51 protein-coding genes and 6 pseudogenes (1 of these 57 running past the window's edge) are annotated in these 55430 nt (G+C 73.0%); 15 read left to right on the top strand and 42 right to left on the bottom strand.

The annotated features are described in order from the left end of the window. Both C6376_RS33395 and C6376_RS33390 read left to right on the top strand, forming a co-directional pair. Positions 1-1612, top strand: partial view of a cellulose binding domain-containing protein gene (locus C6376_RS33395; protein ID WP_107446782.1) — the 3' portion only. 1064 nt of this gene lie to the left of the window's left edge; 1612 of the gene's 2676 nt are visible here — the last part of the coding sequence; the start codon falls outside the window, past its left edge; it ends in the stop codon at positions 1610-1612. A gap of 120 nt (positions 1613-1732) precedes the next feature. Next, the gene (locus C6376_RS33390; protein ID WP_107446781.1) at positions 1733-2137 is read left to right on the top strand and encodes an SgcJ/EcaC family oxidoreductase; all 405 of its coding nucleotides are present in this window, start codon (positions 1733-1735) and stop codon (positions 2135-2137) included. 77 nt (positions 2138-2214) lie between these two features. On the opposite strand, the gene C6376_RS33385 is transcribed toward C6376_RS33390, so the two are convergent. From C6376_RS33385 to C6376_RS33375, 3 genes are all read right to left on the bottom strand, one after another. After that, positions 2215-3987, bottom strand: coding sequence for a rhamnogalacturonan lyase (locus C6376_RS33385; RefSeq protein WP_216825699.1), 1773 nt, complete (start codon positions 3985-3987; stop codon positions 2215-2217). Between the two features lie 288 nt (positions 3988-4275). Next, on the bottom strand, positions 4276-5064 hold the full coding sequence (locus tag C6376_RS33380) for a class I SAM-dependent methyltransferase (protein ID WP_107446777.1): 789 nt from the start codon (positions 5062-5064) through the stop codon (positions 4276-4278). Positions 5065-5093: 29 nt separating this feature from the next. Then, positions 5094-5396 (bottom strand): 4a-hydroxytetrahydrobiopterin dehydratase, encoded by a 303-nt coding sequence (locus C6376_RS33375; protein ID WP_107446775.1) that lies wholly within the window; start codon positions 5394-5396, stop codon positions 5094-5096. A 228-nt stretch (positions 5397-5624) separates the two neighbouring features. Here C6376_RS33375 and C6376_RS33370 point away from each other — a divergent pair, with 228 nt between their 5' ends. From C6376_RS33370 to C6376_RS33355, 4 genes are all read left to right on the top strand, one after another. Then, positions 5625-6473: a helix-turn-helix domain-containing protein gene (locus C6376_RS33370; protein ID WP_173985787.1), complete on the top strand. Its 849-nt coding sequence runs from the start codon at positions 5625-5627 to the stop codon at positions 6471-6473. Positions 6474-6587: 114 nt separating this feature from the next. Continuing rightward, positions 6588-7451: a helix-turn-helix transcriptional regulator gene (locus C6376_RS33365; protein WP_107446773.1), complete on the top strand. Its 864-nt coding sequence runs from the start codon at positions 6588-6590 to the stop codon at positions 7449-7451. Between the two features lie 202 nt (positions 7452-7653). Continuing rightward, complete coding sequence (locus C6376_RS33360) at positions 7654-9429, top strand: right-handed parallel beta-helix repeat-containing protein (RefSeq protein ID WP_107446772.1); 1776 nt, start codon at positions 7654-7656, stop codon at positions 9427-9429. Between the two features lie 85 nt (positions 9430-9514). Further along, positions 9515-9952: a hypothetical protein gene (locus tag C6376_RS33355; protein WP_107446771.1), complete on the top strand. Its 438-nt coding sequence runs from the start codon at positions 9515-9517 to the stop codon at positions 9950-9952. A gap of 84 nt (positions 9953-10036) precedes the next feature. On the opposite strand, the gene C6376_RS33350 is transcribed toward C6376_RS33355, so the two are convergent. The 3 genes from C6376_RS33350 to C6376_RS33340 form a co-directional block, all read right to left on the bottom strand. Continuing rightward, positions 10037-10465: an OsmC family protein gene (locus C6376_RS33350; protein WP_107446769.1), complete on the bottom strand. Its 429-nt coding sequence runs from the start codon at positions 10463-10465 to the stop codon at positions 10037-10039. Between the two features lie 228 nt (positions 10466-10693). After that, positions 10694-12817 carry a phage holin family protein gene (locus C6376_RS33345; RefSeq protein ID WP_107446767.1) on the bottom strand — a complete coding sequence of 708 codons (2124 nt, stop codon included), beginning with the start codon at positions 12815-12817 and terminating at the stop codon, positions 10694-10696. Positions 12818-12993: 176 nt separating this feature from the next. Beyond that, positions 12994-13404: a hypothetical protein gene (locus tag C6376_RS33340; protein WP_107446766.1), complete on the bottom strand. Its 411-nt coding sequence runs from the start codon at positions 13402-13404 to the stop codon at positions 12994-12996. Positions 13405-13488: 84 nt separating this feature from the next. Between C6376_RS33340 and C6376_RS33335 the strand changes: the two genes are divergently transcribed. Together C6376_RS33335 and C6376_RS33330 are read left to right on the top strand one after the other, a co-directional pair. Next, the gene (locus tag C6376_RS33335) at positions 13489-14262 is read left to right on the top strand and encodes an MBL fold metallo-hydrolase (protein WP_173985786.1); all 774 of its coding nucleotides are present in this window, start codon (positions 13489-13491) and stop codon (positions 14260-14262) included. Next, complete coding sequence (locus C6376_RS33330; protein ID WP_107446765.1) at positions 14259-14888, top strand: DedA family protein; 630 nt, start codon at positions 14259-14261, stop codon at positions 14886-14888. Before C6376_RS33335 ends, C6376_RS33330 begins: the two co-directional genes overlap by 4 nt. A gap of 268 nt (positions 14889-15156) precedes the next feature. Here C6376_RS33330 and C6376_RS33325 read toward each other — a convergent pair. From C6376_RS33325 to C6376_RS33305, 5 genes and pseudogenes are all read right to left on the bottom strand, one after another. Beyond that, positions 15157-15495 (bottom strand): annotated as a pseudogene (locus C6376_RS33325) (SDR family NAD(P)-dependent oxidoreductase); the annotation flags it as partial. Positions 15496-15580: 85 nt separating this feature from the next. Then, positions 15581-16648 carry an MBL fold metallo-hydrolase gene (locus C6376_RS33320; protein ID WP_107449338.1) on the bottom strand — a complete coding sequence of 356 codons (1068 nt, stop codon included), beginning with the start codon at positions 16646-16648 and terminating at the stop codon, positions 15581-15583. Next, the gene (locus C6376_RS33315; RefSeq protein WP_107446763.1) at positions 16645-17892 is read right to left on the bottom strand and encodes an aminotransferase class I/II-fold pyridoxal phosphate-dependent enzyme; all 1248 of its coding nucleotides are present in this window, start codon (positions 17890-17892) and stop codon (positions 16645-16647) included. The genes C6376_RS33320 and C6376_RS33315 overlap by 4 nt, the downstream gene beginning before the upstream one ends. A gap of 319 nt (positions 17893-18211) precedes the next feature. Continuing rightward, entirely contained in the window at positions 18212-18952 is a 741-nt protein-coding gene (locus tag C6376_RS33310) for a hypothetical protein (RefSeq protein WP_107446761.1), read from the bottom strand. A 558-nt stretch (positions 18953-19510) separates the two neighbouring features. Then, positions 19511-20308, bottom strand: a complete 798-nt coding sequence (locus C6376_RS33305; RefSeq protein WP_107446759.1) for an RNA polymerase sigma factor SigF — start codon at positions 20306-20308, stop codon at positions 19511-19513. A 364-nt stretch (positions 20309-20672) separates the two neighbouring features. Here C6376_RS33305 and C6376_RS33300 point away from each other — a divergent pair, with 364 nt between their 5' ends. Beyond that, on the top strand, positions 20673-22604 hold the full coding sequence (locus tag C6376_RS33300; protein ID WP_107446758.1) for a pyruvate oxidase: 1932 nt from the start codon (positions 20673-20675) through the stop codon (positions 22602-22604). An 80-nt stretch (positions 22605-22684) separates the two neighbouring features. Here C6376_RS33300 and C6376_RS33295 read toward each other — a convergent pair whose 3' ends face one another. From C6376_RS33295 to C6376_RS33285, 3 genes are all read right to left on the bottom strand, one after another. Then, the gene (locus C6376_RS33295; RefSeq protein ID WP_107446756.1) at positions 22685-24196 is read right to left on the bottom strand and encodes an alpha/beta hydrolase; all 1512 of its coding nucleotides are present in this window, start codon (positions 24194-24196) and stop codon (positions 22685-22687) included. A gap of 544 nt (positions 24197-24740) precedes the next feature. Further along, entirely contained in the window at positions 24741-25235 is a 495-nt protein-coding gene (locus tag C6376_RS33290; RefSeq protein ID WP_107446755.1) for a flavin reductase family protein, read from the bottom strand. Further along, positions 25232-26416 carry an acyl-CoA dehydrogenase family protein gene (locus C6376_RS33285; protein ID WP_107446753.1) on the bottom strand — a complete coding sequence of 395 codons (1185 nt, stop codon included), beginning with the start codon at positions 26414-26416 and terminating at the stop codon, positions 25232-25234. The genes C6376_RS33290 and C6376_RS33285 overlap by 4 nt, the downstream gene beginning before the upstream one ends. Positions 26417-26736: 320 nt before the next feature. Here C6376_RS33285 and C6376_RS33280 point away from each other — a divergent pair, with 320 nt between their 5' ends. Further along, positions 26737-27687 (top strand): helix-turn-helix domain-containing protein, encoded by a 951-nt coding sequence (locus C6376_RS33280; RefSeq protein ID WP_107446751.1) that lies wholly within the window; start codon positions 26737-26739, stop codon positions 27685-27687. Positions 27688-27826: 139 nt separating this feature from the next. Here the strand turns inward: C6376_RS33280 and C6376_RS33275 are convergent. The 4 genes and pseudogenes from C6376_RS33275 to C6376_RS33260 form a co-directional block, all read right to left on the bottom strand. Then, positions 27827-28027 (bottom strand): annotated as a pseudogene (locus tag C6376_RS33275) (CNNM domain-containing protein); the annotation flags it as partial. A 151-nt stretch (positions 28028-28178) separates the two neighbouring features. After that, positions 28179-29273 (bottom strand): GNAT family N-acetyltransferase, encoded by a 1095-nt coding sequence (locus C6376_RS33270; protein ID WP_107446750.1) that lies wholly within the window; start codon positions 29271-29273, stop codon positions 28179-28181. Between the two features lie 156 nt (positions 29274-29429). Next, on the bottom strand, positions 29430-29951 hold the full coding sequence (locus tag C6376_RS33265; protein ID WP_107446749.1) for a hypothetical protein: 522 nt from the start codon (positions 29949-29951) through the stop codon (positions 29430-29432). A 282-nt stretch (positions 29952-30233) separates the two neighbouring features. Continuing rightward, positions 30234-30866 (bottom strand): TetR/AcrR family transcriptional regulator, encoded by a 633-nt coding sequence (locus C6376_RS33260; RefSeq protein ID WP_107446748.1) that lies wholly within the window; start codon positions 30864-30866, stop codon positions 30234-30236. Between the two features lie 70 nt (positions 30867-30936). Here C6376_RS33260 and C6376_RS33255 point away from each other — a divergent pair, with 70 nt between their 5' ends. Together C6376_RS33255 and C6376_RS33250 are read left to right on the top strand one after the other, a co-directional pair. Beyond that, a complete protein-coding gene (locus tag C6376_RS33255) occupies positions 30937-31938 on the top strand; it encodes an NAD(P)-dependent oxidoreductase (protein ID WP_107446746.1) in 1002 nt (333 codons plus the stop codon). Between the two features lie 204 nt (positions 31939-32142). Then, on the top strand, positions 32143-32685 hold the full coding sequence (locus C6376_RS33250) for a type 1 glutamine amidotransferase domain-containing protein (protein ID WP_107446744.1): 543 nt from the start codon (positions 32143-32145) through the stop codon (positions 32683-32685). 187 nt (positions 32686-32872) lie between these two features. On the opposite strand, the pseudogene C6376_RS33245 reads toward C6376_RS33250, so the two are convergent. After that, a pseudogene (locus tag C6376_RS33245) lies at positions 32873-33121 on the bottom strand (DUF6158 family protein); the annotation flags it as partial. A 239-nt stretch (positions 33122-33360) separates the two neighbouring features. Next, positions 33361-34980 carry an ABC-F family ATP-binding cassette domain-containing protein gene (locus C6376_RS33240; RefSeq protein WP_107446742.1) on the bottom strand — a complete coding sequence of 540 codons (1620 nt, stop codon included), beginning with the start codon at positions 34978-34980 and terminating at the stop codon, positions 33361-33363. Positions 34981-35148: 168 nt separating this feature from the next. Between C6376_RS33240 and C6376_RS33235 the strand changes: the two genes are divergently transcribed. Further along, positions 35149-35970 carry a class I SAM-dependent methyltransferase gene (locus C6376_RS33235; protein WP_107446740.1) on the top strand — a complete coding sequence of 274 codons (822 nt, stop codon included), beginning with the start codon at positions 35149-35151 and terminating at the stop codon, positions 35968-35970. A 98-nt stretch (positions 35971-36068) separates the two neighbouring features. Here C6376_RS33235 and C6376_RS33230 read toward each other — a convergent pair whose 3' ends face one another. From C6376_RS33230 to C6376_RS33170, 13 genes and pseudogenes are all read right to left on the bottom strand, one after another. Then, entirely contained in the window at positions 36069-36353 is a 285-nt protein-coding gene (locus C6376_RS33230; protein WP_057582193.1) for a gas vesicle protein K, read from the bottom strand. Beyond that, the gene (locus tag C6376_RS33225) at positions 36350-36538 is read right to left on the bottom strand and encodes a gas vesicle protein (protein WP_107446739.1); all 189 of its coding nucleotides are present in this window, start codon (positions 36536-36538) and stop codon (positions 36350-36352) included. Before C6376_RS33225 ends, C6376_RS33230 begins: the two co-directional genes overlap by 4 nt. After that, positions 36535-37323, bottom strand: coding sequence for a GvpL/GvpF family gas vesicle protein (locus tag C6376_RS33220; protein ID WP_107446738.1), 789 nt, complete (start codon positions 37321-37323; stop codon positions 36535-36537). The genes C6376_RS33225 and C6376_RS33220 overlap by 4 nt, the downstream gene beginning before the upstream one ends. Beyond that, positions 37320-37739: a gas vesicle protein gene (locus tag C6376_RS33215; protein ID WP_107446736.1), complete on the bottom strand. Its 420-nt coding sequence runs from the start codon at positions 37737-37739 to the stop codon at positions 37320-37322. Before C6376_RS33215 ends, C6376_RS33220 begins: the two co-directional genes overlap by 4 nt. Continuing rightward, positions 37736-38938, bottom strand: a complete 1203-nt coding sequence (locus tag C6376_RS33210) for an SRPBCC family protein (RefSeq protein WP_107446734.1) — start codon at positions 38936-38938, stop codon at positions 37736-37738. The genes C6376_RS33215 and C6376_RS33210 overlap by 4 nt, the downstream gene beginning before the upstream one ends. Continuing rightward, complete coding sequence (locus C6376_RS33205; protein WP_107446732.1) at positions 38935-39612, bottom strand: DNA primase; 678 nt, start codon at positions 39610-39612, stop codon at positions 38935-38937. The genes C6376_RS33210 and C6376_RS33205 overlap by 4 nt, the downstream gene beginning before the upstream one ends. Continuing rightward, positions 39609-39872 carry a gas vesicle protein GvpG gene (locus tag C6376_RS33200; RefSeq protein ID WP_107446730.1) on the bottom strand — a complete coding sequence of 88 codons (264 nt, stop codon included), beginning with the start codon at positions 39870-39872 and terminating at the stop codon, positions 39609-39611. Before C6376_RS33200 ends, C6376_RS33205 begins: the two co-directional genes overlap by 4 nt. Positions 39873-39879: 7 nt before the next feature. After that, positions 39880-40638, bottom strand: coding sequence for a GvpL/GvpF family gas vesicle protein (locus tag C6376_RS33195; protein ID WP_107446729.1), 759 nt, complete (start codon positions 40636-40638; stop codon positions 39880-39882). After that, positions 40635-41075, bottom strand: coding sequence for a gas vesicle structural protein GvpA (locus tag C6376_RS33190; protein WP_107446728.1), 441 nt, complete (start codon positions 41073-41075; stop codon positions 40635-40637). The genes C6376_RS33195 and C6376_RS33190 overlap by 4 nt, the downstream gene beginning before the upstream one ends. A gap of 67 nt (positions 41076-41142) precedes the next feature. Next, positions 41143-41415 (bottom strand): annotated as a pseudogene (locus tag C6376_RS45765) (gas vesicle protein); the annotation flags it as partial. Between the two features lie 264 nt (positions 41416-41679). Next, positions 41680-42606, bottom strand: coding sequence for a non-homologous end-joining DNA ligase (gene ligD, locus C6376_RS33180; protein WP_107446727.1), 927 nt, complete (start codon positions 42604-42606; stop codon positions 41680-41682). After that, positions 42603-44450, bottom strand: coding sequence for a transketolase (locus tag C6376_RS33175; RefSeq protein WP_107446726.1), 1848 nt, complete (start codon positions 44448-44450; stop codon positions 42603-42605). Before C6376_RS33175 ends, ligD begins: the two co-directional genes overlap by 4 nt. Before the next feature lie 4 nt (positions 44451-44454). Then, positions 44455-44856, bottom strand: coding sequence for a hypothetical protein (locus C6376_RS33170; protein WP_107446725.1), 402 nt, complete (start codon positions 44854-44856; stop codon positions 44455-44457). A 390-nt stretch (positions 44857-45246) separates the two neighbouring features. Here C6376_RS33170 and C6376_RS44055 point away from each other — a divergent pair. Further along, positions 45247-45576 (top strand): annotated as a pseudogene (locus C6376_RS44055) (LLM class F420-dependent oxidoreductase); the annotation flags it as partial. A 117-nt stretch (positions 45577-45693) separates the two neighbouring features. Then, entirely contained in the window at positions 45694-46053 is a 360-nt protein-coding gene (locus C6376_RS33160) for a DUF6204 family protein (RefSeq protein ID WP_173985785.1), read from the top strand. Here C6376_RS33160 and C6376_RS33155 read toward each other — a convergent pair. From C6376_RS33155 to C6376_RS33115, 9 genes and pseudogenes are all read right to left on the bottom strand, one after another. Beyond that, on the bottom strand, positions 46013-46576 hold the full coding sequence (locus C6376_RS33155) for a GNAT family N-acetyltransferase (RefSeq protein WP_107446722.1): 564 nt from the start codon (positions 46574-46576) through the stop codon (positions 46013-46015). The two genes, C6376_RS33160 and C6376_RS33155, sit on opposite strands and share 41 nt — an antisense overlap. 20 nt (positions 46577-46596) lie before the next feature. Next, the gene (locus C6376_RS33150; RefSeq protein WP_107446721.1) at positions 46597-46851 is read right to left on the bottom strand and encodes a LapA family protein; all 255 of its coding nucleotides are present in this window, start codon (positions 46849-46851) and stop codon (positions 46597-46599) included. 109 nt (positions 46852-46960) lie between these two features. Next, a complete protein-coding gene (locus C6376_RS33145; RefSeq protein WP_107446720.1) occupies positions 46961-47884 on the bottom strand; it encodes an LD-carboxypeptidase in 924 nt (307 codons plus the stop codon). Positions 47885-48027: 143 nt separating this feature from the next. Further along, a pseudogene (locus tag C6376_RS33140) lies at positions 48028-48317 on the bottom strand (S9 family peptidase); the annotation flags it as partial. Positions 48318-48344: 27 nt separating this feature from the next. After that, entirely contained in the window at positions 48345-49649 is a 1305-nt protein-coding gene (locus C6376_RS33135) for a M20/M25/M40 family metallo-hydrolase (RefSeq protein ID WP_107446719.1), read from the bottom strand. Further along, positions 49642-50475 (bottom strand): M55 family metallopeptidase, encoded by an 834-nt coding sequence (locus C6376_RS33130; protein WP_107449336.1) that lies wholly within the window; start codon positions 50473-50475, stop codon positions 49642-49644. The genes C6376_RS33135 and C6376_RS33130 overlap by 8 nt, the downstream gene beginning before the upstream one ends. 502 nt (positions 50476-50977) lie before the next feature. After that, positions 50978-51703 carry a class I SAM-dependent methyltransferase gene (locus C6376_RS33125; RefSeq protein ID WP_107446718.1) on the bottom strand — a complete coding sequence of 242 codons (726 nt, stop codon included), beginning with the start codon at positions 51701-51703 and terminating at the stop codon, positions 50978-50980. 198 nt (positions 51704-51901) lie between these two features. Then, on the bottom strand, positions 51902-54424 hold the full coding sequence (locus C6376_RS33120; protein WP_107446717.1) for a SpoIIE family protein phosphatase: 2523 nt from the start codon (positions 54422-54424) through the stop codon (positions 51902-51904). Between the two features lie 530 nt (positions 54425-54954). Next, positions 54955-55398 (bottom strand): SRPBCC family protein, encoded by a 444-nt coding sequence (locus tag C6376_RS33115; protein WP_107446716.1) that lies wholly within the window; start codon positions 55396-55398, stop codon positions 54955-54957. Positions 55399-55430 lie beyond the last annotated feature (32 nt).

Raw genomic sequence — 55430 nt, 5'->3', positions numbered from 1 at the left:
CACCCAGATCTTCCGTTCGACGAACAGCGGCGGGACCTGGACGAAGGCGTGGGACTACACGTCGTACCCCGACCGCGCCAACCGCTTCACGATGGACGTCTCGTCGTCACCGTGGCTGACCTGGGGCGCCAACCCGTCGCCGCCGGAGCAGTCCCCCAAACTCGGCTGGATGACCGAGGCGCTGGAGATCGACCCGTTCAACTCCGCCCGCATGATGTACGGGACGGGCGCGACGATCTACGGCACGGAGAACCTCACCAACTGGGACAGCGGCAGCCGGTTCACCGTGAAGCCGATGGTGCAGGGGGTGGAGGAGACGGCCGTCAACGACCTCGCCTCGCCTGCCTCCGGCGCCCCTCTGCTCAGCGCCCTGGGTGACGTCGGCGGGTTCCGGCACACGGACCTGACGAAGGTGCCGTCGATGATGTTCACCTCCCCCAACTTCACCACGACGACCAGCCTCGACTACGCCGAGACGAACCCGAACACGGTGGTCAGGGTGGGCGACCTGGACTCCGGGCCGCACGTGGCGTTCTCGACGGACAACGGCGCCAACTGGTTCGCCGGGACGGACCCCTCGGGGGTGAGCGGGGGCGGGACGGTGGCCGCGGCGGCGGACGGCAGCCGCTTCGTGTGGAGCCCGGCCGGCACCGGTGTGCAGTACGCGACCGGATTCGGCACCTCGTGGCAGGCCTCCAGCGGGATTCCCTCGGGCGCGACCGTCGAATCGGACCGCGTCGATCCGAAGACCTTCTACGGTTTCAAGTCCGGCAGGTTCTATGTCAGTTCGGACGGTGGCGCGAGCTTCACGGCGTCGTCGGCGACGGGCCTGCCCAGTGGGGACAGCGTGCGCTTCAAGGCGCTGCCCGGCACCAAGGGCGATGTGTGGCTGGCCGGCGGGGCGAGCGACGGCGCGTACGGGCTGTGGCACTCCACGGACTCCGGCGCGACGTTCACCAAGCTGTCGACCGTCGAACAGGCCGACACGATCGGCTTCGGCAAGGCGGCGACGGGAGCCTCGTACCAGACGCTCTACACCAGCGCCAAGATCGGCGGGGTGCGCGGCATCTTCCGCTCCACCGACAAGGGCGCGACCTGGACGCGCGTCAACGACGACGCCCACCGGTGGGGCTGGACGGGCGGGGCGATCACCGGTGACCCGCGGGTGTACGGACGCGTGTACGTCTCGACGAACGGCCGGGGTGTCATCTACGGCGACACCTCCGACACCAGCGGCGGCGGCAGCGGGGGCGGTGGGGGCGGCGGCACGGATCCCACGCCCACCCCGACCGGCGCCTGCACGGTGACGTACACGATCACCAACCAGTGGTCGGGCGGATTCCAGGCGGACGTGAAACTCACCAACACCGGCACGAGCGCCTGGTCCGGATGGAGCCTCGGCTGGACGTTCGCCGACGGGCAGAGCGTCACCCAGCTCTGGAACGCCGACTACACCCAGTCGGGTTCGACGGTGACGGCGAAGAACATCGGCTGGAACGGCAACGTGGCTGCCGGCTCGTCCGTGAGCTTCGGCTTCACGGGCAGTTGGTCGGGCTCCAACACGAAACCGACGGCGTTCAAGGTGGGTGACCAGAGCTGCACGGTCGGCTGACGGTCCGTCGAGGGCGCGTGCCGCACCGGGCACGCGCCCTCCGCCGGGCTTCGGGCAGGCGATCCCTTTGGCCGATCACTGCCTTGATCTTCGCCACGCTCGCGGCCGACCATGCTCCCCATGAACGCGGAATCCACGGCGCACGCCGCAGACATCGAGGCCGTCAAGCAGGTCGTCGCCACCGTCGAGCGCTCCCAGCAGCACAAGGACCCGGACGAGTTCCTTTCTCTCTTCCACCCCGACGCGATCTGGACGACGGCCCACGGCAAGGTGCTCATCGGTCTCGACGCGATCTCGGAGTTCACCCGCAAGGTGCTCCCCGCGGCCACCTGGGACGGCGAGGTCAGCTACGAGGTGGTCCATGTGCTCTTCATCCGCCCCGACGTCGCGGCGGTGAAGGTTCGTCAGCGCTACCTGGGCTCGGACGACCAGAGCGAGGGCGCCCCGCTGTACGTGATGGCCCGGCAGGACGACGGCCGCTGGCTGCTGATCGCCTGCCAGAACACGGGCGTCCTCGCCGACTGACCGATCCACCCTGGCGAGCGCACTTGCCGTGAACGGGTGCGCGCCCCCGTCGAGGGGGACGCGCACCCGTGCCCGTTTCAGGGGGTGTACACCGTCGGCCTGGGTGCCGTGGCCATCCCGTCGCCGAGGAAGAAGCTCGGGTGCGGCGGCTGGTTGTAGGCGGTGTTCTGCCAGGCCAGACCGGTGCGGTACATCGTGTCGTGCAGCAGGGTCGTGATCCGCGTGCTGGTCTCGTACGGCGTGGAGTAGATGCGCAGGGCGCGGTTGTCGCCGGTCGGCCAGACGACCTCCTCGCGCCAGTCGCCGAGGATGTCCCCCGACAGCGACGGGGTCGCCTTGGTGCTGTTGTTGGAGTGGACGCCGGAGCCGGTCAGCAGCCGGGTGTCCGAGGCGGGCCCGTACTTGTCGATGTGGGTGCCGTCGAGGAGTTCGCGCACGGGATCGCCGTCCCACCAGGAGAGGAAGTTGACGGAGGACGGCTCCCGGCCCTTGGTCGCGCCCCCTTCGTCGCGGATCGAGCCGTCGGAGGCCGACCAGACCTCGGCGCCGGCGTTGCCCGCCCAGATGTCGCCGGCGACTCCGCGGCCGTTGTCGCAGCAGGCCGCCAGCTTCCAGTTCACGGTGCCCTTCGCCGGGTCGATGTACAGCTCGGCGGGCTGACCCGCGGACTCCGAGACCTTGAAGTACTCCAGGCCCGCGTGCGAGGGGTCGAGGTCGCCGAGGTGCTGGGCGTCGCCGTGCCCGGTCCTCGTCGTCCACAGACCACTGCCGTTGTCGTCGACCGCCATCGCGCCGTAGACGATCTCGTCCCTGCCGTCGCCGTCGACGTCCCCGACGGAGAGGCTGTGGGAGCCCTGTCCGTCGTAGCCCTTACCGGTGTTGGACGACGAGTTGGTGTCGAAGGTCCAGCGTCGGGTGAAGGCGCCGCCGCGCCAGTCCCAGGCCGCGATCACGGTACGTGTGTAGTAACCGCGTGCCATGATCAGCGACGGGCGGGAACCGTCCAGGTAAGCGGTTCCGGCGAGGAAACGGTCGACGCGGTTTCCGTACGAGTCGCCCCAGGACGACACCGAGCCGCGGGCCGGGACGTAGTCGACGGACTGCATCGCCCGGCCGGTGCGGCCGTTGAACATGGTCAGGTACTCGGGTCCGGACAGCACGTACCCGCTGGAGTTGCGGTGATCGGCGGAGGAGCTGCCGATCACCGCGCCGCCGCCGTCCACGGTGCCGTCGGCGGTCTTCACGGCGACCTCCGCCAGGCCGTCGCCGTCGTAGTCGTAGACCTGGAACTGCGTGTAGTGAGCCCCGGAACGGATGTTGCGGCCCAGGTCGATCCGCCACAGCCGGGTCCCGTCGAGTGTGAGACCGTCGAGGAACGTGTTTCCGGTATAGCCCGACTGGGAGTTGTCCTTCGCGTTCGTCGGCTGCCACTTCAGGACGATGTCCAGTGCGCCGTCGCCGTCCAGGTCGCCGACGGAGGCGTCGTTGGCCTCGTAGGTGTAGGCCACGCCGTCGGGGGTGGTGCCGCCGGTCGGCGGCGTGAGCGGGACGTCCTTGTAGCCGGTGCGCAACTGCAGCGCGTGGACGGAGTCGGCCTGTTCGACGCCGCCCACGATCGCGCGCACGGTGTAGTCGGCCTGCGCCGGGGCGCCGGAGTGAAAGTAGTTCGTGGAGCCGGTGACCGGCGTCGGGTTCACCTTCGTGCCGGCCCGGTACACATTGAAGGAAACGGTGTCGGAATCGGTTCCGAGCCAGCGCCAGCTGATCAGGTTGCCGCTGTCGGTGTGCACGCTCACGACGCCCCGGTCGAGGGCCTCGACCTGGCGGGCGGCGGCGGCCGGCGAAGCCACTCCCCCGCGCGTGAGCTCGAGTGCGGGGGACGCGCCGGTGCCGGGGGCGGTCGGTCCGGCGCCCACCAGGACGGCGGCACAGGCGAGCGCGGTGAGGACGGTCCTTCGTCTGCGCGGCCCGCGTGGACGCGACGGCGACGGCTGCTCCGTCCTCGGTGGTCGCGACTGCCGAGCGGGATGGGGGTGCGGGTGCGGCTGCTGCACGAGACGTACCTCCCGAGAGGGACGGACGAGTTCCGTTCTCTCAGTCGCCGCCGCGGACAACCAGGTTGCCGGGTGCGGCCGGGTTCAGGTGTCCCGTGGGCCTGGGTGACGCCCCTTCGGCAACTGGCCGGGAAGCGGCTTCCGGAACGCTCTCAGCGCGAACACGGGATCAGGGCGAGGCCGGTCCTGGTCGGGGAGGGCAGCGAGGCGGGCGGCGAAACCGTCGGCCAGCGGATGTCCGGGCGGCAGGGTGACGAACCAGCCGCGTCGCAGGTCGGAGAGGGCCCGGCGCGGGCTGCGGCCCTGCCCCCGGCCCGGGAAGCCGGCCCGCCCCGCGGGGACCAGGCCGGCCTCGAAGGCGTACGACTCCACGAGTGCGGCGGCGTCCGAGGCCGGCCGGCGCGGACGCGAGGCCAGCACGACATCGATGTCGCTGCCCACGTTGTGCGACGCGCCCTTGTCGACCGTGGTCACGTAGACCCCGCCCGGACGCAGCACCCGGGCGCACTCGGCGACGATCCGCCGCGCGTGGCCCGGGTCCTCCACGAGGTGCAGCAGCCAGACACTGCTGACGGCGTCGAACCGTCCCGTGCCGAAGGGGAGCCGGCGGGCGTCGGCGAGGACCACCGCGTCGGGCAGCCGCGCGGCGGCGTGGCCGGCCATGGCCGGGGCCCGGTCCACGCCCGTCACGCGCAGGCCGGGCCGTGCGTCGGCGAGCCGCCGGGTGACGATGCCGGTGCCGCACGCGACGTCCAGCAGGCTGCGCGCGCCGCCCGGCACCAGGGCGAGGACGCCGTCCGCCGCCGCGGCGGCCCGGGGCTCGCCGCCGCGCAGGGTGTCGTAGCGTTCGGCTTCCTCGTCGTAGTCCAGCACCGCCCGTCCCCCCTCGCCGGCCGCGCGGGTCAGTGCGCCCCGTGCGCGGGGGCCACGGCCTCCACACGGCGGGCGAGCTCGACGTCCAGACCGGTGACGGCGCCACCCGCGCTGTGGGTGTGCACGCTCAGCGACACGGTGTTGTAGCCGAGGGTGAGCTCGGAGTGGTGGTCGAGCTCTTCCTGGATCTGTGCGACATGGATGACCAGGGAGGTCGCGGCGAAGTGCGAGCCGAGCCGGTAGGCGCGGGTGAGGCGGCCGCCGTCCAGGGACCAGCCGGGCAGCTCGCCCAGACGCGCCTCGATCTCGCTCTGCGACAGCGGTTCGGCCATGACCGGTTCCCTTCGTGGGCGTCGCGTACCCGTCCAGCGTGCCACAGGAATCCCGGGACGGCCCTGGTCAGCCTGGCTGCCCGGTCGAACACGACGATCCGGGGCGCCGACGTCGCCCCCGAGCTGCCCGCACACCCTCACCGGGCGCCGTCGGGCACCTGCCGGGGCTGCCGAGCGCGTACCGGCCGGGGCGCGCCCCCTCCCGGTGGATGAACTACGGTCGTGGGCATGACTGTTGTCGCGACCGGTACGGAAGCCGCCCCCTCCGATCCCGCCGGCTCCGTCGATCCCGGTGGTCAGGGTGTGGGCCCGCTGCTGCGGGCCTGGCGGGAACGGCGGCGGATGAGTCAGCTGGAGCTGGCGCTGCGCGCCGACTCCTCGGCCCGGCACGTCAGCTTCGTCGAGACGGGTCGTTCCCGGCCGAGCGAGGACATGGTGCTGCGGCTCGCCGAACAGCTCGACGTGCCCGTGCGTGAGCGCAACGCCCTGCTCCTGGCCGCCGGTTACGCGCCGCGTTTCCCGCAGACCCCGCTGGACGACCCGGCGCTGGACGCGCTGCGCTCGGGCCTGGAGCGGCTGCTCCAGGGCTACGAGCCGTACCCGGCGCTGGTCATGGACGCCCGCTACGACGTGGTCGCGGCCAACCGGGGCATCACGATGCTGCTGGAGGGCGTCCCGGAGTCCCTGCTGGCGCCGCCGCTGAACGCGATGCGCCTCACCCTCCACCCTCAGGGCCTCGCCCCGCGCATCCGCAATCTGCGCGAATGGCGCGGTCACCTGCTCGCGCAGATGGAGCGCCAGATCGCCCTGTACCGCTCGAAGCCGCTGCGGGAGCTGTACGAGGAGGTGGCCGCCTATCCGGTCGCGCACCACGAGTCGGCCGACGAGCCGGGCGAGCCCGTGCCGTACTTCGCGCTGCCGATGCGGATCGAGCACGAGGGGCGGATCCTCTCCTTCATCTCGTCGGTGGCCACCTTCAACACCCCCATGGACGTGACGGTCGCCGAACTCGCCGTCGAGACGTTCCTGCCCGCCGACCCGGCGACGGCCAAGTACCTGCACGGCGCATCGGACTGACACCCGGTCGGCCGCCGTGTCATGCGGTTGAATGCCCCACTCCGCTATCCGTGAGATCGGGGCCGGGACGTGGCACACTGGCCCGCGTGCCTCGACACGCAGGGGAGACGTGGGGTGAGTGAGCGACGGCCCGCGCCCACGGTGGGCCAGGTGGTACTCGGCAGACGGCTGCAGGAACTGCGCGAGGCGGCCGGCCTCAGCCGCGACGAGGCCGCCCGTGCCCTGCGCGTCGCGCCGGCCACGGTACGGCGCATGGAGACGGCCGACGTCGCGCTGAAGGTGCCGTACGTGCAGGTCCTCCTGGAGGCGTACGGCGTCCCCCGGGACGAGGCGGGGGCGTTCGTCTCGCTCACCGAGGAGGCGAACCGGCCCGGCTGGTGGCAGCGCTTCCACGACGTCCTGCCGGAGTGGTTCAGCCTGTATGTGAGCCTGGAGGGCGCGGCACGGCTGATCCGCTCCTACGAGCCGCACTTCGTGCCCGGCCTGCTGCAGACGCGGGCCTACGCGTCGGCGGTGCTGGAGGCGGGGACCGTCGGGCGCACACGGCCGGACTCCCTCGAACGGCACGTGGCTCTGCGCATGGCGCGCCAGCGACTGCTGGAGAGCGCCGAACCGCCCCGCCTGTGGGTGGTGATGGACGAGACGGTGCTGCGCCGGCCGGTCAGCGTCGACGCCGCCGTGATGGCCGAACAGCTGGACAAGCTGGTGGAGTTCGCCGAGCGGGACCGGATCACTCTGCAGGTCTGCGAGTTCGCGGCGGGCCCGCATCCCGGGACGTCCGCGCCGTTCTCGCTGTTCCGTTTCGGCGAGCCCGAGCTGCCCGACATGGTCGTCACCGAGTATCTGACCGGCGCGCTCTACCTCGACGACCGCAAGGAGGTCTCCGCCCATCTGGAGGTCCTCGACCACATGACGACGCACGCCGCGTCCGCGGAGCACACCAAGCAGATCCTGCGGGACGCCCGCGACGGCGTCTGAACCCGGCCGCCGCCCCGTCGGTCCCGCCGGAGCCCCGCCCGGTCCGGTCGCGGACCGGGACCCGGCGACAGGTTCTGTGAAGGCCCCTCGTCACGCACCCGGCACGGCAGCCCCGCTCGGGTAGCATCGGTGACGGTCGGTCAACGGTGCTGTATGGACGGTCGACGCTGGTGCACGCGCAGGCGCTTCGGGGGAGGCGGGCATGGTCAGGAAGTACGTCGTCTCCGCGCGCGGAGGCCGCGGCACGCATCCCGACATCCAGTCCGCGCTGCGGGCCGCGGCCGCACGCGGACGCGCCGCGCGCATCGAGATCGCGCCCGGCCGGTACGAGGAGCAGCTCACGGTCCACGGCGAGGTCGAGCTGGTGGCGGCCGGCGAACCCGGCTCCGTGGTACTGGGCCGGCCGCGGGGCACCGTGCTCACCACCCTCGGCTCGGTCGTGGTCCGCGGCCTCGTGCTCACCGGCCGCGACGCCGACGCCGGAGTCGTCCACTGCCGGGCCGGATTCCTCACCCTCGACCGGGTCGAGGTGCGGGCACACCACGGGGTGTGCGTGCATGTGCCGACGGGCACCTGCGCGACCCTGACGGACAGCGGATTCCGGTTCGGCCGGACCGTCTTCGCCGGCAGCACCGGAGTCGTCGAGCGGTGCCGGTTCGCCGGTGCGGCCGACAACGCGATCGCCGTGATCGAGAGCGCCCGGGTCACGGTCCGCGACAGCCGTGTCGACGGCGCCGCCATCCACGGCGTGCGCGTCAGCGACGCCTGGGCGCACCTCACCGGATGCGAGATCACCGGCACCGAGCGGACGGCGGTGATCGCCGACGCGCAGGCGGAGTTGACCGTCGAGGACTGCCGGATCGAGGGGGTGCACGCGGCGGCGCTCGAGTTCGTCGAGCGGTCCCGGGGCGCCGTCCGTGGCACCCGGGTGCTCGATGCCGAGAACGGGATCGTGGTGGCGAGCGGCGCCGACCCTCAGGTGCGGGGCTGTGTGTTCACCGGCTGCCGTGACACGGGCATCCACGTCCAGGACGCGGGCCTTGGCGCCTTCGAGGACTGCGAGGTCGTCGACGCGGGCAACGTCGCGGTGCTGTCGACGCGGGGCGGTGCTCCGCGGGTCGACGGCTGCCGCGTCTCGGGGGGCAATGTGGGCATCGCCGTCACGGATCGCGCCAGAGGCAGGTTCACCGGCTGCCAGGTGCGCGACCTGACCGGCGTCGGGCTGCGGGTCTGGGACGAGAGCAAGGCCGTGTTCGAGGACGTCCGCGTCGAGCGCTGCCCGTTCGGTCTGGACGCCAAGGGCAACGGCGGCACCACGGCGGAGCTCACCGGCGTGTCCTTCGGTGACTTCGACATGATCGCCGTGGCCGCCGTCGGCCAGTCCCGGGTGACGCTCAGGGGGGCCACGGCCGAACGCGGGCTGCTGGGCTTCGGCGCGGGCGAGGAGGCCCAACTGCACCTGCACGACTGCACCGTCACCGGGGTGGAGACCGGTGGGGCCCTGGCGTTCGGGACGGCACGGCTCGTGGCCCGCAACCTCACGGTGACGGGTGCGCAGTCGTACGGCCTGTGCGGGACGGGCTCCGCGTATCTGGACGTCACCGGCGGCAGCTTCGAGGACTGCGCGGCCACGGGCCTGCGCTGCGACGGGGAGTGCGGCGGCCGACTGGTGGACTGCTCCGTCACCGGCACGTCGGGAACGGCGGTGCAGCACAACGGGCGGGTCCAGCTGGTCTCGTTGCGGACGACGCTGCCGGTCAAGGAGATCACCGAGCCCGCCCCGCCGCCGACGATCGTGAACAACTACCACGGCCCCGTGTTCGTGGAGGCCGTGCACAGCGCCCAGTTGGCGTGGGGCAACACCAACGTCGTCCAGCAGCAGACACATCAGAGCAGACCGGACGACCGGAGCGAACGGACCGGGCAGACCGCGCGGACCGATGACGCCGGCCGCGGCGACCCCGCCGATCGACCCTGACGCGTCCGACCCCTCCCACCCCTCCCACCCCGCCCACCCCGCCCACCGCACAAACCGACCCCACCCACCCGGACGGAGCCAGCCGGTGAACGACCCGAACGCAGCGAACGGTGCGAACGACCCGCAGCAGGTGAACCACTACGACGGCCCGGTGTTCAACCAGGGTGCCTCGAACCTCCAGTTGGCCTGGAACAACGGGACGGTCACCCAGAACCAGCAGATCAACGACGGCTCGGTCGCACCCGGTTACGAGGCGCTCGCGGCGCTGGTGACCGAGCTGCTCCAGCAGCTGCCCGGGGCGGGCCTCGACGACCGCGACCGCGCGGACGCAGCGTCGGCGGCCGAGGAGGTCATCGCGGAGATCACCGGCTCCGGCTCCCCCGAGCCCGGCCGCGTCCGCCGTGCGGTCACCACGCTCAAGGGGGCCCTGGCCCCCGTGGCGACCGGTCTGGCCGCGGGAACGGCGGTGGGAGCGCAGGAGTGGGCCCAGTCGGCGATCAGGGGTCTGACCGGACTCGTCTGAACCGCGAGGCGGGCCGGCCCGCCCGGGCCGGGCGCGCGGACCGTCCGTCGGGGGCGGCCCGGCGTGCCCGGCGAGGGCGGCCGGTCAGGCGAGCTTGGCCGACAGCGTGATCGGAACGGCCTTCAGGGCCTGGCTGACCGGGCAGTTGACCTTGGCCTGCTCGGCGGCGGCGAGGAAGCCGTCCTCGTCGAGGCCGGGCACCGTGCCCTCCACGGTCAGGTGGATGCCGGTGATGCCCTCGCCCGGCTGGAAGGTCACGTCGGCCGAGGTGACGAGCTTGGCGGGCGGCGTGCCCGCACCGGCCAGGGCGTGCGAGAAGGCCATGGAGAAGCAGCTGGAGTGGGCTGCCGCGATGAGCTCCTCGGGGCTGGTCTTGCCGTTCGCCTCCTGGGTACGGGCGGCCCACGTCACGGGCTGCTGGTCGATGGCGCCGGAGGAGTCGAAGGTCACGACCCCGTTGCCCTCGATCAGATTGCCTTCCCAGACGGTGTGTGCGGAGCGCGTGGTGGCCACGGTTCTTCCTTTCGCATGGGGATCCCGGTAAACGGGATTGCGTCACCCCCATCCGATCACACTCCGCCCGAGCGCACCGACAACACCGGTGCTCGTGCCGTGAACGGCGGCCGTCGGGCCCGGGGGCGGCCGCGCAGGCGTGCTCGCGCCGCACCCGCAGGACGTCGCACCTGCTGCGGGCACGGCACGAACTCGTCGAAGCGGCGGGCCGGTCGGGCGTCTTCGCTCTCAGGCGGCGCGTTCCTCCCGGGCGGGCCGCTCGTGTGCCGTCTCCAGCGGGACCTGGGGGCCGTCGGACTCGCGCAGCCAGCGGCGCAGCACGCGGTGCACGTGCTCCGCGCCGACGAGTTCCTCGCCGTGCCCGGCCGGCGCGGACAGGGCCAGCGGGGACAGCAGGAACGGCCGGGCCTGGGCGCCGCCGAGGCCGCCGTGCGAGCCGATCTGCTCCTCGAAGGCGAGGACCTCGCCGTCGGCCGGGTCGTGGCAGGAGTTGACCATGATGTCGGCGGTGTGCGGGAAGGTGTGGGTGCGGCGCACGGCGTCGGCCGCGCCGGGCCCGAACGCGGCCAGCGGGCCGGGGTCTTCGTCGAGCCGGTCGAGAGGGATCTGCGCGCCGTACGCGCCGAGGACGACCGCGCCGTGCTCCTCGCTGCGCACCAGCAGGAAGCCGACGCCGGGATGGTTCGCGAGGGTGGACAGCAGCGCGGGGTGACGGGCGTCGATCTCCTCCTTGCTCATCCGGTGCGCGACGTCCGGGAAGGAGATCAGGCCGAGGTTGCCGGAGGCCAGCACGACCGGCTCCGGGCGGCGGCCGGACGGCTCTCGGCCGCCGGCCGTCTCCTCGACGGGACGGCGCAGCGCGGCGCGGACGGCCGCGCGGGCCTCGGCGCCGCTGTGGGTGCGTTGCGCCCTGCGCGGCACCGGCAGTCCGCAGCCGGCCCGCACCAGGTCGCCCAGGGTGAGGCCGTAACGGGCCTGAAACGTTTCGCCGGGACTCTGGCCGTGGTCGGAGAGGACGACGATCCGGTAGGGGCGGGGGGCGTGCTCGGCGACGGTCTCGATCAGCGCGAGCGCCCGGTCGAGCCGGCCGAGGACCTGCTCGGTGTCCCGGCCGAGCGGTCCGGAGTGGTGCGCGACCTCGTCGTACGCCACCAGGTCGGCGTAGACGGCGCTGCGCCCGGCGAGCATGTCGCCCATCACCGCGGCCACCACGACGTCCCGTTCGACGACGGTCGCGAAGGCGCGGACGAAGGGGTAGAGGCCCCCGCGGCCGACGCGTGGGCGGTCGCCGCGCAGCCTGGCGCGGGTGGACTGCGCGACCTCACGGACGACCTCGGCGACGAACGACAGCGCGGTACGGACGGCGTTGGCCGGGTCGCTGAAGTAGGCGAAGTAGCCGGCCCGGGAGCGGGTCTCCCGGCTGCGCCGGCGGGTGGCTATGGACAGCACGAGCGCCTGTTCGTCGGCGCCGCCGCTGAACAGGTTGCCGCGGCTTGCGCCGTCGGCGGACAGCAGCCCGCCGTCACCGGTGCGTTCGACCGCGCGGCGCTGGAGTTCGGCGGCGCTGGTCGGACGGTTGCAGACCATCACCTCCCCGGTGTCCTTCTCGTACCAGCGGAAGGCGGGCACGTCGTGGTTGCTGCCGTGCAGGATGCCGAGCTGGCTGGCGCCTGTCTGACTGGACCAGTCGGTGCGCCAGCGGGTGAGGCGGTGCGTGGCCCGCGGCGCGCTCCCCGGTGCGCCGGCGCTGCCTTCGGCCGGCGCGCCGCCCAGCCACCGCGCGACGGTCGGCATCAGCCCCTTGCGCACGGCCGCGACCAGCACGTCGTGGCCCACACCGTCGAGCTGGAGGAAGACGGTGCCGTGAGTGGCGGGGCAGGCGGGGCCGCCTCTGCGCCGGCGGTCGGCGAGGCGGTACAGGCGGCGGCGGTAGGCGTCGTCGTCGCGCACGGCCAGCGCCGCGCCCGTCGCGGAGGCGACGGCGGACATCACGGCGGCGACGATGACGGCGGTCTCGGGGGCCGCCTCGCTCTGCCCGGAGGGGTTCAGCCGCAGGGCGAGGAGCAGCAGCGAGCCGTTGAGGAAGAACACCAGCAGGCCGAGGACGAGGGCCGGCACGAGCAGCAGGAGGCGGACCAGCAGCGGCCAGGCGAGGGCGGACAGCACGCCGAAGACGCCCGCGCCGACGGCGGCGGTCACGGCGATGGTGGTGGCGCTGTCGCCGTCGGGCGACTGCAGCCGGAAGTCCGGCAGGATCCCCGCCAGCACGAGCATCGTCAGGGTGGAGACGGCCCACACCGTGACGCTCCGCCCGGCCTGACTGACGGCCCGCCGCCATCGCACCCCACGCACGCCCCGTACACCTCGCGTTCCGGCCCCGACGCCCGTGGGAGCCGTCCTCCACCCTGCCATACCGCGGCGGGGGTCACCCCGGGGATCGGGGCCGGCGTGCGGATCCCCCGCTCACCGGCATCGACGAGCCCCGCAGCCGCCCTGCGGCCTGGGCCGGACCACAGGCCACCGCGCGCCTACCGTCCGTCGTAGCCCGCCGTCGGCATGGACAGCCTGCGGTGCACCCGGGCCTTCATCTGTGCGTCGTAAGCGGGCTCGGCGCTGCCGACCGTCTCCACGCGCACCCCGCGCCGCACGCACTCGGCGGTGAACTCGTCGACGGACGACAGCGCGCTCTCCAGCACCCGGCGGCTCGGCGCGACGAACAGGTCGACGCCGGGCACCACCCCGTCCCACAGCACGCTGTGGTCCGCGCGCAGTCCGCGCACCAGCAGTTCCCGGCTGACGACGTGTCCGCGCTCCGCGGCCCACCGCGCGCACATCGCGTGCTGGCTGCGGGAGTCCACCAGGAAGGGATCGGCGTCCAGTTCCTCGAGCGGCGTCAGACTCGCGATCGCGGTGACCCGCATGACCCGCAGCGGTCCCATGGCGTCCCCCCTCACCTCCGGGTTCAGTCGCCGACCCTACTCCTGCCCGTAGGCTTCGGGGAGTCGCGCGAAGGAGGCAAAGAGGTGCCGGTGGAGATCACGTGGTGGGGTCACGCGACCTGCACGGTCGAGGATTCGGACGTGCGTGTGCTCACCGACCCCTTGTTCGTGCGCCGGCTCGCACATCTGCGCCGCCGTCGGGGCGCCCTGCCCCCGCCCGGGGCCTGGAACGCCGACGTCGCGCTCGTCTCGCACCTGCACGCCGACCATCTGCATGTGCCGTCGCTGGCGCGCCTCGCGCCGGGCACGCGCCTGCTGGTGCCCCGGGGCGCGCCGCGCGCCGTGCCCGGGCTGAAGCGGCTGCGGCATCTGCGGCTGAGCGAGATGGAGCCGGGCGACGAGACGACCGTGGGCGGGGTCCGGATACGGGCGGTGCCCGCGCGGCACGACGGACGGCGGCTGCCGGTCGGCCGACGCTCCTCCCCCGCGCTCGGGTACGTCGTCGAGGGCGCGGCACGGACGTACTTCGCCGGGGACACCGGCCTGTTCGAGGACATGGCCGAGGAGGTCGGGCCGGTCGACGTGGCGCTGCTGCCGGTGGGCGGCTGGGGCCCGCATCTGGGCGAGGGGCACCTGGACGCGGGGCGGGCGGCCGAGGCGCTGGCCCGGCTGGGACCGCGCAGCGCGGTGCCGGTGCACTACGGCACGTACTGGCCGATCGGCATGGACGCGGTGCGGCCGCACGAGTTCCACGCGCCCGGCGAGGAGTTCGTGCGGCTCGCGGCGGAGCGTGCGCCGGGCGTGGCCGTGCACCGGCTCGGGCACGGGGAGAGCGTGCGCCTGGAGGAGGCACGGTGACTCTCGCGGCCACCGCGGTCACGACGGTCATACCGACCGAGGCCACGCAACAGGCGCTCGGCTATCCGTCGCTGTTCCTGCTGGTGCTGATCGGGGCGCTGGTGCCGGTGGTGCCGACGGGTGCGCTGGTGAGTACGGCGGCCGTGGTCGCGTTCCACCAGAAGGCGCCGTTCTCCCTGCTCCTGGTGTTCGTGACGGCGTCGCTGGCCGCGTTCTGCGGAGACGCGGCCCTGTACTGGCTGGGGCGGCGCGGGATGGGGTCGAAGAACGGCTCGCGCTGGCTGGAGGCGATCCGCTCGCGGGCGCCCGAGGATCGGCTGGCGCAGGCGCAGGGGAAACTCGCCGACCACGGCACGGCGGTGCTGGTGCTGTCCCGGCTGGTGCCGGCGGGACGCATCCCGGTGATGCTGGCCTGCCTGATGGCGAAGTGGCCGCTGCGCCGTTTCTCGCGCGGCAACCTCCCGGCCTGTCTCGCCTGGGCGGTGACGTACCAGCTGATCGGCATTCTCGGCGGCTCGCTGTTCCCCGAGCCGTGGGAGGGCGTGGTCGCCGCGATCGCCCTGACCGTGCTGATCGGCGCGGCCCCGAGCCTGTGGCGCCGCATCAGGGGGACCCGGACGGCCTGAGAGCCCCGGTCCAGCGGCGGTGCGAATGAGCGGGTCCCTGACGTCCGGAGCGAAGGCCTCGGGCGTCAGGGACGCGTGTGTCATCGGGGATGTGTGTTTCAGGAGACGATGATGGTGCGTTCGCCTGTGCGTCCTTGCGGGCCCACGCTCTTCTTGGCCGCGGCGAGATGCCGTCGATCCGACTCTGCACCCGGTCGAGCAGGCGGGCGCACCGGCTACTGAGGCCGAGGACGGCGCACATGGCGGCGGGTGTGCGCCCCCACCGGGGCTATTCGGCCCAGGTGTGCTCCAGCAGCATGCGGAAGGTGGCGGGCTCTCGACCGATCAATCCGGCCAGGGTCGGGTCGTCGGCGGTGAACTCACCATTGCGCGCCGCCGCGAAGATGCTCAGCATCAGGTCGGCGATCGGGGCGGGGGCACCGTGCCGCCCGGTGACCTGGGCCGCCGTCTCGGCGACGGCGTCGAAGTCGAGCGCCGCCGGACCGGTGAGCGGTGGGGTGGGCCCCTCGAAGCGGCCCTCCTCGGTAAGGGTCGCCGCGGCGGCCTCGGCGAGATCGTCGTGGCCGGTCCAGGCGACGGGTCCGTCGGCGGGGCGGCTTGCATCCCCCCGTTCCACGACGCGCCGCTGACCTCGACCACCTCTTCACCGCCCTCTGTCGACAACGCTTGCGGAACGCGTGTGGTCAATACAACTAGTCCAGTACCCGCGAGCCTCCCACCGGCAGGTCCCACAGGTCGTCGCGATCCAGGCCCGTCTGCTGCCAGGCGGCACGCACGCGCGTGAGGGGCTCGAGGACGGGCTCGGCGGAGAGCACGAAGGTGCCCCAGTGCATGGGCGCCATGCGCCGTGCGCCGAGGTCGAGGGCGGCGCGGACCGCCTCCTCCGGGTCGCAGTGCACGTCGCTGAGCCACCAGCGGGGGTCGTAGGCGCCGATCGGCAGCAGTGCCAGGTCGATGCCGGGGTGACGTCGGCCGATACGGGAGAACCAGTGGCCGTAGCCGGTGTCCCCGGCGAAGTAGACGCGCCGGCCGTCCGGGGCGGTGAGCACCCAGCCGCCCCAGAGGGAGTGACAGGTGTCGGTGAGGCTGCGCTTGGACCAGTGGTGCGAGGGCACGAAGTCGAAGCGCACGCCGGACAGTTCGGCCGCCTCCCACCAGTCCAGCTCGGTGACCCGGGTGAACCGGCGGCGCAGGAACCACCGCCCGAGCCCGGCCGGCACGAACACCGGGGTGTCGCGCGGGAGGCGGCGCAGCGTGGGGGCGTCCAGGTGGTCGTAGTGGTTGTGGCTGATGACGACGGCGTCGACGCGCGGCAGCGCGGCCCAGGGGACGCCCACGGGGGTGATCCGGGCCGGGGTGCCGAGGATGCGGCGGGACCACACCGGGTCGGTCAGCACGGTCAGGCCGCCGATGCTCACCACCCAGCTGGCGTGCCCCGCCCAGCTGACGGCGAGGGTGCGGGCGTCCACGCGGGGCAGCGGGGCGGGCGCGAAGGGCAGTCGGGGAATGTCGGCGAGGCCCTCCTTGCCGGGGCGCACGGAGCCTTCGCGGGCGAACCGGGCGATGGCCTTGAGGCCGGGCAGCGGCGAGGTGAGCCGGTCGTGGAAGGTCCGCGGCCACACCCGGCGCTCGCCCGGCGGCCGGGGTTCGGCGAGCGGCGGGACGGCGGGCGCCGGCGCGAGGGGGGACAGGGACGGCACGGCGGCGACGGCCCCGCCGGTCACCGTGCTGGTGGCGGTCGACTCGGACTGCTGCGTCATCGAGGAGGCTCCCATCGCTGAGCTTCGTCACGGAGATCGTCGAAGACCGACCTCATGAGCGTCAACGCACGTTGCACGTGGGGCAGTTCCCACGGTGTGGGCGAGGTGAGGCGTTCCGTGCGCCGGGCGTCCGCGCCATTGAGCAGCATGCCGGTGGAGAACCGGACGTGCAGGGCGCTGAGGTCGTCCCCGAAGCGGTGTCCGCCCGGCGCGGGCATGCCGAGCCGGGCGGAGAGGAAGTCCTCCAGTTCCTGTGCGTCGCCGACGCCGTGGGCGGACAGCGCGTCGCGCAGCGGGCCGAGGTCGGCGTAGAGGTGCCGGCCGGCCCGGGGCGGCAGGGCCAGGCCGCCCGCGGCGACCACGGCGGCGTGCATCTCCCGCGCCACGTGCGCGTGCAGGCGGACGGCGGCGGCCGTGCGCGCGGTGACCGGCTCGGGCTCGGTCAGGGCGTACGCGGCCGCGGCGGCGACCGGCGTGGCCACCAGGGCGTCGAGGGCCGTCAGCACGTCGAGCACGCGCGCGTGCAGGGCGTCACCGGCGGCCGAGGCGGGGAACCGGGCGACGGCCGCCGGCCAGCCGACGGGCAGCAGGGCTCCGGCCAGGTCGCTGACGACGGTGACCTCCCCGGGCAGCATCTCCGCGGGGCTGACCAGCACGGTGTCCTGCGGGGTGTGCAGGGTGTCGCGCCAGGTCTCGTCACTGACCAGGTGCAGGCCCTCCCCCGCGGCGGCCTCCACGGCCTCGTGCAGCACTTCGGGCGGTGCCACCGTGGCGGTCGGGTCGTCGGCGACCGACAGCACCAGCAGGCGCGGGTCACCGCCCTCGGCACGCACCCGGCGCACGGTTTCCAGCAGGGCGTACGGGTCCGGGACGCCGCCGCACTCCGCGGGCGTCGCGACGTGGAACACGGGCCTGCCCAGCAGCCGGGCGTACGGCCCCCACCAGGCCGCGCAGGGCCGCGGGACCAGGACGTCGCCGCCTAGGGCGGCGGTCAGCGCGAGCAGCAGGGCGGGAGCTCCGGGCCCGGCGACGACCCGTCCCGGTTCTGCGGGGCCGCCGCGCCGGGCCCAGTAGCCCCGGGCGGCGTCGAGGAGGGCGCGGCCGCCGCCGACCGGCTCGCCGTCGGGGCGGCCGGCGGCCCCGGCGAGCACCGAGGCGAGTTCGGGCAGCACGGGCAGGCCGTCCGGGGGGAGCGGCGGGCCGTAGCGGACGGGGCCGTGGTCCTCCGGTTCCGTCCGCCGCATGTGGCCCTCCGTGCAGTCCATACCTGGTGCCGCGTCTGATGCCGCGTCTGATGCTGCGTCTGGTGCTGCGTCTGGTGCGTGTCTGCCGTCCGGTGCCGCCGCGGCCACCGGGCGCCGTGCCGCCCGCGGCCACCGGACGCCGTCGTGGGCCGGGTGGTGCGTGACGTCCCGTACGGGGCCCGGCGCTCGCACGGGACGGGGCGCTCGTGCGGGGCGGTTCGTGCCCCCGGGGTTCTGAGTACCCGGTGCGGCCGCGCGTCATGACCGGCGTCCCGCGTCGCGCCGGTCACAGCGCGTGCCCACAGGCCTTCCGGCGACGTCAGGCGTCGCCGGAGGGGCCGCGGCGGAGCAGCCGGTGCACGGCGGCACCGAGAGCACCGGCGATCAGCAGACCGCCGACGGCGAGCGCGGGAACGGAGTCGGTGAAGGTGCCGCCCGCGCCGGCCCGCACTCCGTGGTCGACGGGCGCGGGCGGGCAGGCGGCGGGGGACGCGGCGCCGCGGGACTGCGTTCCGGGCCGGTCACAGGGCGGTGCGGTACGGCAGCCTGCGGAGTGCGGCTGCGCGGTGGTCAGGGGCTGCGGACAGGGCCGGGCGGTGGGGCACGCCGCTCCGCCGGCCGGTCCGCACGACGGTGCCGGGGCGCGCGCGACGTCCAGGGTCGCGCTCCATGGCTTCCCCGGTCCTCCGGGCGCGGCCGGACAGGTCCCGTCGACGGTCCAGGCGGCGTCCGGTCCGACCGCGTCGGGGCTCACCTCGAGATCCGCGGCGGGGGCGACGAAGGCGGTGCCCCGGTACGCGGCGTCCGCCTGCGCGTCGCCGCCGGGGACCTTGGTCAGTTCGACGGCTCCGCCGGCGAAGGCCTGCGAGGTGGCCTCGAGGCTCTCGGGCGCGGCGACGCCGAGAGCGCCGCAGGAGACGGACACGGTGACGCTGCCGCCCGGGGCGACGCTGCCGGGGCTGACCTCCGCCGACGGGTCGGCCGCCGCGGCAGGTCCGGCGGCGACCAGCACGGCACCGGCCACGGCGAGGGCGGAGAGGAAGTGGGCGGTGCGACCCATGGGACGGCTCCTTCGGCCGGGGACAGCGGGGCGGGGCGTTCCCGCCCCACTGCCATCACAGCCCGAGGCATCTCCGGCCGCGCGCGGCCGGACGCCATTGGCGGGACGGCGGCCCCCAAGCGGGTGACCCCGTCGGCCCCGGAGCGGGCCGCCGCTCCGGGGCGGTTCCGCACAGGCTTCTACAACGGTTTCGGCGCGGTTGCTCCGGCGATTACCGCAATGGCCCCCCAGCGGATACCGCAGCTGTTACCGCATCGGCGTCCACAGCGGATACCGCGGTCGTTTACCGCATCGGTCTCTACAACGACTACCGGGTGGGCTACCGCGTCAGTTCTACAGCAGTTGCCGAATCGGCTACCGCATCGGATCTCTACAACGGTTACCGCAACGGATGCTGCATCGGTCTCTACAGCGGTTTCTACAGCGGTTTCTACAGCCGCTTCTACAGCGGTTTCTCCAGCCGCTTCTCCGGCGGCCACTGCAGCACTCTCTGCAACGGCTACCGCAGCGAGTGCTGCTTCGGTTACCGCATCTACTACGACTCGATCTCCACAGCGGTTACTGCAGCGATTCCTGCAGCACCTGTTCCCGCAACCGGTCGCAGCACCGGCTGATGAGGCGGGAGACGTGCATCTGCGAGATGCCCAACTGCTCCGCGATCCGGCTCTGCGTCATGTCCCCGAAGAACCTCATGTAGAGGATCGCCCGCTCCCGCTCGGGCAGGGCGGCCAGCCGGGGTCTGACCGCCTCCCGGTCGACGACGGTGGCCAGCGCCGGGTCCACCGCGCCCAGCGCGTCACTCAGGGAGTACCCGTCCTCGCTGCCGGGCAGTTCCGCGTCCAGGGACAGCGCGGAGAAGCTCTCGAGCGCCTCCAGACCGGTGCGGACGTCCTCCTCGCTGAGCTGCGCGCGCTCGGCGATCTCGGCGACGGTGGGACGGCGTCCGGAGACGGTCTGGGACAGCTCCTGGCCGGCGATGCGCACCCGGTTGCGCAGGTCCTGGACCCGGCGCGGCACGTGCAGGGTCCACATGTGGTCGCGGAAGTGTCGCTTGATCTCGCCGGTGACGGTGGGCACGGCGTAGCTCTCGAAGGCGTTGCCGCGCGCGGGGTCGTAACGGTCGACGGCCTTGACCAGGCCGAGAGCGGCGACCTGGCGCAGGTCCTCCTGGTTCTCGCCGCGGTTGCGGAACCGTCCGGCGATGCGGTCGGCCATGGGCAGCCAGGCCTCGACGATCCGGGCCCGCAGGGCGTCGCGCCGGGGCCCTGCGGGCAGGGCGGCAAGTTCACGGAAGGCGTCGGCGGTGTCGGGGGCGTCGTCGTGCGGGTGGCGCTTGGCGTTCGTTCGGTTCGGCATGGGGTGCAGCAACTCCCTTGGAAGTGCTCGAATGCGGCCGGGTCACCGGGGAAGGCGACGACAGCCCGGCCGGGCCTGCCGGGGGCCGCGCGGCGCGGCGTTCCCACGGAGGTGCCTCCGGTCCGAAGCACTGGAGCTGCGCCTGCCCCCGACACCCGCCCCCAAACACCGTCCAGGTTTTCCCGCCGGAGTCCGGGTCACCCGTCCCACGTCACACCCCTGCACGAGCCACGCCGACATCGCCGCCCATGCCCATACACACGCCCATGCCCACGCCCACGCCCGCTGTTCTGTCCACCCCCCGCCCTCGCCCTCACCTCCACGTCCGAAGGGCGTGGTTCCCCGGCCCCGGGAGGCCCCTTCCATGAGCGTCAGAGTCTCCGACCACGTCTCCGACCACCTCCTGCGACGCCTGCGCGCATGGGGAGTCGAGCATGTCTTCGGGTACCCCGGCAGCGGGCTTCGCGGCCTGCTCGCGGCGTGGGGGCGGGCCGGGGACGAACCGCGGTTCGTGCAGGCGCGGCACGAGGAGACATCCGCGCTCCAGGCGGTCGGCTACGCCAAGTTCAGCGGCCGGCTGGGCGTCTGTGCGGCGGCCTCGGCGTCGGGCGCGGTTCATCTCCTGAACGGTCTGTACGACGCGAAGCTCGACCACGTCCCGGTCCTGGCGATCGTCGGCACGACGGACCTGCTGACGGACGGGACGGCGGAAGGGACGGCGGAAGGGACGGCGGAAGGATCGGCGGACGTTTCGACGGACGCGACGGCGGTGAGCCGCGGGTGCCGACGGGAGGTGGACCTGCACGCACTGTTCGCGGACGTCGCCTCGGAGTTCATGGCGACGGTGACCGCCCCCGAACAGCTGCCGGACGTCCTGGACCGGGCGATCCGCACGGCGTACGCCCGCCGCTGCCCGACCGTGGTCGTCATCCCCGCCAAGATCCAGGATCTCGTATACGCGGCCCCCGAGGACGAGTTCACGACCCGGGTTCCCGGCCCTGAGCGCGATGGCACCTCGGCCTTCGCGTCAAACGTCCGGGCGGACGTGCCGCCGGACGTCCCGTCGGAAGAGTCCTTGCGGCAGGCGGCGCAGATCCTCAACTCCGGTGACAAGGTGGCGATCCTGGTCGGCCAGGGTGCCGCCGGGGCCGGCGCGGAGGTGGAGCGCATCGCCGAGCTGCTCGGCGCGGGCGTGGCGAAGGCGCTGCTCGGCAAGGACGTCCTGAGCGACGAACTCCCCTACGTGACGGGGGCGATCGGCCCGTTGGGCACCCGCCCCTCCTACGAGCTGATGCGCGACTGCGACACACTGCTCGCGGTCGGCTCGTCCTTCCCGTACGCGCAGTACCTGCCGGAATGCGGCAGGGCGCGCGGCGTGCGGATCGACGTCGATCCACGGACGGCCGGGATGCGTCACCGCTACGAGGTGAACCTGGTCGGCGACGCGAAGGAGACCCTGCGTCGGTTGATCCCGATGATCCGGGGCGCGGAACGCGGCCGGGAGTGGTCCGACACGGTCTGCGCGAACGTCCGGCGCTGGGACGAGGTGTCCGAGCGCCGGGCAGGCCTGTCGGCCGATCCGATCAACCCGGAGTACGTGGCCCGGGCCCTGGACCCGTTGCTGCCGCCGGACGCGATGGTCACCTGCGACTCGGGCTCGGTGACGACCTGGTACGCCCGCTGCCTCAGCCTGCGGCCGGGCATGCGCGCGTCCCTCTCCGGCACGCTCGCGACGATGGGTTGCGCGGTGCCGTACGCCATCGGTGCGAAGTTCGCCCACCCGGACCGGCCCGCGATCGCCCTGGTCGGGGACGGCGCCATGCAGATGAACGGGCTTGCGGAGCTGATCACGGCGGCCAGGTACCGCGACCGGTGGCAAGATCCGCGGCTCGTCGTCGCGGTCTGGAACAACCGCGACCTCAATCAGGGCACCTGGGAGTTGCGCGCGACGGAGGGCGCTCCGTCCTTCCTGCCCTCGCAGCAGCTGCCGGACGTGCCGTACGCGCAGTTCGCCCGCTCGCTGGGGCTGACCGCGGTGCGCGTGGAGCGGCCCGAGGACGTGGCGGCGGCCTGGCGGACGGCCCTGGAGGCGGACGGGCCCGTACTCGTGGAGTTCCTCACCGACCCGGCCGTGCCGCCGCTCCCGCCGCACACCACCTGGGAACGGCTGGAGGCCACGGCCGCGTCGCTGCTCGCGGGCGACGCCGACCGGGGCGCGGTGCTCCGGCAGGGCCTGAAGGCGAAGGCGCAGGAGTTCCTGCCGGGGCGGGAGCAGGGCGGGGACACCCACTGTTGAACGGCACTGAAGTGGCCCGCAGATGGCTCAAGCCTGTGGCGGCACCTGGGCAACACACAGGACCGCGCCGTTCGGCACCCCTAAGCACGGCAGGTGATGTCGGCGCTGGGCAGGCGGCCCGTGATCAGGTAGGTGTTGACCGCGTTGTTGGCGCAGGCGGGGGTGCCGGGGATGCCGTACACGCCGTGATCGCGTCCGCCCTGGACCATGACGAGGCGTGAGCCGCGCAGAGCGCGGTGCATGGACCGGCCGCTCGCCGCCGGTGTCTGGGAATCCCACTGGTTCTGCAGGACGAGCGCGCCCACTGTGTTGTTGACGCGCGTGGCCGGTTCGGCGCCGCGCGGCCAGAAGGCGCAGGGGGTGATGTTGGAGGTGAAGTCGCCGTAGAGGGGGTTACGGGCACCGTCGCGGAGGGCGTCGCGTCGGTAGCGTGCCGGGTCGTGGGGCCAGGAGGCGGAGTTGTCGGCGCACATGACCGCCCAGTGGAGCGCGTTGACGCCGGCGTCGAAGGGGTCCGCGGGGCCGTCGGACGGCTGCGGGTCCGGGCGGGCGGTCCGGGCCTTGCGGAGGCTGACGACGTCGCGGGCGGCCTGATAGGGGTCGTAGAAGAACATGCTCCGCAGCGAGTCGCGGATGTCGGCGCCGGTGACGGACCGGTCTGCGTAATCGGGGTCGCTGCCGTTGTACTTGAGCGGCGTGCGGTCGGCGCGGGCGATCAGCCTGAAGAAGGCGGCGCGGACCTTCGCGGGAGTGCCACCGAGGTGGTACGTGCGGTCCCGACGGGCGACCAGGCGGGTCCAGTCCCGGAACGCGGGCTCGACGCCCTCGGCCATGGCCTGGTAGGTGCCCCGGCCGAAGCGGTTGGGGTCCACCGAGCTGTCGATGACGATGCGGTCGCTGCGGGCCGGGAAGAGCTGGGTGTAGACGGCGCCGAGATAGGTGCCGTAGGACAGGCCGTAGTACGAGATCCGCTTCTCACCCAGGACGCCGCGGATGACGTCCATGTCCCGCGCGGTGTTACGGGTCGTCAGATGCGGCAGCCGGGCGCGGTCCCGGGCGACGCACTTCGCGGCGAAGCTGCGGGCGAGAGCGGTGTCCTTTCGGAAGGACGCCGGCCGGTACACGCGTGGCCAGGTCAGCTCGTTGCTGCTGAGTCCGCAGTTCAGGGGGCTGCTGGCGCCCGTACCGCGCGGATCGAAGCCCACGAGGTCGTACCGGTCCCGGACACTCTTGGGCATGCCCGACTCCTTGTCCGTCGCGGAAATCCCCAGGCCCCCGGCCCCCGGCCCTCCCGGGTTGGACAGCAGCACCCCGTGCCGCTTGCCGGGCACGCTCGTGCGCAGCCGGGAGATCTCCAGGCGCAGCGTGGGTCCGGCGGGCCGCTTGTAGTCGAGGGGCACCTTGATGGTCGCGCACCGTAGGGCGGCGGGGTACTCGGCGCCGCAGCCGTGCCAGGCGGGGCGCTGGTCGTAGTAACGATCGAGGGCGGAGGCCGGGGAACGGTCGGGTTCGGCTGTTGTCGCCCGGGCGGTGGGAATGCACAGGCTGACGACCAGTCCGGCCGCGAGGGCGGCCTTGAGCGCGGTAGGCATGACAGGGACTCTGCTTCCCCACCCGACCGCCCCGCCTCGGCCGAACGGCCGGGAAACGAAGGCGATCGCCGGGGGCATCGGCCGAAAGACCGATGGGCGCGCACGGGCCGTGGCCGCTGGTGCTCCGGTGTCGGGGTGAGCCCTTCACGGGCGAGGACAAGCGGCGTTCGTACGTGAACTGTGTTCTGGCGTCCGCAGGAGTGGCCCGCAAGGGCCGGGCGATCGGCGTCTGGTGCGAGTGGCATCTCGTCGACCACCTGAACAGCCCCGCCCGGTTCCCCGTCACACGGGCCGTGGGGACGGGGCACTCGATCCGGTGCGTGTCGGAGCCCTCCGGCAGTTCGACGGAAGGGTCCCTCCAGCGGCCAGACGGCCAGAAGTTACGCCCACGTGGACGTCCAGCCCCTGGAAGACCCCGACCACCCCGGCGAATTCCCCGGCAGCAACGGGAAGACGGTCTACGAAGTCGCAGGTGGAAGTGACTGTGCACCATGCGGACGGCTGAGTATGCCGCTGCATGCGCGCCGAGGCGGTGTTCGGCTTGTCAGGCGGCCAGGCGCCGGAACCGGCTGCCGTGGAAAACCAGCGGCTCCCGGTCGTGATCGGCACTCAGCCCGTGGATCTCCAGCAGAACGATCCTGTGGTCACCGCCGGGGAGCTCGGCATGGACTGAGCAGTCCAGCCAGAGGTTGGCCCCGTGGATGTACACGCTGCCGTCCTCGCCGCTCTCCCAGCCGACGTCCGCGAACCGGTCCCCGCCCCGGCCGGCCAGCGAGCGGCAGACGAGATCCTGTCCCTCGGCCAGGACGCTCAGACCCAGCCGGTCCTGTCTGCGCAGCTTCGGCCAGGTCGACGAGGTGTCCTGTACACAGACCGACACCAGAGGCGGTTGGAGAGACACCGGTGTGAACGTACTGGCAGCCATGCCCACCGGCGTACCCGCATCGAGCGCGCACAGAGCTGTCACCCCGGACGGGAAGCAGCCGAACGCCCTGCGCAGCACCGCGGGGTCCGTCGGCGTCGTCACGAGCGGACTCATCGGACGCCCTCCTGACGACCCGAGAGGACCGCCCCCAGCCGCCGCAGCGAACCGTTGTTGCCGGCCACGTGCTGGGAGACGCAGCGGACATCGCGCCAGCGCCGCTGTACGGGGTTCGAGCTGTAGAGCCCGGAGCTGCCCGACAGCGTCATGATCTCGTTGATGATGCGGCTGCCCTCGTGGTGGATGTGCTGGTGGCCGCCGGTGTAACCGAACCACTCGGCCGGGGTGGGCTCGTCTCCCGCGAGGGCTCGGACCATGACCGCGCGGCCGGTGTGCTCCAGCAGTGCCCACAGTGCGGCGGTGCGCAGATGCAGTTCGGCGAACTTCTCCTGGAACACCGGGTCCTCGCCGATGACCGTCCTCGGGTCGAAAGCCGGCCGCTTGGTGACGGCCAGTTCCGCGAGGTCGCCGAGCGCACCGTCCAGACAGCCGACGATGACTGCGTCGTGTGAGGCGCCGGTGGCGGTGTACGGCAGATCGTAGAAGGGCGCGGGGATGTTGTTGTCACCCACCAGCGGGCCCGTGAAACGCTCGGGAACGAAGACGTCGTCCATCGTGAAGTCCGTGCTCTGCGTGGCCCGCAGGCCTACCGCGTCCCAGGTGTCGAGGAACGTGGCCTGCTCGGGACGGAGCAGCGCGACCCGCATGTCCGGTCGGCCGCCGGGCAGTGGGGGCGCACCCTCGACCACGAAGCCTGCCAGCAACCAGTCCGGGGTGAACGAGCCACTGGCCAGGGGCCAGCGCCCGGTAAGCCGGTAGCCGCCCGCCACAGGGGTCGCCCTGCCCTTCGGTGCTATCGCACCGCGGAGCAGTAGATCGGCGCCGTCGCCGAACACCTCTTCCTCCAGCGTCTCCCGCGGCAGCGACCGTACGAAGAACCAGGCCATCGAGGCGGCCTGAACCGTCCAGCCGACCGACCCGTCGGCCTGCGAGATCTCCCGGATCACCCGTGCGCTCCGCAGCAGGTCGAGCTGCTCGCCGCCCCATGCTGCGGGCAGGCTCATCCGGAACACACCGGCCTCGCGCAGATCGTCGACGATCCCGGCGGGAATGGCCCGGGCCGCTTCGGCCTCAGCGGCCCGTGCGGCGATCTCGGGCAGATACGCACGGACGGCGCCGAGTACGCCGTCAACGGATTCCCGGTCGTCAGAGAGAGGAGATGGGAGCAATGTCGTCATGATCGGTCCTTGGGGAGAGGGCGGTCGGGGAGCATCCGAGCCGCTGCGTGGCTGCCGGAGGACGCCTCGCCTGGATCGCGGAAGTCGGACAGACGTTCGTGCTCGTCCTGCGCGAACGCCGCGGGAGGGGCCTCGGGTACTGCTTGCATGATGCGGGCCGGCCGAAAGACCTGCTTGTGTCCGGGAGCACAGGCAACTTGCGTGACTGAGAACTCTTCCCGGGACCGGACGGATCGTCGGGGAGGGCATAAGATTTCTCGCCAGGTGTGTCGTCCGGACGAGTGCCTCGGGGTCCTTTCACGCACCGGGAGGAGAGCCGTATGCCCCGGATCACGACGCCGAGCGAAGGCACGGCCATCGAGCGACTGGAATGCTGGCGGGACGCCGTGAGCAAGAACCTCGTGCCCTTGGAGGTCCTGCCGCGTGAGAGCGCAGCCTTCAGTGCGTCGCTGCACACGCTGAGGGCTGGCCGGGTACAGATGTCAGTCATCTCGGCCGCACCGCACAGCATCGCGCGCACCCGTCGGCACATCACCTCTGACGCCGCTGACCTCTTCCAGCTCACCCTGCAGCTCACCGGGCAGGGCCTGCTCACCCAGAGGGACCGTCAAGCGCTCGTGGGGCCGGGTGAGCTGGTCGTCTACGACACCCGTCGCCCCTTCACCTACGAACTCGACCGTTCCCACACCGGACTCGTACTGATGTTCCCGCGGGCGATGCTTCAGTTGGCGGAGCGTGATCTGGCGCGGGTGACGGCGACCACGGTGTCGTGCCAGGCCGGCCTCGGCCAGGTGGTACTGCCGTTCCTGCGCGGGCTGGCGCGGCAGATGGCGCACCTGGAGGCCCAGAGCGTGCCCCGGATCGCCGAGAACGTGGTCGACCTGATCGGAACCCTGCTCGCGGAGCACGCCGATGCAGATGGGTCCCACCGGGAGGACGGCCCGGAGCGGCTCACGGAGCGGGTCCTGGTCTACATGGATCGGCGGCTCTCCGACCCCGGACTCAGCCCCGAGGAGATCGCGGCCGCACACCGCATCTCCCGCCGCTATCTTTACAAGTTGATGGCCGCGCGTGGGTACACCGTCTCGGGCTGGATCCGGGAACAACGGCTCGCCCGGTGCCGACGCGATCTCGACGATCCGGCCATGGACCACCTTCCGATCGCGGCCATCGGGGGGCGCTGGGGTATCGCGGACCCAGCCCACTTCAGCCACGCCTTCAAGGCGGTCTACGGCATGAGTCCGCGGGAGACGCGCGCCGCCCGTCGATGACGAGGCCCCGGGCCACCACCGGGAAGGGCGCGCGCGGCGCACGACATCATCTCTTCGGCTCGAAGGGCACCTGCTGCAGGGCCGGCCCATGCCGGGACCCGGCCCTGCGGCCGTCCCCCGGTCAGAGTGCCGCCGCGCCGCGGAAGGCCGGTGCGAGCAGCATCGCCGATCGCTCCGGGCGGGCGATGGCCCAGGACGTGGGGGCCATTTCGCCGACCGCCATGCGCAGGAAGACGACCACGGTCATCGCCACCGCGAACGCGATCGCGTGGCTCACCGGGCCGGGCAGGCCCAGGTGGTGCAGCAGGGGGTCGAGTTCGTACTGGGGCAGGGGCTGGGCCTGATGGCCGGGGACCGTGCCCCGAGGGGTCCGTCGAGGTGGCGGGCAAGCGTTGCTCTCCTGAGGCAGCGGTGTGACTGGAGGAAAGAGGGAGATCCCGTCAGGGTTCCCCGCGCCCGAGGAGGCTCTCCCGGTCCGCCGCGGAAGCACGCTAGGCGGAGCCCCGGACCGTGCCCACGGCCCGCAGGGTGCGTACCGCCGCGCCTTTGAGGGCGGGGTTCTCGCGCACCAGTCGGTGGGCTGCCCGCAGCGGCTCATGGCGCAGCCAGTGCAGGGCGGCGCCCGGGCCGGACGTGCGCAGTGCTCCTTCGTGGACCATGAGGTCGCCGGTCTTGAAGGAGTTCTTGTAGGCGGCGTCGCCTCGGCCGAAGTCGACGAGCCGGATGCCCGAAGCGGCGGCGGCCTCGATCATGCGCAGGTAGAGGATCCGTCCGGGTGAGAAGGTGGCGACGCTTCGGTCGTAGGAGGGGAACCAGCAGGACAGGACCGTGCGCGAGCGCAGGCCGAAGTGGGCGGCGACGGGCCTGTCGCCGGCGTAGAGAACAGAGAGTTCGCCGGAACAGTGGGGTGAGTCCGAGTCGGCGAGCAGGGCGATGAGGTGGGCGATCCACGGCTGGGTGAAGGGGTCGCGTCGGCCGGTGCGCCGGTAGTGGGCGGACTTCCAGCCGACGAGGGTCCGCAGCGCCGCCGGGCTGCGTTCGCCGTGGACGAACCGCAGCGGGCCGAGATGCCGGGCCAGTCGGCGCTCCTGGGCCCGGGTCGTCTTCAGCAGGCTGCGCGAGCGGGCGCGCAGGTGGGTCGCGTACGCCTCGTATCCGTGGGCGAGGTCGACGACGGGAGACGCGAACCGGCCCGTCGCGTACGGCAGGAAGAGGTCCTGGCCGCTCTCGAGGTGGTTGAACTCCCAGGCGTTCAGGGAGCAGGCGCGCATGAGGTGGTGCGGGTCGAGGTGTGCGTCGTCCGGGTGCAGGACGGCGCCCTGGCAGTCGGAGACCCCGAAGCCGACCGCACGGCCGTGACCCCACCGACCCCGCTGATAGGGGAAGTAGCCGACCGCTTGGCGCTTGCGGCGCAGCACCGCCACGCGGGCGTCGCGGCGTACCCGGCCGATGGCCTGGGTGAACTCGGCGCTCATGAAGGGGTTGGCGGGGGCGGCGGGGGCGGCGCGTCGGAGTTCGTTCCAGAGGGCGAGGTCGCCCGGCGTGAGTTCGCCGGCGTGCACGATGTCGATGCGTGGAGTCGTCATGGGGGGTCCCTGGGTCTTTTGGTTCGCGGCAGGTAGGTCGTCGTCCGCCGGGGTCGTGCGAGCTGGGCGGCGGGTCGGACCTGCGGGGGGAGGCTTACGGCGCGACGGCGTGCGGTGACGTGTCGCGTGTGTGCGGGCGGTACCGGTCCGGCAGCGCTAGGGAGGGCCCCGCCGGCCGGACGCGCCGGTGAGCAGCACCTCGGAGAGGCAGCGTTCGTCCGCAGGACGGGCTCCCGGGAAGCGGCTCGGGTCCACGGCGGGGACCGTGGACGTCCGCGCGGACAGCAGAGCCCGAAGGCGGCGGAAGAGGCTCCGCAGACCTGACTGGACCACGCCCGAGAGCCCGAACCGCGAATGTGCCGCGGCGCGCAGCGCGCACACCGTGACCAGGGTCATCGCCAGATGGATCGCGCCGCCCGCGGCTTCGTGGAGCGTCCCTCCGACGGGGTCGGCGACGGGGCCGGGGTCGGCGGTGGCGAAGGAGAACCACCAGAAGGCCGCGACCTGCGCGGACACCATGATGCCGAGGTCGGGCAGCAGGGTGCCCGACCCGCAGGCGGGCGGCCGCAGCAGGGCACCCGCGAAGCAGACCAGTGCCACCACAAGGCAGGCGGCGAACGACGCGGTGCGCGCGAAGACCAGGTGATAGCCGGCGGCGGCCAGGGCCGTCGTGGTCATGGCAAGGCCGACTGCCGACGGTGCTCCGGTACCGGCCGCGCCGTGAGCGTGCGGAAGGCCGCGGCAGTCGGGAGGGAGCGGGTGCGCGGTCATGTCTCGTCCATGGTCGAGGAGACACGCGTGCCGGCGGTCCGGAACGGCAAAACCGCCGGGTGCGAACGTTCGGGCGACCGGTCACGTCTGCGGGTGAACCCGCAGGACAGCGGTGCGGACGCCCGAGGTGCCGATTACTCCCGTCCGGCAGTCGGCTGTCCGGCAGACCGGCGACCGGGAGCCCCGCGGTCAGCCGTCCTGCCCCGTCGTCGCCGTGCCGGGACCGGCCGCGCCGGGACCGGCCGCCGCGTCGAGGAGCGGGCGCAGTTCGCGGGTGACGGCCTCCAGGGCCCGTACGTCCTGCTCGGCGCGGGCGATGAGGAGCGCGCCCTCCAGGGCGCTGATCATGAGGGTGGCGAGCGCGCCGGACCGCTGTTCGGGCACGCCCATGTCCGTCAGCGCACGGGCCACCGGCTCCGTCCAGGCGGCGAACGCGGCGGCGGCCGCCTCCCGGGTGGACGCCGCCGTCCGGGCGCGGTCCACGGTGGCGGCCGCCACGGGGCAGCCTCCCGCGAAGCCGGCGGACGCGTACTCGTCCGTCCACTGCCCCACCATCTCGGCGAACAGGGCGCCGGGAGTCGGCTCGGGCAGCGCGGCGAGGAAGCGGGCGATCCGGTTGCCGGCGTACCGGCCCGCCCAGCCCACCGCCTCGTCGACGAGCTGCTCCTTGCCGCCGGGGAAGTAGTGCTGGAGCGATCCGCGGGGCGCCCCCGCGTGGGCGGCGACCTCGCGCATGCCGGTCGCGGCGACGCCGTCGCGCCGGATCAGCTGGGCGGCGCTGAAGACCATCCGCTCGCGCGGTCCCCGCTCGGACACCGCCATCGCCCGCCTCCCCCGCCGTGATCGGTTCTTCGGCTCCCACTCTATGACCGGCGTCATAGAGCGGACTACTATGACCGCCGTCATAGTCGGGGGCGGCTGCGGCGGCAGCGGTCCGCCGGCCGCCCGGCGGAAAGCGCGGTGCATCGTGGACGACGTCGGATCCGCCGGTCTCGCCGGTCTCGCCGGTTTCATCGGCCTCGGGGTCATGGGGCAGCCCATGGCGCTCAACCTCGCCCGTGCCGGTGTCCCGCTCGTGGTGTGGAACCGCACACCGGGCCGGTGCGACCCTCTGTGCGCCGCAGGCGCCGAGGTCGCGGCGGGCCCCGCCGAGGTCTTCGCCCGGACCCGGACCGTGATCCTCATGCTGGCCGACGAGGCCGCGGTCGACGCGGTGCTCGCGCGCGGCACGGCGGACTTCGCGGCGCGCGTCACCGGGCGCACCGTCGTGCACATGGGTACGACCTCGGCGGAGTACTCGGACGGCCTTCAAGGCGACGTCCGGGCCGCGGGCGGCCGCTATGTCGAGGCCCCGGTGTCCGGCTCCCGCGTCCCCGCCGAGCAGGGGGAACTGGTGGGGATGCTGGCGGGCGACGCGGACGCCGTGGCGGCCGTACGGCCGCTGCTCGGCCCGCTGTGCCGGGAGACATTCGCCTGCGGGGCGGTGCCGGAGGCCCTGCTGATGAAGTTCTCGGTGAACCTGTTCCTGATCACGCTGGTCACGGGCCTCACGGAGGCGTTCCACTTCGCCGACCGGCACGGGCTCGACCGGCGCCTGCTGCGGGACGTCCTGGACGCGGGGCCGATGGCCAGCGCCGTCTCCCGGACGAAGGCGGACAAACTGCTGAACCGCGACTTCAGCGTCCAGGCGGCCGCGGCCGACGTCCTGAAGAACAACCGGCTGATCGCCGAGGCCGCCCGCAGGACCCGGCTGGCCTCACCGCTCCTCGAGGTCTGCCACGCCCTGTACGGCGAGGCCGTCGAGCAGGGGCACGGCGGCGAGGACATGGCGGCCGTGCTGCACGCGCTCGAGACCCGGACCGGAGCCGGCGTCGGAGCCGTCGAGGGGGCTTGAGCCGGCCGGGCCGGGAGCGAACGGAAGAGCCGGCTCCCACCGAGGCCGTGTCGGCCTGCTGTCCTCGGGTACGCGGTGGTCTACGCACGGCGGACGGGCCGTGCCCCCGGGGAACCTCGCGGAACCCCGAGGACTGCCGAAGCCCCCGAGGACCCCGGGAACAGGGATCAAGCCGCGAGGACACGGAAAGGACGTGGGAAAACCATGCGCATCGCGTTTCTGACGGCGCCCGAGGGCGTCGAGCAGGTCGAGCTCACCGACCCCTGGCAGGCGGCGGTCGACGCGGGCCACGAGCCCGTTCTGGTGTCGACCGAGCCCGGCAAGGTCCAGGCGTTCAACCATCTCGACAAGGCGGACACGTTCGGCGTGGACGAGGTCGTCGCAGAGGCGTCCGCGGACTCCTTCGACGGGCTGGTCCTGCCCGGCGGCGTAGCGAACCCCGACGTCCTGCGCTCCGACGACAGGGCCGTGGCGTTCGTCAAGGACTTCTTCGACCAGGGCCGGCCGGTCGCCGCGATCTGCCACGCGCCGTGGACCCTCGTCGAGGCGGACGTCGTGCGGGGCCGGGTGCTCACCTCGTGGCCGAGCCTGCGGACGGACATCCGCAACGCGGGCGGCACCTGGGTGGACGAGCGGGTGAAGATCTGCGACCACGGACCCGGCAAGCTGGTCACCAGCCGCAAGCCGGACGACCTCGAGGCGTTCTGCGAGACCTACCTGCGCGTGTTCGCGCAGGAGGCGGCCTGAAACACAGCGGACGGCCCCGAGCCGCCGCCGGAATCCGGTTCCGTCCGGTCCCGGTGCGGGCTCACGCCCCGCCGGGGCCGCTCCCCGTGCCCGGGCCCCACTTGCCGACGGGCGTGGCCGCGGGGCCGGGCTCACCGGTGGCCCTGATCCCGGCCGAGGTCTGACGGGCGCCGCCGTTCGGCCCGGCGCCACGTTCCCTGGCTCCCTCGCGGGTGCGCCCGGGGGAGACGAACCGGCGCGGGTTGCGGCGCAGGTACTCGCCCTCCAGCCGGGCCATGCGGTCGTTGTGGGCGCGCAGGGCGTCGTTCGAGCCGTACAGCAGGGTGTCGTGGCGCGTGCGGTGGATCGTCTCCAGCTCTTTCATCAGCTGCTGGTCGTCCAGCCGGTCCGGGTCGACTCCGGTCATCGTGGTGCCCCGCTCGTCGTGTTCGTCCATGCGGTCCGGGTACCCGCCCGGGAGTGGTGTCAGCACTCCCTCGCGGCGGGACCCGGGAGGGAATCGGGGAGCTCGTGTCTCTGCCTCCACTGTACGAACATTCCGGCCCTCGGGCCTGCGTGCAGGTCGTCGCCCCCGCCGCAGGGGGACGGCGCACCTGCGAACGGTGCGCCGCGACGGGCGCACGACTGCCCCGCGCGGACGCCCCCGCACGGACGCCCCCGCACAGACGGCGCGGACTACCGGGCGCGCTCCACGCGCCGTTCGTCCCACACCGGCTCCGGGGTCTCCCGGACCCGGCCGTCGCTGCCGAAGACCAGGTACCGGTCGAAGGAGCGGGCGAACCACCGGTCGTGGGTGACGGAGAGGACCGTCCCCTCGAAGGCTTCCAGGCCCTCCTGGAGCGCTTCCGCGGACTCCAGGTCGAGGTTGTCCGTCGGCTCGTCGAGGAGCAGGGCCGTGACGCCCTGCAGTTCGAGCAGCAGGATCTGGAAGCGGGCCTGCTGCCCGCCCGAGAGGCGATCGAACGCCTGTTCGGCCTGTTGGGTGAGCTCGTAGCGCCGCAGCCGGGACATGGCCGCACCCCGGTCCTGCGAGTGTTCGCTCCACAGGATGTCCAGCAGGGTGCGGCCCAGCAGTTCGGGATGGGCGTGGGTCTGGGCGAAGTGCCCGGGCACCACCCGCGCGCCGAGCTTCCACTCCCCCGTGTGCGCCACGGACTCGCCGGCCAGCAGCCGCAGGAAGTGCGACTTGCCCGAGCCGTTGGAACCGAGGACGGCGACCCGCTCGCCGTAGAACACCTCCAGGTCGAAGGGTTTCATCAGGCCGGTGAGCTCGAGCCCCTTGCAGGTGACGGCCCGGACGCCGGTGCGGCCGCCCTTGAGGCGCATCGTGATGTCCTGTTCACGCGGGGGCTCGGGCGGCGGCCCCGCCTCCTCGAACTTGCGCAGCCGGGTCTGGGCGGCCTGGTAGCGGGACGCCAGCTCATGGCTGATCGACGCGGCCTGACGCAGGTTCAGCACCAGCTTCTTCAGCTGGGCGTGCTTCTCGTCCCACCGGCGGCGCAACTCCTCGAAGCGGGCGAAGCGTTCGCGGCGGGCCTCGTGGTAGGTGGTGAAGCCGCCGCCGTGCACCCAGGCGTCGGCGCCGGCCGGTCCCGGCTCCACGGAGACGATCTTCTCGGCGGCACGGGAGAGGAGTTCGCGGTCGTGGGAGACGAAGAGGACCGTCTTGCGGGTCTCCTTCAGCCGTTCCTCCAGCCACCGCTTGCCGGGCACGTCCAGGTAGTTGTCCGGCTCGTCGAGCAGCAGCACCTCGTCGCCGCCGCGCAGCAGCGCCTCCAGCACGAGCCGTTTCTGCTCGCCGCCGGAGAGGGTCCGCACGAGACGGAACTGGGCCTTGTCGTAGGGGATGCCGAGCGCGGCCGTGGTGCACATGTCCCACAGCGTCTCGGCCTCGTACCCGCGCACCTCGGCCCAGTCGGAGAGGGCCTGCGCGTACTGGAGCTGAGCGGCCTCGTCGTCGACGGTCATGATGGCGTGCTCGGCCTTGTCGACGGCCCCCGCCACCTCGCGGATGCGGGGCGGTGCGACGGACACCAGCAGGTCGCGCACGGTCGTCTCGTCCCGTACGGAGCCCACGAACTGGCGCATCACGCCCAGGCCGCCGGAGACGGTGACCGTCCCGCCGTGCGGTTTCAGCTCACCCGAGATCAGCCGCAGCAGCGTCGTCTTGCCGGCGCCGTTGGGCCCCACCAGGGCCACCACGGCCCCTTCGCCCACCCGGAAGGACACGTCGCCGAGCAACGCCCTCCCGTCGGGGAGGTAGTACTCGAGGTGCGCGGCTTCCAGGTGTCCCATGGTGAGGCATTCTGCGGGCCGCTCCCGACCCGCGGCAAACCGAATATCCGCCCCCCTCCGGTCGTCCACATGGTGGAACGATCTGTCTCATCATGCGAGCGGTGGCGTACGGTGACGACGCCGGGCGACCGGGCGGCCGGTACGCCGAGCAGTCGAGAGGGGAACGCCATGCCGAAGGCGCGGGAGACCGCCACCTACACCCACGGACACCACGAATCGGTACTGCGGTCGCACACCTGGCGGACCGCGGCCAACTCCGCGGCCTACCTGCTCGGCTCCCTGAAGCCGCACATGAGGATCCTCGACATCGGCTGCGGCCCGGGCACCATCACCGCCGACCTGGCCGCCCTGGTCCCCGACGGACACGTCACCGGCGTCGACCACGCCCCCGCGATCCTCGAGCAGGCCCGCGCCACGGCGGCCGGGCGGGGGCTCGCCAACGTGGACTTCGCGGTCGCCGACGTCCACGCACTGGCCTACCCCGACGACACGTTCTGCGTCGTCCACGCCCACCAGGTGCTCCAGCACGTCGGCGACCCCGTGCAGGCGCTGCGCGAGATGCTGCGGGTGACCAGGCCGGGCGGCTACGTCGCGGTCCGCGACTCGGACTACGCGGCCATGACGTGGTACCCCGCCTCGCCCGGCATGGACGACTGGCAGGACCTGTACCACCGGGTGGCCCGGGCCAACGGCGGCGAACCGGACGCCGGACGCCGGCTGAAGTCCTGGGCCCTGGCGGCCGGGGTCACCGACATCACGGCGACCTCCGCCACCTGGACCTTCAGCACACCCGAGGAACGGGCCTGGTGGAGCGGCCTGTGGGCCGACCGCACGGTCGCCTCGGCGTACGCGGAGCGCGCCACCGGGGGCGGGCACGCCACACCGGAACAGCTGCGGGCCGTGTCACAGGCCTGGCGGGAGTGGGGGCGGCGGGAGGACGGCTGGTTCGGCGTTCTGCACGGAGAGATCCTCTGCCGCAAGGCCGCCTGACCCGGCGACCGGCCCGACCCGCGGCTCGCGGGCGGGCCCGGCCCCACCGGCCCATCTCCCCACCGGCCTCCGTCGGCCACCCACCGGCCCTCGGCGGCTCATTCGCGGGGAAGGAGCGGTCCGAGCGGTCCGAGATCCAGATTGAGGTCCTCGGGTCGCAGTCCGTAGCGCTCGCGCAGTTCGGTCATACGCTCGTCGAGCAGCATCAGGGTGAGTCCGATGCGCTCCTCCTGCTCCTCGCTCAGGTCCCCCGTGTCGAAGCGGCGCACCGCCTGCCGTTCCATCAGCTGGCGCAGCAGTTCCACGACGGTCAGGACGAGCTTGACCAGGTCGCGCTCGACGGTGTCGGGCTCGAGGTCGACACGGTGCCGGCGGTCCGTCACAGCAGGTCCTCCCAGGGCGACGGCACCTGCTCGTTCACCGAGCTGATCAGTGCGTTGAGGTCGATGCGGACGAGATCGACGTCCGCGATGCGCAGGGTGATGTCCCCCGTGATGACGACGCCTCCGGCCAGCAGCCGGTCGAGCAGGTCGACGAGGGCGACCTCGCGGCGCTCCACGACGGTCATGCGTCCTCCCCCGGCCCGCCGGCCCCGGTTTCCTCCATCATGTCCACGAAGGAATAGGCCGCCCACGGTCCGGTGAGCTCCACCCGTATCCCGGGCTCCTCGCCCTTCGTGCGGTCCACGATCTCCACGAACTCCTCGGACTGTGCGCGCGGCACCAGATAGGCCGCGTTCAGCACGTTCTGCCCGGACGCCTCGGAGAGCGCGGAGTTCTGCGGCGGGTGGAGCCGGGCGTCCTCGGCGCGCGCGGAGAGCGTCGTGTGCAGCCGGCCGGCGAACTCCTCGGCCCGCTGCCAGGTGTCGTCCCGGGCCCGGGCCCGGGTACGCCGCTGCCGGAGGTAGTCACGGCCCGAGGCGGGCCTGGCGGCCGCCGGCTCGGGCTCCCGCGCCTCGGGCTCGACGTACACCTTCACGCCCCACTCGACCCGCCCCTCGAGCCGGTCCAGGGTGCGCAGGAAGTCCTGCTCGCGCTCCTCCATCATCACGCGGACCCCGCTGTCGTCCCGGAAGACCGTGGCGAGCCGGAGCGGCAGCGGCGTGGTGACGGCCGTCAGGGCGTCGATGACCTGCTGATGGGCCCTGGCGGTCTCCGTGAGCCAGTCCAGGTCCTCCAGACGGCGGCGGAGCGGCTCCTGCGCGAAGTCGCGCTCCGGCACATGGCTCACCACGGCGATCAGGCCGTGGTGAGCGAGCAGCCGGGGCGGATCCCCCGCCACGCCCGACAGGGCGGTCTGCAGGGGCGCGCCGAGGGGGCGGCAGACGGCGTACACGTAGCGCAGTCCGTTCACGGGGACTCCTTCCGGGCGTTCCCACGGGCCTCACGCGGAGCGTCCCGCCGCGGTCTCCGCCGCGCGCGGGCCGGCTCCAGTTCCTCCGGCTCGGCCGACTCCTCCGGCTCGGTCAGCTCCTCCAGCCGGGCCAGCCGCTCGCGCAGTTCGGCGTTCTCCCGCGCGAGCTCCTTGCGGCGGGCGCCGGAGGAGAGGGCCGGGTCGTCCTCCCACCAGTCGATCCCCATTTCCTTCGCCTTGTCGACCGAGGCGACGATGAGCCGCAGCTTGATGGTGAGCAGTTCGATGTCGAGCAGGTTGATCCGGATGTCGCCCGCGATCACGATGCCCTTGTCAAGGACACGCTCGAGGATGTCGGCCAGGTTGGCTCCGCCGCCCTGGCCGTACGGCTCCGGCATCCGGCTCGCCATGGTCATCGACGACTCCTGCGCTGGTCGGCCACGTCCTCGTCCTCGGGCTCCTCCTCGTCGTACTCCTCGTACTCGTCCTCGGCCCCGGCGTCCGCCGGCTCGCCGCCCTCTTCCGCTTCGGGCTGCTCCTCGTCGTCGTACGCCTCGTCCTCGTCGTCCTCGTACTCGTCCTCGGCGTACTCATCGTCCTCCCGGCGGCCGTCCTCGGCATCCCGCGGCTCGTCGTCGTCCTCGACGTCGCCGTCGTCCGCACGGGCCTCGGCGTCCTCGTTCCCGTCGTCGCCCCGGTCCCGCTCCTCCTCCGCCATCGCGTCCTCGTGGGAGGTGACGACCTCGCCGTCGCGGATCTCGCCGCGCCAGCTGTCCTGCGCCTCCCCCTTGATGGTGATGAAGCGGGCGAAGTTCTTCAGGTCGAGACGTGCACGGCGGCCCTGGGCACGCCAGATGTTGCCGGTCTTCTCGAACAGGCCCGTGGGGTAGTACTCGATGACCAGCAGGATCCGGGTGAGGTTCTCGGCGAGCTCGTGGAAGGAGACGACGCCCTTCGTCGTGCCCTTCGCGCCCTCGGACGTCCAGGCGATCCGGTCGTCCGGCACCTGTTCGGTGGTCTTCGCCTTCCAGCTGCGGTTGGACCAGAAGACCTTCGCCTGCCAGTCGCTCGTGGTGTCGTCGGCGCGGTTCGCGCTCTTGACGCCCTTGGCGAAGGTGCTGAAGTCCTGGTACTGCGTCCACTGGTCGTAGGCGGTGCGCAGCGGGACGCCGACGTCGATCGTCTCCATGATCACGGTCGGTTTCTTGCCCGCGCTCTTCTTGCCCTTGCCGCCCTTGCCGCCGCCGAGGTTCTTCAGCGCGCCGGTCACCTTGTCCTTGGCCCGCGAGGCGCCGAGTTCCAGGGCGGAGCGCAGCGGCCCCTTGCCCTCGGCGATCTTCCGACCGCCGTCGAGGGCGAGTTTGGCGAAGCCCGGGCTGTTGCCCTCGGCGATGTCGTTGAGTTTGGACGTGGTGTCGCCGAGCTTGTGGCCGACGCCGGTCAGCAGGCGGGTGGCCTGGGCGGCGAGGTACTCCTGCACCTCTTCCTTGAGCCGGTCGGCGGCCTCGCTGTGAGCGATTCCGGAGAGCGGGCCGCCGTCGCCGCCGGCCGCCTTGCCCGCGGTGCCGGAAGCCGCGGAGGTCGCGGACTTGGCGGATCCGAGAGTCTCGGTCATCGGTCACCGCCTCCCTTCGGCCGCCGGGACCGGGACGTGGTGCCCGAGGCGGTCTTCGCTGCGGTCCTCGCGCCCGACTTCCCGGCCGACGCGGTCTTCTTCGCGGCCGGCGTGCGGGCCGGGGCCTTCCTGGCGGGCGCCTTCTTCGCCGACTTCTTGGCCGGCGCCTTCCTGGCCGCGGTCCTCCTGCGCGGCGCCTCCTCCTCGTCCTCCTCGGCGGTGTCCTCGGCCGTGTCCCCGCCGCCGTCGTCCTCGGCGGTGTCCCGGCCGTCCTCCTCGTCGTCCTGGTCCTCGTGGGCGTCCTGAGGCTCGTCGTACTCCTCGTCCGCCTCGTCGTCCGCGCCCTTGCCCGGCACGACGCCCTCGATCTGGTCGCGCACCTCGGCGGTGCGCCCGTGCAGACGGTCGGCCAGAGCGTCCATCTGCCGCTCGACCATGGCCCCGGACGCCGCCTTGCCGACGCCGCGCAGGTCGGTGCGGAGCTGGTCGCCGATCTCCTTGAACTGCGGGTTGGCCAGCAACTGCTGGGAGACCAGGTCGGCGATGCCCCTGGGTGTGAGGTTCAGCTTCTTGCCCGCCACCAGCGAGCCCACGGCCAAGGCGAGTTTCAGCTTCCTGGTACGTCCGAGGAGGTAGCCGGCGCCTATCGCGAGGCCCATTCCCGTTCGGTTCATCCTGCCCACCCGTCGTCCGTTCCCGCGCTTCTGCGCGTCGCGATCTCCATCCGGTCGAGGAGTTGGTCCTCCTGCCGGTCGAACTCCTCCTCCGTGATCTCACCGGCGTCCAACTGCTCCTCCAGTCGGGCGAGTTCAGCCCGAACGGTGCTCGGGTCGTAGTAGATCCGCTCGGCCTCCTCCAGTACCTGGCCGATCACCCAGCCGCTGCCGCGGACCGGAGCGAACGGCAGGAGAAGCACCTCTGAGATGAGTCCCATGACACGCCTACTCCCCGGTGACGCCCGCGGGTTCGGGTTCGGCCGGACCGGGCTCCACGAAGCTGTACGGCGGAAGCGGCCCGTTGACCCGCACCTCGAGATGCGGACGGCTCTTGCGGAGCTCCTCCGCGGCCTCCAGGAACCCGGCCGCCGAGTCGCGGTCCACCAGGAAGGACACGTTGACCAGCCAGCCCGTGGACTCGGGGCCCACGCTGACGTGCGCGGCGAGCGGCTCGAGCTGCTGCCGCACGTCCGCCGCGTCCTCGGCCTCCTTGGCCTTGACCGCGGCGGCCACCATCTCGCCGAGTTGCAGCCGCTGCTCGTAACTGCCGCCGCCGGACTGACGGTTGGCCTCGGCCATGCCCCGCAGCTCGGGGCTCTCGGCCATCACCTGGTGCAGCACCGCCTCCTCGACGTGCGAGGCCTTGACGTTGTACTCCACCCGGCCCTCGAGGACGTCCAGACGCTCCTTGTAGTGGTCGGCGCGCTCGGCGAGGACCCCGGTGACGGAGCTGTCGTCGGGTGCGACGCTGCCGAACCGCATGGGCAGCACGCAGCCGCCGGCGCCCGCCTCGGCGAGCACACTCTGGTGGGCGAGCAGCTCCCTGCGCTTGGGCCGCAGCCCCTCGGGGGCGTCGCTGACGATCGCCGCCAGTTCGCCCTCGGTCAGGACGCGCACCGGCAGCGGCGGCTCACCGACACCGGCCAGACCGTCCGGAAGGGCCGGATGCGACCGCGCCACGATGCCGTAGACGTAGGTGCTCACTCCTGCTCCTCCTTCCGGCGCGTGGAGGTGGTCTTACGGGCCCGGGGCCTGGCCTCGCGCTCACGCTCCCCCGAGGAACCGTCGTCACGGGCCTGCTTGAACGCGTCGGAGATGGTCTCCGCCGCGCCCGACAGGGCACCCTTGGACTTGCCGCGGGCGCCGGACTCGGTCATCTCGCCGACCAGGTCGGGCAGGCCCGGGTCCTTGCGCGGCCCCGCCTCCAGGTCCAGTCGGTTGCACGCCTCGGCGAAGCGCAGATAGGTGTCGACGCTGGCCACCACGACCCTGACGTCGATCTTGAGGATCTCGATGCCGACCAGGGACACCCGCACGAACGCGTCGATGACGAGACCCCTGTCGAGGACGAGCTCCAGCACGTCGTAGAGGCCGCTGGAGCCGCCCCCACCGCCGGTCTGTTGTGCCGGGACAACGGTCATGTCTACCGCGCCTCCTTGTCTTGAAGATCTTGAAGTGGATGGTCGGACAGCAGTACGGGCGGGCGGCCTAGCGACCGCCCTGCCGATGTGCGTCGGCCCGCCCGCGCTCGTAGCGGCGGACACGCCGGTAGCCGGTGAGCTGTCCTGCGGAATCGAGGTCGACCTGGTAGCTCGCCATCAGGCTCATCGTGTCGGGCACCCGGGCCAGCTCCATGACCTCGATCTCCAGGGCCCAGCCGTCCTCGGTCTGCTCGAAGGACGAGACGCTCTCGGCCGTCATGCCGGTCAGCTCCGCGAGCTGGGCGCGCGCCTGGCGCAGCACGTCCATGGGGCCCGGCCGGTCGTCTGCCACGTCGTCTCCGCCTTTCCCGTGCCGAGGAGCCTTCGGCCTGTCCGGGTTCCCCGAATCGTCAGAACTGTGTGAACTACGTGAACCGCGTGAATCGCCTGAAGGGCGTGATGAGTGTGATGAGCGTGAAGTATCGGTATCGTCCCGACCGCGCGGGCGTTCGGGATCATCGGATCTGTGTGCCTGCGATGTGCTTTTCGTGTTCACGATGGCCACCTCTTCCTCCGGGTGGCCGGAACTCCCCTGGCCAAACCTTCACGAGCCGCGCAGTGCGTCGAGCCGGCGCCGGGCCGGGCCCAGCGCCCGCCCCCGCCCCGACGTCCCGGACCAGGGCCGCGTCCGGGCCTGCTCGACGGCGTCGGCGATGGTCCAGCGGCGCGGGCCGGGGTCGCCGAGCTGCTCCCAGCTGATCGGCATGGCGACGGGCGCCCCCGGCAGCGCGCGCACCGTGTAGGGGGCGACGGCGGTCTGCGCGTACCCGTTGCGCTGGACGTCCAGGTAGAGCCGGTCCCCGCGGTCCTTCTTGCGGGCTGCCGTGGTCAGCCGGTCGGGATGCCCGGCGGCGAGCAGCTCGGCGACGTCCCGGGCGAATCCGCGGACCGCGTCGAAGTCGTCCTGCCCGTCGACCGGGACCACCACGTGCAGCCCGCGCGAGCCCGTCGTCATCAGGTCGGCGGGCAGCCGCAGCTCGCCGAGGAGCTCGCGCAGCCGTCCGGCCGCCTCGCGGACGGCGGCGAAGCGGGAGCCGTCGGCCGGGTCGAGGTCGAAGACCATCAGGTCGGGGTGGTCGGGGCGGTCGGCCCGGGACAGCCACCGGTGCAGGGTGAGACAGGCCTGGTCGGCGAGGAACGCCAGCGTTGCCGCGTCGTCGCACACCGCGTGGCGGACCGTGCCGCCCTCCTTCGCCAGCTCCACCCGCGTGATCCACTCCGGGTAGTGCTCCGGCGTGTTCTTCTGCATGAACCGCGGCCCGTCCAGGCCGTCCGGATGCCGTTCCAGCATCAGCGGACGGCCGCGCAGCTGCGGCAGCAGGAACGGGGCGACGGCCCGGTAGTAGGCGACGAGGTCGCCCTTCGTGTACTCCTTCGCGTCCCCGTCGCCCGGGAAGAGCACCTTGTCCGGCCGGTGCACCTCGATGGTCCGGCGGCCGGTGCGCACCGTGCGCACCCGGTCGCCGCTCACGGCGTGATCGCCTGCTCCACCAGCAGCCGTGCGGAAGCGGCGATCGAGTCGGCGTCGATGCCGGCGGCGTGCAACTGCTCCGCCGGGCTCGCCGAACCGGGCATCGTCCGCACGGCGAGGCGCACCAGGCGGGGCACCGGGCGGCCGTCGAGGAAGGCGTCGAGGACCGCGTCCCCGAGGCCGCCCTCCGCGTGGTGGTCCTCCACGGTCAGCAGGCAGCCGGTCTCCTCGGCGGCCCGCCGCAGCGTGGTCCGGTCGACGGGCTTGACGGAGTACAGGTCGACGACCCGGACCGCGATGCCCTCGCCGGCCAGCGCCTCGGCGGCCTTCAGCGCCTCGTGCACGGTGACGCCGGCCGCGACGATCGTCAACCGGTCCCGCTCGGAGGAGCGCAGCACCTTGCTGCCGCCGACCGGGAACTCCTCGTCCGGCCCGTAGAGGACCGGCGCGGCGCCGCGCGAGGTGCGCAGGTAGCGCACGCCGTCCAGGCCCGCCATGGTGGCGACGAGCCGGGCGGTCTGGTTGGCGTCGCACGGGTAGAGCACGGTGGAACCGTGCACCGCCCGCAGCATCGCGAGGTCCTCCAGGCCCATCTGCGAGGGGCCGTCCTGTCCGATGGCGACCCCCGCGTGGGAGCCGACCAGGTTGACGCCGGCGCCGCTGACGGCCGCCATACGGATGAAGTCGTGGGCGCGGCTCAGGAAGGCGGCGAACGTGGCGGCGTACGGCGTCCAGCCGCGCGCCGCGAGGCCGACCGCGGCGGCGACCAGTTGCTGCTCGGCGATGTAGCACTCGAAGTAACGGTCGGGGTGCTCCTTGGCGAAGTCCTCGGCGCGGGTGGAGTCGCCGACCTCGCCGTCGAGGGCGACGACGTCCTCGCGGGCGGCGCCGAGAGCGGCGAGGGCCTTGCCGAAGGCGTCCCGGGTCGCCGCCTCCTCGCCCTTGTGCCAGCGGGGCAGGTCCGGCCGGCCCGAGGGGACGGAGTGCAGCAGCCTGGCTTCGGCCGGCTCGTGCACGCGGACCCGCAGGTCGCGGACGCCGCCCAGCTCCTCGATCGCCTCGTCGGCGTCCGGCAGCGGCTTGCCGTGCAGGCCCTCCCGGTCCTCGACCAAGGCCACGCCGCTGCCCTTGAGGGTGCGCGCGAGGATCGCGGTGGGCTGCCCGCTGGTGGAGACCGCCTCGCCGTACGCGCGGTCGATGGCGTCCACGTCGTGCCCGTCGACCTCGACCGTGTGCCAGCCGAAGGCCTGGAAGCGGCGGGCATAGGCGTCCAGGTCGTGGCCGTGCCGGGTGGGGCCGCGCTGGCCGAGCCGGTTCACGTCCACGATGACGGTGAGGTTGTCCAGGTGCTCGTGGCCCGCGTGCTCGGCGGCCTCCCACACCGAGCCCTCGGCGAGCTCGCTGTCCCCGCACAGCACCCAGACGCGGTACCCGGTGCGCTCCAGCCGCTTCCCGGCCAGCGCGATGCCGACGCCGACCGGCAGGCCCTGGCCGAGCGATCCGGTGGCCGTCTCCACCCACGGCAGCCGCTGCGGGGTGGGATGTCCCTCGAGCCGGCTGCCGAGCCCCCGGAAGGTCAGCAGTTCCTCGTCGTCGACGGCGCCGGCGGCCTTGTAGGCGGAGTACAGCAGCGGAGAGGCGTGGCCCTTGGAGAGGACGAAGCGGTCGTTGCCGGGATGGTCCGGGCGGTCGAAGTCGTAGCGGAGGTGGTGGGCGAGGAGGACGGCCGTCAGGTCCGCGGCCGACATCGAGGACGTCGGGTGCCCGGACCCCGCGGCGGCGGACGCGCGCACGCTGTCCACCCTCAACTGCTTTCCGAGTTCGACGAGTTCGGCGGTGTCCATCGGGTCAGCGGTCTCCTTCCGCGCGGTCGTCGCGCTGGGCGGTCCCGGGGGCGGGCTGGTTCTTCGCAGGCTCCCCGCCGGGCCCGTTCTTCGCGGGCTCCCCGCCGGGCTGGTTCCTGGCCGGCTCCCCGCCGGGCTGGTTCCTCGCGGGTTCCGCGGCAGAATCGCCGTCGCGGCCGTCGTGGGACGTCCTCGCCGGTCCGGAGCTGTGCTGTCCCACCTCGGGTGTCGGCGAGTCGATCGACTGGGAGCCGTCCTCCGGCGACGAGCGGTCCCCGGCGGGTCGGGCGTCGCCGTCCCCGTGCCGTCCCACCTCGGGCGTGGGCGCGGTGATCGACTGGGAGTCGTCCTCCGGGGAGGGATGCGCCCCACCGGCGTCGGCGGTCGCGTGGTTCTGGTCGTTCACGTCGTTCCCCTCATCGTTGTCGTCGGTGTGCCCGGCCGTCGGTGTGCCCGCCGGTCACGGCGCAGTGCCTGAAAGCGGTACGGGCTCGAGCGGGCCCCGCCCGTCGGCCCGGCCCGGGACGCCCGCGCGAGGGTGCGGGCCGCCCGGTGGCCGGCGAAGCCCGCGCCGACGCTCACGCTGCGGGATCGACTCACGGCAGGCCTCCGACGGTGTCCGGGCGGGCGTCGTACGAGGGTTTCCGCGTCCCCCGGGCAGGGGCGGCCAAACGTGCGCCGGTTTCCCGCCCGGGCCCCGGGCTCGGGCGGCGACAGCGAACCACCCGGTCGCCGAGGTACCCCCATGCCCGAGTACGGCTGCTTCCCGGCCTGCGAGGAGTTCGCCCCCGCCGGGCTCGTCAGCGGCGACACGAAGGTCTGTTACAGCGCAGATCGCGCCGAAGCGGTCGGCACGGTCCGCCGACGGTGGTCGAACCGGCTGCTGCCGGCGAGACGGGCCGGATCGTGCCCACGCCGAGCCATTTCGCGCGGCTGGATCCGCTGGTCGGCGAGGAGATGGTCGGCGACAACACGGTGTGCGGCGACGACCCCGAGGAGCATCTCGCCGCCCTCACGGCTTTCTCCGACGCCGGCTTCGACCGCGTCCACGTCGGCCGGATCGGCCCCGACCAGCGCGGCTTCTTCGACTTCCACCCGCACCAGGGTGCTTCCGGGTCTGCCGTGAGCGGGCGCCGGACGGCGCCGGGTGGAATATTCCGGGTGGGCGGCGGCCCCGCGGCCGTAGAGTCGCTCCTTCGACGGCGTCGACTGCGTCGACGTCATGGGTGAGGGAGCAGCAGCAGTGACCGAGCAGCACACGTACCGGGTGATCGTCCGGGGCACCTGGGACGGCCTGGGTGAGGAGGACCGCGCGCGGCTGCTCGCCGGCGCCGCCGACCACGGGCTGACGAGCATGCGGTTCACCGAGGAGGGCACGCTGACGTACGAGCCGTCGCCGCTGAAGCACTTCTCGATGCGCTACGCGGTGGTGTCGGACGCGGCGGACGGCGACGAGATGGCGGGCGCGCTCGCCGAGGAGCGCGCCGAGACGACGCTGCGGGAGCTCGGATACGGCTTCACGGGGCTGAGGTCGACGGTCACGGACCTCGACACCATGAAGATCAACCGGAAGTCCGGGGCCCGGTCCGCTTCCCGGCGGTGATCGCCCACCGCTCGTGGTCGCGCCACTCACCGTCGATGTGGATCATCTCCGGGGAGAACCCCTCCAGGCGGAAGCCGCAGGCGCGGGCGAGGGCGATCGAGGCGGTGTTGCCCGGCTGCACGTTGATCTCCAGCCGGTGCAGCCGCAGCGGGCCGAACGCGTGGCGCACCACGAGGTCGAGCGCCTCGCGCATCAGCCCCCGTCCGGCCGCGTGCGCGAAGGCGCCGTAGCCCAGCGCGCCGCTCTGGAACGCGCCTTCGACGATGTTGTTGACGTTGACGAACCCGGCGATGGCGTCGTCCGCACGGCTGCACACCAGGAAGCCGGCCTTGGACGGGTCCTCGATGAGCCGTCCCGCGTAGGCCGTGTAGGCGTCGGCGGTGGCGGGCGGGAACAGCCACGGGTGGTGCAGTTCCCTGCTCTCCCGCACGCGGGAGGTGAACTCCGGCCCGTCCTCGTAGGTGAAGTGGCGTATCCCCACCCGGGGTCCCTCGGCGAGGTAGCGCGATGCGGTGTGCGGCATCGGACCAGCCTACGACCGGGTCACCTCCGCCGGGTCCGGGAGTACGCGAAGTACGACCCGCACAGCGCGCCGATGACCCCGGTGGCCAGCAGGGCCGCCCACAGCGGCATGGTCACCACGGGGACCAGCAGCCGGATCTCCGTCGCCTGGGTGTTCTCGAAGATGAAGACCAGGGCGAGGGCGGCGAGCACCAGGACGGCGATCCGGCCGGGCGTCATCGGCGTCCTCCCCCGGCTCTCGGAGGTCCTGGCGCTCTTCGAGGTCTTCGGGCTCATGGAACCAGGGTCGGTCCGGCGGCCCGCTCACGCGCGGCGGGGGCTGCCCTTCGGGTGACGCGGCGAGGACCGGTCCTCGCCGGTGCCGCGGCGGTGTCGGCGGGCGGGGTCAGCGCAGGGCCGGGGTGTCGAGGGCGAGCGTGCCCTCGTCGGCGTCGAGCACGGCGCTCACGCCGAAGGGCACGGTCAGCGCTCCCTCGCAGTGCCCGAAGCCGAGTTCCTCGACGACGGGGACGCCCAGGCCGCCGAGCCGGTCGGCGAGGACCGGGCGGAGTTCCTCGTAGGGGCCGCACCGGTCCCAGGAGCCGAGGGCGACGCCCGCGACGCCCTCCAGCCATCCGGTGCGCAGCAGCTGGGTGAGGGCCCGGTCGACGCTGTACGGCGGCTCGCCCACGTCCTCGACCAGGAGCAGCCCGCCGCGGGCGCCGGCTCTGGTGTGCGGGGTGCCGTACCCGGTGGCGAGCAGCGTCAGGCAGCCGCCCAGGGTGACGCCCCGCGCCCGTCCCGGGGCCAGGGCGGAGCCGGCGGCGCCGACGACGCGGACGGTCTCGGGGGCGAACAGGGTGGCCCATAGGTGTGCCTGCGCCCGGGCGTTCTTGATGAAGTCGATGCCCGCGGCCACCGGCCCGTACAGCGTGACCAGGCCCAGCCGGACGGCGAACGCCTCGTGCAGGGTGGTGCTGTCGCTGAACCCGACGAACACCTTCGGGCCGGCGGCCCGCATCGCGTCCCAGTCGAGCAGGTCGACGACGCGCTGGGCGCCGTAGCCGCCGCGTGCGCACAGCACCGCGTCGACGCCTGGGTCGCACCAGGCCCGCTGGAGGTCGGCGGCCCGGTCGGCGTCGGCGCCCGCGAGGTGCGGCAGGGCGCGGTGCCGGTCCAGCACATGAGGGGCGACCACCGGGTCGAGGTCCCAGCCGCGCAGCAGGTCGAGACCGGCCTGCAGGCGTTCCTCGGCCACCGGCCCGCTGGGGGCGACGACCGCGACCCTGGCGCCGGGGGCGAGCCGGGAGGGCCGGACGAGTTCCTTCACGGTGCGAGCTCCAGCCTCGGGACGCCGGGCGGGTACGACCCGAACACCTGAGCGTACAGCGAGAGCCCGGCCTTCAGCGCGCGCACCGTCGTGGCGGCGTGCCGGAGCCCGGACCGGTACGCGTGCGGCCGCCGGTGGACGTGGTGCGCGAACAGCACCGGGACCCCGTCGGCGCGCGCCGCGCCCGCCCAGGGCCGGCCGCGGTACTCGACGATCCGGCTGCGCACGTTCCAGGGCGGGGGCAGCAGCGACTCCCGTGTGCCGCCGGCGCGTCGCCGGACGAGACTGCGGCGGCCGTTCCCGGCGGCCCGGGGAGCGGTCCACCGCACCTCGTCGCCGGCGAAGCCCACGTACTCGGGACGACCGCCGTGCGCGGCCGCGGGGCCGCGTCGACGGGGGACGGCCGGGAGCCGTGCGGGCAGGACCCGCGCATCGCCCTCCTCGGCGCCCACGACGCGGTTCACGCCGTCCGCAGGAGCCGGTCGAGGACGCGGACGCCGAAGTGCAGCGCTTCGACGGGGACCCGTTCGTCGACCCCGTGGAAGAGGGCCTGGTAGTCGAAGCCGGGCGGCAGCTTCAGCGGGGCGAAACCGTAGCCGGTGATGCCGAGCCGCGAGAACTGCTTGGCGTCCGTGCCGCCGGACATGCAGTACGGCACCACGTGCCCCTCGGGCGCGAACTCCTCGACCGCGGCCCGCATCCGGGCGAAGAGCGGCGCGTCCACCGGCGCCTGGAGGGCGACTTCCCGATGGGCGAACTCCCAGTCGACGTCGGGCCCGGTGAGTGCGTCGAGGGTCGCCCGGAACTCCTCCTCGCCGCCGGGGAGATACCGTCCGTCGACGTACCCGACGGCCGTCCCCGGAATCACGTTGAGCTTGTAACCGGCTTCCAGCATCGTCGGGTTGGCGCTGTTGCGCACGGTCGCCTCGACGAGGGCGGCGGCCGGGCCGAGCTTCTCCAGCAGGCCGTCGACGTCGCTCAGGTCGGTCTCGATGCCGTACAGCGCGGCGAGTTCGGTGAGCGCGGCGCGGACGGTGGGGGTCAGCCGCAGCGGCCACGCGTGCTCGCCGATCCGGGTGACGGCCGCGGCCAGCCGGGTCACCGCGTTCTCCCGGTTGACCTTGGAACCGTGTCCGGCGCGCCCGTGCGCGGTGAGCTTCAGCCAGCCGGTGCCGCGTTCGCCCGCGGCGACGGGGTAGATCTGGCGTCCGGCGCCGTCGTGGAAGGTGAAGGCCCCGGATTCGCCGATGGCCTCGGTGCAGCCCTCGAACAGCTCCGGATGCCCGTCCGCGAGGAACCCCGAGCCGTCCACGGCGCTGGCCTCCTCGTCGGCGGTGAAGGCGACGACCAGGTCACGCCGGGGCCGCACGCCCTGCCGGGACCAGGCCCGCAGCACGGCGAGGATCATCGCGTCCATGTTCTTCATGTCGACCGCGCCGCGGCCCCACACGACGCCGTCGCGCACCTCGCCGGAGAAGGGATGCACGCTCCACTCGGCCGCCTCGGCCGGGACGACGTCCAGGTGGCCGTGGACGAGCAGGGCGTCCGCGCGGGGGTCCGAGCCCTCGATCCGGGCCACCACGTTGGTGCGGCCCGGCGTGCGTTCGAGCAGCGTCGGCTCGACGCCCGTCTCGGCGAGCAGCGCGGCCGCGTACTCGGCGGCGGGCCGTTCCCGGCAGTCGCCGCCGCCCCGGTTGCCGGTGTCGAAGCGGATGAGGTCGGAGGTGAACCGGACGACCTCCTCCAGTGCGCGCGTGTCAGCCATACTGCTCCTCGATCGCGGCCGAGACGATCGTGGTGACCGCCTTGAAGGTACGGATGCCCTCGTACATGGTGCCGCTGGTGTACGCGATCTTCCGCTCACCGGTGCGGGCGACGCCGGGCACGACGGTGGCGGCCATCGCGAGGTGCTCGGCGTCGAACTCGACCGCGACGGTGAACGGGCCTGCGGAAACCGGCTCCTGACGGACCGCCAGGCCGGCCGCCTCCTTCGCCGCCGCCCGGATGTCGGCCGCGGTGCGGGCCGGGGTGCGGCACACGGCCGCGTAGCGTGAGACATGGTCCTTGACCGCGACCTTCAGCGCCCCTGGCGCGTAGCCGAGCGCGTCCTCGCAGGCCACGTCGTCGCCGGTGACGAGGACGACCGGCACCCCGTACTCGGCGGCCACGTGTGCGTTGAGCAGGCCCTCGCTGGCCCGCACGTCGTCGAGCCAGACTCCGGTGATGGAGTTGGCGAGGTAGGTGTGGGCGAGGACGCCCTCCATCCCGGCGCCCGCGTGGTAGCCCACGAACGCGACGCCGTCGACGTCGCCGTGCTGGACGCCCTCCACCATGGACAGCGACTTGTGCCGCCCGGTGAGCATCTCCGCCCGCTCGTCGAGCTGCTCGAGGAGCAGGTTGCGCATGGTCGAGTGGGCCTCGTTGATCAGGACCTCGTCGGCTCCGCCGGCGAAGAACCCGAGCACGGCGGCGTTGACGTCCGAGGTGAACAGGGTCCGGCACCGCTCCCACTGCGCCGCCCCCGGCAGCACGTCGGCGGGCCAGGTGACGCCGGTGGCGCCCTCCATGTCGGCGCTGATCAGGATCTTCACGTACACGTCCCCCGTCCGGTCCAGGATGTCCGAGCCTAGTGGGCGCTTGGTCACCTCCGGGTGATCTCGCCCGGTGGTGGACATCTTCTCCGGTACCAGGTCGGGGGAGGCGGAACGGCTCCGGTGAGTTGTCGGAGTGCGCCGCCGGTGCGGTCGCCCCGGTTTCACCCCCGCCGGAAACGGCGAAAGCATCCTCGTCGGCTACCGGCGGCGGAGGCGTCGGCGGCCCGGCTGGCGGTGGCCGCGATGAAGTCGGGCGGGCGGAGTGCCCGGTGTGCGGACGGTCGTGGTCGGCGGGGGTCGGGCGGTCGTGGTCGGCGCGGTACTGCTCCGGCCGCTGTCGGGTACGGGCCTGCCGTCAGCGTCATCCGTCGCGGAACGGGGCTGTTGAGACGCCATGGCGCGATGCCTCCGATGTCACGCCACCTCACGCCGCCTGCGGCGGGATGTGACAGCACGAGAGGCCCGTTGCTACGCAGAGGCGGTCACATGCTCCGGAACTTCACACGCCCCGGGCGGCCACCAGCCACCTGGACGGCAGCTCGATCCTGGCGCCGTCGGCGGTGAACTCGGTCGTGACGAGGGGCAGTTCACCCGACGCCAGCACCGTGAGTCCGGCGCCCCGCAGATAGAGGGGAACCGCGTCGTCGGCGACCTCGCCGGGGGCGATGCCGTGCCGGAAGACGGGCGCGAGCTTCGGCGGAGGCCCTGACGGACTCTGCGCGAGCGCGCCGAGGACGGGGCGCGCCGCCTCCGACAGTTCGACGAGGAAGACCCGGCCGCGCTCCCCCGCCAGCGCGGCGATGCCGTCCACCAGCGGCTGCCGGTCGGCGGGCTCGCACTGGTGCAGGACGCCCCGCACATAGACGTTGGCGTCCCCGAGTTCGGCGTGCAAGGCCTCGGCCGCGCCCTTCTCGGCCGCGTCCAGTTGCCGGTACACCGCCTGTCCGGCGGGGTCGGCGCGCCGGGCGTGGTCGAGGGCGGCCGCGGACAGGTCGGCGCCGATCACCCGCGGGAAGCGGTCCGCGAGATACCTGGTCTGGGTTCCGTTGCCGCAGCCGAGGTCCACCAACGCCAGCCCCGGATCGATGAGATGCGGCTCGAAGAGGGCGAGGTGGAGCGCGGCGGTGACCCTCGGGTCCGCGTCCCAGAACACACCGCCCGGCTCCTTCGGGGCCTCCTGCCAGAAACCCTCCCACGCCTGCCGGTACCGACTCGCCACGCTCATGCCCAACTCCCCTGGGTGCACAGCCGATCCGTCGTGAGCGACGGGCGAGTACGGTCTACCGTCCCCCGGTCGCCGCGACAAGCACGGTGCGCGTTCCTTCACGCCGCGTTCGCGATCCGCGGGGTGTGACGCACCCCCCGCGACCGCCCCCGCTCCCCGTCCCCGCTCCCCGTCCCCGGCGTGGGGCCGTGCCGGGGTTCAGCGCCGCGGCAGCGCCAGTTCGAACCACACGGACTTCCCCGAGCGGGTACGGCTGGCGCCCCACTCGCGGGCCAGCGTGCTCACCACGCGCAGTCCGCGCCCGACCTCGTCGCCGGGACCGGCGCTCAGCAGGGTGGGCAGCTCGTGATCGTCGTCGTCGACCTCGCACAGCAGGGTGTCGCCGCGGACCAGACGCACGGTCACGGGGCTGCGCCGGGAGTGCCGTACGGCGTTGGTGACGAGCTCGCTCACCAGGAGTTCGGCGGTGCCGGCCGCCTCGCCGAGCCCCCAGTCGTGCAGCTGCTCGCGGACCGCCGCCCGCGCCCGGCCGACCTCCGCCGGGTCCGGGGGGAACCGCCGTTCGGCGACGTCCCGCGGTGCGATGCCGCCCAGTCGGGCCATCAGCAGGGCGACGTCGTCCTTGCGGCCGCCCCGGGTGTTGAGGGCGCGGATGATGGTGTCGCAGGCGTCGTCCATCGAGGCGGCCGGATGGGCGGCGGACTCGCACAGGGTCGCCAGACCGACGCCGATGTCCTCGCCCCGCATCTCCACGAGCCCGTCGGTGCACATCACCAGCCGGTCGCCCGGCGCCACGGGCACCCGCACCGCCTCGAAGGGCACGCCGCCGACGCCGATGGGCGCGCCGGTGGGCAGTTCGAGGAGTTCACTGCGGCCGTCGGCGGCGCGCACCAGCACGGGCGGGATGTGGCCCGCGTTGGCGAGGTGCAGTTCGCCGGCGATCGGGTCGTACACGGCGTACAGACAGGTCGCGAGATAGCCGTCGCCCAGCCGCTGGGCCAGGTCGTCGAGGTTGCGCAGCAGTTGGGCGGGCGGCAGGTCCAGGGCGGCCATGGTCTGCACGGCGGTGCGCAACTGGCCCATCATGGCGGCCGAGTTGAGGCCGTGGCCCATGACGTCGCCGACGACGAGGGCGGTGCGGGCGCCGTGCAGCTTCACCGAGTCGAACCAGTCACCGCCGACCCGCCCCAGCAGGGTGCCCGGCAGATAACGGGTGGCGATGTCGCAACCCGCCATCCGGCGCGGGATGTGCGGCAGCATGCTGTCCTGGAGGGTCTCGGCGACGGACTCCTGGTAGGTGTACATGCGGGCGTTGTCGAGCACGAGGCCGGCGCGGGCGGCGAGTTCGGCGCCGGTGACCCGGTCCATGTCGTTGAACTCGACGCGCTCGGGGTGGCGCAGCAGGATCATGAAACCGAGGACGACGTTGCGCGCCTTCAGCGGGACGACCAGCATGGAGCGGCCGGTGATGAGGGGCCGGATGTCGCGCTTGTCGAACTGCGAGGCGATGGCGTGGCCCATCTGCTCGCTGATGCGCGGCACGAGAACCGGCTCGCCCGTGGTCATGCACTGGAAGAACGGGGTGTGCGCGGGGAACGGCATGGCCTCGCCGACGGGCACGACATCGTCCCAGCGGCCGGGTTCGTCGGTGTGCTCGAGGGCGACCCGGTGCCACATGGTGGTCGTGTCCGGCACACCCTCGGGGAAGCCCTCACCGGCGACGACCTGTTCGCGCAGATAGGTGCCGGCCACGTCGGTGAAGCGCGGCACGACGGCTCTGCTGACCTCGACGATGGTGCGGGAGAGATCGAGGGAGGTGCCGATCCGCCCGCTGACCTCGTTGAGGAACTCCAGACGCTCACGGACGGCGAGGTACTCGAGGTCGTCGCCCTCGTCGGCCGCGTGGTCGGGTATCGGCCGCCCTTCGGCGGCGGCGCGGGCGGCGTGCTCGCGGCGCTCTCTTCGCTCGACGCGCCAAGCCACCCCCCAGTCGGGAGTCACGGGCACCCGTTCGTTCTGGCTGAACTCCAGCACGGGATAGCCGAGTTCGAGGATCTGACCGACGATGCGGGCGCTCTCGCCGACGCTCATGCTGGGCAGGATCTCGGGCAGCCGGCGGGCGAGATCCGCCGCGCCGGGGAAGTCGGTGTGCACGGCGAAGCCGGGCGCGACGCGTTCCACGGCCAGGGCGTCCGCCGGTTCCGTCCGGCGCAGGACCGCCGCGTCGGCGGCCAGCACCAGCAGCCGTTCCGTCCCCGGCCCGGCCAGCGGGTAGGCCCACCAGAGCACGTCGACGCGGTCCCGCTCGGGCACGGTCAGCCGGGCCCGGCCGGCCGCCGGGTAGCCGAGTCCGCGGTCCAGGGAGGAGTCCAGTCCGGGTCCGAGACCGTCGTAGGCGCCGTACTCGCTGTAGGCGCCGCCCGGGAAGTCGCCGTAGGGCAGGTCGTCGTCGGGTTCGGGGAGCGCGCCGGCGACGGGCAGCAGATCGATCGCCGGGCGGCCGATCGCCTCGTCCTTGCCGACGCCGAAGAGCCGGCGTGCGCCGGTGCTCCAGTGGGAGACGAGACCTTCGCGGTCCACCACGACCACGGCCAGCGGGACGCGCCCGGCGTCCACGGGCAGGTCGCCCTGCGGCCGTGCGCGCTCCCCTCCCGCCCGGTCCGCCGTCTCCCCGCCGGCTCCGCGGCTGAAAGGCGCGTCCCTCTCGGTGCCACGGTCCATGGCCCAGGCCCTCTCTCCCCAGAGCTGTGCAAGATCTGTCCCGCAGCACCACCGTACGGCCACGCCCGTGGGCATGTGCGGCAATGACGGAATTGGTTTCCCCCCGGGTACGCCGGGGTACGCCGCAGGTCGCGTGGCCGCCCGGAGCGGGCTCAGCCCTCGTGACCGGACCGCGGATCGCGTTCCGGTCGGCCGCCGTCGGCCGCCCGGAGGACGGTGACGACCGGCGGACGGTGGCGACCGGCGGAGGACCGGCGGCGGCGACGGCACGCCCGCGGCGGGAGAGGCCGCCGGAGCGGAGGACGCCGCCCCCACCCGTGGTGGGCGTGTCCACGACGTCGCCGGCCGCGTCGAGGAGGATCACCCGCACGTCCTCGACGCGGCGGGCGGAGGAGCCTGTGCAGGGGACGCGGCGGTGCGGCGGTCAGGGCACCCTTCACCGGAGTGGTCCCGCTCATGTGCCCGGTCACCGGGAGCACCACGGCGACCGCTGACCGTCGTCAACGCGCCGTGGGCGCAGGCGCGTTGGGCTACTTCTCGACCTCGGCGGCGAGGTTGGCGAGGATCGCGTCGTAGATGCGGCCGAGGCCCTTGGGGGCGAAGGTCCGCTCGAAGAAGCCGCCGATGCCGCCGGCGCCGTCCCAGGTGGTGGTGACCACGACGCGGGACCTGCCCTCGCCGGCCGGGGTGACGCGCCAGACGGTGACCATCGAGGAGTTGCGGTCCTTCTCGACGAGTTCGCCGTCGGTCGGTTCGGTGACCTCCAGGAGGCAGTCCCGCACGCGCTTGCTGGTGGCCTGGAGCTTCCAGTGGACGAGACTGCCCTCGCCGTCGCCGCCCTCGCGCACCTCGTACTCGCTGAAGTGCTCGGGCAGCAGCCTCGCGCGCGTGCCGCTGTAGTCGGCGATCGTGTCGAACACCTTCTCCGGGTCTGCCGCGACGACCCGCTCGGTGGTGGCCTCGACCTGCGCCATGGGGTTCCTCCAGGTCCGTGTTGCTCAGGGTT

It is taken from the genome of Streptomyces sp. P3 (assembly GCF_003032475.1).
Lineage (GTDB): Bacteria > Actinomycetota > Actinomycetes > Streptomycetales > Streptomycetaceae > Streptomyces.
This window is presented reverse-complemented; position numbering and strand designations above follow the sequence as displayed.

What these genes read in the sequence shown, in the direction of transcription:
- C6376_RS33390 (WP_107446781.1), top strand. Translation starts at nt 1,733, where the DNA reads ATGAACGCGGAATCCACGGCGCACGCCGCAGACATCGAGGCCGTCAAG.
- C6376_RS33375 (WP_107446775.1), bottom strand. Translation starts at nt 5,396, where the DNA reads ATGGCCGAACCGCTGTCGCAGAGCGAGATCGAGGCGCGTCTGGGCGAG.
- C6376_RS33370 (WP_173985787.1), top strand. Translation starts at nt 5,625, where the DNA reads ATGACTGTTGTCGCGACCGGTACGGAAGCCGCCCCCTCCGATCCCGCC.
- C6376_RS33360 (WP_107446772.1), top strand. Translation starts at nt 7,654, where the DNA reads ATGGTCAGGAAGTACGTCGTCTCCGCGCGCGGAGGCCGCGGCACGCAT.
- C6376_RS33340 (WP_107446766.1), bottom strand. Translation starts at nt 13,404, where the DNA reads ATGGGACCGCTGCGGGTCATGCGGGTCACCGCGATCGCGAGTCTGACG.
- C6376_RS33320 (WP_107449338.1), bottom strand. Translation starts at nt 16,648, where the DNA reads ATGACGCAGCAGTCCGAGTCGACCGCCACCAGCACGGTGACCGGCGGG.
- C6376_RS33315 (WP_107446763.1), bottom strand. Translation starts at nt 17,892, where the DNA reads ATGCGGCGGACGGAACCGGAGGACCACGGCCCCGTCCGCTACGGCCCG.
- C6376_RS33310 (WP_107446761.1), bottom strand. Translation starts at nt 18,952, where the DNA reads ATGGGTCGCACCGCCCACTTCCTCTCCGCCCTCGCCGTGGCCGGTGCC.
- C6376_RS33305 (WP_107446759.1), bottom strand. Translation starts at nt 20,308, where the DNA reads ATGCCGAACCGAACGAACGCCAAGCGCCACCCGCACGACGACGCCCCC.
- C6376_RS33300 (WP_107446758.1), top strand. Translation starts at nt 20,673, where the DNA reads ATGAGCGTCAGAGTCTCCGACCACGTCTCCGACCACCTCCTGCGACGC.
- C6376_RS33295 (WP_107446756.1), bottom strand. Translation starts at nt 24,196, where the DNA reads ATGCCTACCGCGCTCAAGGCCGCCCTCGCGGCCGGACTGGTCGTCAGC.
- C6376_RS33290 (WP_107446755.1), bottom strand. Translation starts at nt 25,235, where the DNA reads ATGAGTCCGCTCGTGACGACGCCGACGGACCCCGCGGTGCTGCGCAGG.
- C6376_RS33285 (WP_107446753.1), bottom strand. Translation starts at nt 26,416, where the DNA reads ATGACGACATTGCTCCCATCTCCTCTCTCTGACGACCGGGAATCCGTT.
- C6376_RS33280 (WP_107446751.1), top strand. Translation starts at nt 26,737, where the DNA reads ATGCCCCGGATCACGACGCCGAGCGAAGGCACGGCCATCGAGCGACTG.
- C6376_RS33270 (WP_107446750.1), bottom strand. Translation starts at nt 29,273, where the DNA reads ATGACGACTCCACGCATCGACATCGTGCACGCCGGCGAACTCACGCCG.
- C6376_RS33265 (WP_107446749.1), bottom strand. Translation starts at nt 29,951, where the DNA reads ATGACCACGACGGCCCTGGCCGCCGCCGGCTATCACCTGGTCTTCGCG.
- C6376_RS33260 (WP_107446748.1), bottom strand. Translation starts at nt 30,866, where the DNA reads ATGGCGGTGTCCGAGCGGGGACCGCGCGAGCGGATGGTCTTCAGCGCC.
- C6376_RS33255 (WP_107446746.1), top strand. Translation starts at nt 30,937, where the DNA reads ATGACCGCCGTCATAGTCGGGGGCGGCTGCGGCGGCAGCGGTCCGCCG.
- C6376_RS33250 (WP_107446744.1), top strand. Translation starts at nt 32,143, where the DNA reads ATGCGCATCGCGTTTCTGACGGCGCCCGAGGGCGTCGAGCAGGTCGAG.
- C6376_RS33240 (WP_107446742.1), bottom strand. Translation starts at nt 34,980, where the DNA reads ATGGGACACCTGGAAGCCGCGCACCTCGAGTACTACCTCCCCGACGGG.
- C6376_RS33235 (WP_107446740.1), top strand. Translation starts at nt 35,149, where the DNA reads ATGCCGAAGGCGCGGGAGACCGCCACCTACACCCACGGACACCACGAA.
- C6376_RS33225 (WP_107446739.1), bottom strand. Translation starts at nt 36,538, where the DNA reads ATGACCGTCGTGGAGCGCCGCGAGGTCGCCCTCGTCGACCTGCTCGAC.
- C6376_RS33215 (WP_107446736.1), bottom strand. Translation starts at nt 37,739, where the DNA reads ATGACCATGGCGAGCCGGATGCCGGAGCCGTACGGCCAGGGCGGCGGA.
- C6376_RS33210 (WP_107446734.1), bottom strand. Translation starts at nt 38,938, where the DNA reads ATGACCGAGACTCTCGGATCCGCCAAGTCCGCGACCTCCGCGGCTTCC.
- C6376_RS33205 (WP_107446732.1), bottom strand. Translation starts at nt 39,612, where the DNA reads ATGAACCGAACGGGAATGGGCCTCGCGATAGGCGCCGGCTACCTCCTC.
- C6376_RS33200 (WP_107446730.1), bottom strand. Translation starts at nt 39,872, where the DNA reads ATGGGACTCATCTCAGAGGTGCTTCTCCTGCCGTTCGCTCCGGTCCGC.
- C6376_RS33190 (WP_107446728.1), bottom strand. Translation starts at nt 41,075, where the DNA reads ATGACCGTTGTCCCGGCACAACAGACCGGCGGTGGGGGCGGCTCCAGC.
- C6376_RS33175 (WP_107446726.1), bottom strand. Translation starts at nt 44,450, where the DNA reads ATGGACACCGCCGAACTCGTCGAACTCGGAAAGCAGTTGAGGGTGGAC.
- C6376_RS33155 (WP_107446722.1), bottom strand. Translation starts at nt 46,576, where the DNA reads ATGCCGCACACCGCATCGCGCTACCTCGCCGAGGGACCCCGGGTGGGG.
- C6376_RS33150 (WP_107446721.1), bottom strand. Translation starts at nt 46,851, where the DNA reads ATGAGCCCGAAGACCTCGAAGAGCGCCAGGACCTCCGAGAGCCGGGGG.
- C6376_RS33135 (WP_107446719.1), bottom strand. Translation starts at nt 49,649, where the DNA reads ATGGCTGACACGCGCGCACTGGAGGAGGTCGTCCGGTTCACCTCCGAC.
- C6376_RS33125 (WP_107446718.1), bottom strand. Translation starts at nt 51,703, where the DNA reads ATGAGCGTGGCGAGTCGGTACCGGCAGGCGTGGGAGGGTTTCTGGCAG.
- C6376_RS33120 (WP_107446717.1), bottom strand. Translation starts at nt 54,424, where the DNA reads ATGGACCGTGGCACCGAGAGGGACGCGCCTTTCAGCCGCGGAGCCGGC.
- C6376_RS33115 (WP_107446716.1), bottom strand. Translation starts at nt 55,398, where the DNA reads ATGGCGCAGGTCGAGGCCACCACCGAGCGGGTCGTCGCGGCAGACCCG.